The organism is Pseudomonas sp. NY15356 (assembly GCF_048068175.1).
In the GTDB taxonomy this organism is placed as follows: Bacteria; Pseudomonadota; Gammaproteobacteria; order Pseudomonadales; family Pseudomonadaceae; genus Aquipseudomonas; species Aquipseudomonas putida_K.
This window is the reverse complement of sequence record NZ_JBLUPW010000013.1, coordinates 57059-114729: the sequence shown is the minus strand read 5'-3', so window position 1 is coordinate 114729 and position 57671 is coordinate 57059. Positions and strand designations below refer to the sequence as shown.

Below are 57671 nucleotides of genomic sequence, written 5' to 3'. Positions count from 1 at the left end.
GGTGCGCACTTCGGAGCTGACCGTGATGATGATGCAACTGGTGGCCAGCGGCCGTGGCGTATGCGGCATTCCCCATTGGGCACTGCACGAGTACAGCTCGCGGGGCTACGTCAAGGGCAAGCGGCTGGGCGAAAAGGGCCTGTTCGCCACGCTCCACGCTGCGGTGCGCACCGACATGCTCGATGCGCCGTACATGCGCGACTTCCTGCTGACGGCCAAGGACACCTCGTTCTCGACCCTCGACGGCGTCAGCGCGGTGCGTTGAGCACCTGGCGATAGAGCGGCAGGATCAAGTCGCGGGTCAGGGGCGCCAGCTCAAGGTCCGGGGCCTGATCAGCGGCCAGCCAGACCACTTCTTCGATCTCTGCTGCCGGGGCGACGTCCTCGGCGCTGTCGACCCGGAACAGCTCGGCCTGGACTTCAAAGCCTGGCTCATTGGCGGCCGGTGCGCTGAACTGGCCAAGATAGACCGCTTGTGTGGGGTCCAACCGCAGCCCCAGCTCCTCATGCAGCTCACGCACCAACGCCGCTTGGGGCGACTCGCCAGCATCGATCTTGCCACCGGGCTGCATGAACGCCTGGGTGCCACGCTTGCGAACCAGCAGGGTACGGCCTTGCGGGTCGATCAGCAGGGCGGCGGCGATACGGATGGTCTTGGACATTGAGGGGCTCGCTGGACAACGGAAGACGGCGGGCAAGGATCCCATGCACGTCGGGGGCTGACAAGCTGCCCGCTCCTACAGAAGGGCCGCGGCAGACGGTCCAGGACGAACGGCCCCTTGCCAACCCGACCTTCACCCGCCATAAACAACACATGAACCTCCCAGCCCAGCAGCACCCCGTGCTCGACCTGTTCCACCCCGCCATCGGCGCCTGGTTCCGGCAGCACTTCGCCACGGTCACCGACGCCCAGGCCCGGGCCTGGCCGCTGATTCACGCCGGCCAGTCGATGCTGCTCGCTGCGCCGACGGGCTCAGGCAAAACCTTGAGTGCCTTCCTGGCCGTGCTCGACGAGCTGTTTCGCCAAGGCCTGAAGCATGGCGGCGAGCTGCCCCCGCACACCCAGGTGGTCTATGTATCGCCACTCAAGGCGCTGTCCAACGACATTCGCCTGAACCTCGACCTGCCGCTGGCCGGCATCGGCCAGGCGCTGCGAGATCAAGGGTTGAAGGCGCCGCGCATCACCACTGCCGTGCGCACCGGTGATACACCGCAAAAAGAACGCGCAGCCATGCGCAAGCTGGCACCGCATATCCTGGTGACCACGCCCGAATCGCTCTATGTGCTGCTCGGCTCGGCCTCCGGCCGCAAAGGCCTGGCAGCCGTGCACACGGTGATCGTCGATGAGATCCACGCCCTGGCCGGCAACAAGCGAGGCTGTCACCTGGCCCTGACCCTGGAGCGCCTGCAGGCGCTGTGCGGCCGGCCCCTGCGGCGCATCGGCCTGTCCGCTACGCAGCGCCCCGTGGAGCGGGTGGCGCAGTTTCTGGTCGGTCACCAGCGTCCGTGCGCCATCGTCGACGTCGGCCATGCGCGCCACCGCGACCTGGCCATCGAAGTCCCGCCGGTACCGCTGGGGGCGGTAATGGCCACCGATGTCTGGGGCCTGGTCTACGACCGTATCGCCGCGCTCGCCCGAGAGCATCGCACCACCCTGGTGTTCGTCAACACCCGGCGCCTGGCCGAACGCCTGACCCGGCACCTGAGCGAGCGCCTGGGCCAGGATGCCGTGGCGGCGCACCATGGCAGCCTGGCCAAGGAACACCGCCTGGCAGCCGAACAGCGTCTGAAGGCAGGCCAGCTGCAGGTGCTGGTGACCACCGCCTCGCTGGAGCTGGGCATCGACATCGGCGAAGTCGAGCTGGTCTGTCAGATCGCCTCGCCCGGCTCGATCTCGGCGTTTCTGCAACGTGTCGGACGCTCCGGGCACCAGGTCGAAGGCACTCCCAAAGGGCGACTGTTCCCGACCTCGCGGGACGACCTGATCGAATGCGTGGCCTTGCTCGAAGGTGTGCGCCAGGGCGAACTCGATCAACTGCAGATACCCCGCGCACCGCTGGACGTACTGGCTCAGCAGATCGTCGCCGAAGTGAGCAACCAGCCCTGGCCGGAGCAGGCCCTGTACGACTGCCTGCGCCAGGCCATGCCCTATGCCGGGCTGGACCCAGCGCACTACCAGGCGCTGCTGCGCATGCTCGCCGAGGGCTACAACGGCCGCCAGGGCGTGCGCAGCGCCTACCTGCACCGCGATGCCGTCAGCGCCACCCTGCGCGGGCGCCGCGGCAGCCAGCTGACGGCGTTGACCAGCGGCGGCACCATTCCCGAGACCGCCGACTATGCCGTGCTGCTCGAACCCCAGTCGCTGAACATCGGCAGCGTCAACGAAGACTTCGCCGTGGAAAGCATTGCCGGCGATATCTTCCAACTGGGCAACGCGTCCTATCGCATTCTGCGGGTCGAGCCTGGCCGGGTACGAGTCGAAGATGCCCATGGCCTACCGCCGACCATTCCATTCTGGCTCGGCGAGGCTCCGGGGCGCAGCGATGAGTTGTCCGCCGCCGTCGCCCGCCTGCAGGCGCAGGTCGACGAACGCTTGCAGGCCAGCGGCGGACAATTCGAACCGGTACTGGCGTGGTTGCAGCAGGCGTTCGGGCTGGAAGAAGGCAGCGCCAGCCAGTTGCTCGACTATCTCGGGCAGGCCTGGCGGGTGCTCGGCGCCCTGCCCTCGCAGGAAACGCTGGTGATGGAACGCTTCTTCGACGAAACCGGCGGCACCCAATTGATCATCCATTCGCCCTACGGCAGCCGGATCAACCGCGCCTGGGGGCTGGCGCTGCGCAAACGCTTCTGTCGTACCTTCAACTTCGAGCTGCAGGCCGCGGCCAGCGAAGACGCGATCGTGCTGTCGCTGTCCACCAGCCACAGCTTCGAGCTCGATGAAGTCTGGCGCTACCTGGCCAGCCGCAGCGCCGAGCCGATCCTGGTCCAGGCCCTGCTCGACGCCCCACTGTTCGGCGTGCGCTGGCGCTGGAACGCCGCCGTAGCCCTGGCCTTGCCGCGTTATGTCGGCGGGCGCAAGGTGGCGCCACAGATCCAGCGGATGAAGAGCGAAGACCTGATCGCGGCGGTGTTCCCCGACCAGATCGCCTGCCTGGAAAACATCGCCGGCGAACGGCAGATTCCGGACCATCCGCTGGTGGAACAGACCCTGGACGATTGCCTGCACGAGGCCATGGACAGCGAAGGCTGGCTGGCCCTGCTGCGACGCATGGAACAGGGCGAGATACGCTTGCTCGCCCGCGACCTGCCCGCACCCTCTCCCTTGGCTGCGGCCATTCTCAATGCCCGGCCCTATACCTTCCTGGACGATGCCCCGCTAGAGGAGCGCCGGACCCAGGCGGTACTCAACCGGCGCTGGAACGAAGTGCACAGTGGCGATGACCTGGGGGCATTGGATATCGAGGCCATCGCCGCCGTGCAGGCCGAGGCCTGGCCACAACCGGGCAATGCCGACGAGATGCACGAAGCCTTGATGAGCCTGGGCGCCATCAGTGCCGGGGAAACCCACCTGGGCAACGATTGGCCAGGCCTGCTTGCCCCGTTGGCCCAGGCAGGCCGTGCGTGCCTGCTGCGCAGCGGCGAAACGGCCCTGTGGCTGGCGCGCGAACGCCTGAGCCTGCTGCTGGCGTGCTACCCAGATGCCAGTCTGGAACCTTCGCTGGGCCTGCTGCCGGGGTTCGACCAGCCTTTGGAAAGAGATACCGCGCTGGTCGAGCTGTTGCGCGCGCGGCTCAGCGGTTTCGGCCCGCTGACGGTGGCCCAGATTGCTGCACCACTGGGCCTGGCCGGCAGTGATGTCGAACAGGCCCTGGTCCGCCTGGAAGTGGAAGGCTATGTCCTACGCGGTCACTTCAGCCCTGGCCAGCAGACCCTGCAGTGGTGCGAGCGGCATCTGTTGGCGCGCATCCATCGCTACACGGTCAAGCGCCTGCGCCGGGAAATCGAGCCGGTGACCCTGCAGGACTACATGCGCTTCCTGTTCGACTGGCAGCACCTGGCGGCCGACGAACGCTTGAGAGGGCCGCAGGCAGTGGCCGAAGTACTCGGCCAGTTGCAAGGCTTTCCCAGCGCGGCTGGGGCCTGGGAGGCCGAACTGCTGCCCGCCCGGATCAAGGACTACAGCCCGCACTGGCTCGACGATGCCTGCCGCAGTGGCCAATGGGCCTGGAGCCGCCTGGCGACGACGCTGTCCAGCAGCACCCTGTCCAGCACACCGCTGGTACTGTTGCCGCGCGAGTACCTGGGCCTCTGGCGCAGCCTGGCACCAATGCCCGCGCTCGATGACCTGGCGCCACGGGCGCAACGGGTGTACGAGACACTGCAGACCCAGGGCGCCCTGTTCTTCGACGAGCTCACCCAGGAAGCCCACCTGCTGCCCAGCGAACTGGAAACCGCATTGCAGCAATTGGTGGGCGCCGGGCTGGTCGGAGCCGACAGCTTCACGGGCCTGCGCAGCCTGATCACACCCGCCGCCAAGCGCACCTCACGCAACAGCCGTCGCGGGCGCCCGCCGATGGCCAGCGACATGGCTCAGGCTGGGCGCTGGGCGTTGCTGCGTCGTGGCAATACCATGCCGGACGCCGACCAACGCCTGGAACACGTTGCCCGGACCTTGCTACGCCGCTACGGCGTGATCTGCTGGCGCCTGTTGGAGCGCGAGAGCGACGTGCTGCCTCCCTGGCGCGACCTGTTGCGTTGCTACCACCGGTTGGAGGCCCGGGGCGAAATCCGCGGCGGGCGATTCATTGCCGGGCTGGCAGGGGAGCAGTTCGCCCTGCCGGAGGCGGTCGCGCTGCTGCGCCAGGTACGACGCCGGGCAGCGGAAGGCGGGCTGGTGATGATCAGCGCCTGTGATCCGTTGAATCTGCTGGGGACGCTGTTGCCAGGCAGCAAGGTGCCTGCGGTGGTCGGCAACCGGCTGCTGTACCGCGACGGCGTGCCGGTGGCCACACGGGTGGCGGGGCGCTACGAGTATCTGCTGGAGGCATCGTCCGCAGAGCAGGAGGCGTGGCGGCAGCGCCTGTTGCGCGATATCGCCTGAATCCATACGACCGCATCGCGGGACAAGTCCGCTCCCAAAGGCCAGCGCCGATGACTGATCTTTCATCTTCCCGGCCCGCTATCGGCTGGCAATGCGCTACCCAATGGAGCTATGGTCGGGGCCTGCCCAGGCCCTGAGCCTGACCGAGCCATCCGCAAGGACCCCGTATGAGCCTGTCACTTCTCAGTCGCTATGCCTTTTTCGCCGCCTGTGTCCTGTTCACCCTGGCGAGCCTGCCCTTCCTGCACCACGAATGGCTGTGGCCGTTCACCCTCGCCACCGCCGTGCTTAGCCTGATCGGCCTGTTCGACCTGCTGCAGCAACGCCACGCGGTGCGGCGCAACTACCCGATCCTCGGCAACATCCGCTACCTGGTCGAAGCGATTCGCCCGGAAATCCGCCAGTACCTGCTCGAAGCCGACAGCGATGCCCTGCCCTTCTCCCGCGCCCAGCGTTCGCTGGTGTATGCCCGGGCCAAGAACGAAGCGTCGGACAAGCCCTTCGGCACCTTGATCGACGTATACGAATCAGGCTTCGAGTTCATCGGCCACTCCATGCGCCCGGCGCCCCTGGCTGATCCAGCAAGCTTTCGCGTGACCGTCGGCGGCCCGCAGTGCAGCCAGCCGTACTCGGCCTCGATCTTCAACATTTCGGCCATGAGCTTCGGTTCGCTGAGCGCCAACGCCATCCGAGCGCTCAACCAGGGGGCCAAGCTCGGCAATTTCGCCCATGACACCGGCGAAGGCAGCATCAGCCCTTACCACCGCGAGAATGGCGGCGATCTGGTCTGGGAGCTGGGTTCAGGCTACTTCGGCTGCCGCACCCCGGACGGGCGCTTCGACCCCGAGCGTTTCGCCGAACAGGCGCGCGACCCGCAGGTGCGCATGATCGAGATCAAGATGAGCCAGGGCGCCAAGCCCGGCCACGGCGGCATCCTGCCCAAGCACAAGGTGACCGAGGAAATCGCCGCCACCCGCGGCGTGCTGATGGGCGAAGACTGCATCTCGCCATCGCGCCACAGTGCCTTCTCCACGCCCATCGAGATGATGCAGTTCATCGCCCGCCTGCGTGAGCTGTCCGGCGGCAAGCCGGTGGGCTTCAAGTTCTGCCTGGGCCACCCCTGGGAATTCATGGGCATCGCCAAGGCCATGCTGGAAACCGGCATCCTGCCGGACTTCATCGTGGTGGACGGCAAGGAGGGCGGCACAGGCGCCGCACCGGTGGAGTTCACCGACCATATCGGTGTGCCATTGCGCGAAGGTCTGTTGTTCGTGCACAACACCCTGGTGGGCCTGAACCTGCGCGACAAGATCAAGCTCGGCGCCAGCGGCAAGATCGTCAGCGCCTTCGACATCGCCAGCGTACTGGCCATCGGCGCCGACTGGGCCAACGCGGCTCGCGGCTTCATGTTCGCCATTGGTTGTATCCAGTCGCAGAGCTGCCACACCAATAAATGCCCCACCGGTGTAGCGACCCAGGATGCCCTACGCCAGCGCGCGCTGGTGGTACCAGACAAGGCCCAACGCGTGCTCAACTTCCACCACAACACCTTGCGCGCCCTGGCCGAGATGCTTGCCGCGGCAGGCCTGGAACACCCGGCACAGCTGGAGGCCAAGCACCTGGTGCGGCGTATCTCCGCCACCGAGATCAAGCTGTTTTCGCAGATGCACGTGTTCCTCAAGCCAGGCGAGTTGCTCACCGGTGAGGTCAACGGGCAATTCTATTCACGCATGTGGCAGATGGCCCGGGCCGACAGTTTCGAGCCGCATAGTGAAATAGCCGCCTGAGGCGACCATGCCCGGTGCGCCTGTTCCGGGAACAGGTGCATCGGGTAATTCAGAGAATATTCCTACAACAAGCAGGGCCAGATCCTACCCACCCGTTAAATGGTCGTTAATCCGCGAGCGACACGCTCGGTGCCTCTCATCCAGGAGTGCGCATCATGAGCCCAACCGACAATCCGACCTCTCCCGTTACCCGTACCGCATCGCTCCCGCAGCAACTGCTGCAAATAGGCAGGCACATCGCTGTGCTGGGCGTGGTCATGCCCATGTTGATGATCGGCCTGCTCAAGTTCACCTTCATCGAAGTCGAGGCGCTCAAGCCGCTCATCAGCCAGACGCCTTGGCTGGCCTGGTTGTACGCAGTATTTGGCGAGGCAGGGACATCCTACCTGCTGGGGGGGGTGGAGATACTGGCCGCCATGCTGCTAATAGCCAGCCGATGGTCGGTCAGGGCAGCCATTGCCGGTGGAGCGCTGTGCACGCTCACCTTCGTCACGACACTGTCGATCATGCTGGCCGTGCCGATCTGGGAGGCTGCTTCAGGCGGATTCCCCTGGCTCAATCGCGCGGGCAGTTTCCTGATCAAGGACCTGGCGCTGCTGGGTGTGAGCCTTGTGGTATTGGCTGAGGGGCTAGCTCGCCATCAAGCTCGGAAAATCACCCGCCCCTAGCCACTCCATTGATGGCACAAGGCTGCTCCTACAGGGCTACGCAATCGCCTGTGAGCAGCCTTGTGCCGCGAATGGGCCGCAAAGCGGCCCCGAGGGCATGGGATCAGGAAGCGGTGCTCGCCGCACCTTGCGCGTCTTTCGGCGCCAGGCGGAACGCGTAGTACAGCACCGTCAGCAGGACCAGGAACGCCGGGCCGATGTACAGGGCCACACGGGTGTCCTCGAAATAGGCCATCAGGCCCACCACCAACACCAGGAAGGCCAGGGCCAGGTAGGAGCTCAGCGGCCACAGCCACATGCGGTACTTCAGCGCCTGACGCTCGGCGGTGGACAAGCCGGCACGGAACTTGAGCTGGGCCAGCAGGATCATCACCCACGTCCAGATCGCACCGAAGGTGGCGATCGAGGTCACCCAGACGAACACTTTCTCCGGCACCAGGTAGTTCGCCAGCACGCCCAGCAGCAAGGCACCGATCGACAGCAGCAGCGCATTGCGCGGCACGCCGCTTTTCGAAGTGCGGGCGAAGGGCGCCGGGGCCTGGCCGTTCTGCGCCAGGCTGTAGAGCATGCGCCCGGTGCTGAAGATGCCGCCGTTGCACGAGGACAGTGCGGCGGTGATCACCACGAAGTTGATGATACCGGCGGCGGTCTTGATACCCAGGCGCTCGAAGGTCATCACGAACGGGCTGCCCTGACTGCCGATCTCGTTCCAGGGGTAGATCGACAGGATCACGAACAGCGCACCGACATAGAACAGCAGGATGCGCCAGAACACCGAGCCGATGGCCTGTGGAATGGTCTTCTGCGGGTTGCGCGCTTCGCCAGCGGTCAGGCCGATCATCTCGACGCCCAGGTAGGCGAACATGACCATCTGCAGCGACATCAGCACGCCGGTCACACCGTTGGGCATGAAGCCACCATTGCTCCACAGGTTGGAGATACCCACAGCCACGCCGTCGTTACCGAAGCCGAAGGCGATGATGCCGATACCGCCCAGGACCATGGCAATGATGGTGACGATCTTGATCAGGGCGAACCAGAACTCGAACTCGCCGAACGCCTTGACCGCGATCAGGTTGATCGCCCCCATGCTGCCCAAGGCGGCCAGGGCCCAGATCCAGCGCGGCACGTCGGGGAACCAGATACCCATGTAGATGGCCACCGCGGTGATTTCCGCGACACAGGTCACCAGCCACAGGAACCAGTAGTTCCAGCCAGTGAGGAAGCCCGCCAGCGGGCCGAGGTAGTCCTGGGCATAGCGGCTGAAGGAGCCGGCTACCGGGTTGTGCACGGCCATTTCGCCGAGCGCGCGCATGATCACCAGGATGGCCAGGCCACCGATGATGTAGGAAAGCATGATCGCAGGACCGGCCATTTCGATGGCCTTGGCTGAACCGAGGAACAGGCCTACACCGATACAGGCGCCCAGCGCCATCAGACGGATGTGCCGTTCGCCCAGCTCGCGCTTGAGTGGGCCGCCCTGGGCGGTCTCACCATGGGCAGGGTGGTTGCCGACTGGCATAGCAATACAACCTCATTTTGTTATTGGATTGACCTTCGCGCAGAACCGGCCAGGCCGATGGGCGTGGCGTCGTCTTGCCGGGCGGGCCTCGTGGGCCGGCCTGTCCGCCGGTGAACGGCAGGACGAAGGGGTCGAGCAGTATAGGAATCCGCCTGTAGGGCTTTTCACTATATAAACAGGGAAATTTGGAGAGAATTCTCGGCCCAAAACCCTTTCACCGAAGGCATAAATTCCTTCCGCCCCACCCTTGCGAAGAATGGGGGCGGCTACCATAGCAACATTGCCCAAGAATGGAAGCCGCACCAAAGCCGTATATTCCTACCTAGGATTTCACTGCTTCTTACAAATTTTTCACCAAACCCTGCCAACGTCTAAGCTTCAGACAAAGCAAGACGAAAAAACTGGCCGGATTTGAAGACTATGGGCGCACTGTGGCAATCGGAACCAACCAGAACGGAAGCACCCGAGACACATCTGGCTGAGGCTCCATTGCCCAAGACTCCACGCCAGCGTCGGCTGTGGTGGCGGCTGATCGTGCTCATCGTGCTGCTGGCGATCATCGCAATAGGCTTTGCCGCCTATGACGAAATGCGCACCTCGAAACTGCAGGCGCGCGAATTCAGCCGGCTGGCCAGCACCCTTACCTACTCGCTCGAACCCGGCCCGAGCGACGCCATCGTGTATCCAGGGGATGGGCCCTTCGACAAACGCCTGGGCTACAGCGCACTGGGCGAATTCCTGCCGCGCCTGCTCAAGCGTGACTATCTGATCAGCGAGCAGGTGCGCTTCTCGCCGGCCTTGATGAACTATGTCGAGCACGGCCTGTTCGTGCCCTACGTGGAAAAGATCCAGACCGGCCTGTCGATCACCGACTGCCGGGGCGAGGACCTGTACCACTACAACTACCCTCAGCACCTGTACCCGGACTTCGCCTCGATCCCTCCGGTGGTGGTCAACAGCCTGCTGTTCATCGAGAACCGCGACCTGCTCAAGCCCGACGACCCGCATAACAACCCGGCGGTGGACTGGCCGCGCTTCGCCAAGGCCGCCTACAGCCAGGTCGCCAAGTACCTGGCCCTGCCCGGTCAGTCGGCCGGTGGCAGTACCCTGGCGACCCAACTGGAGAAATACCGCCATTCGCCGGACGGCCTGACCGTCTCCGGCGCCGAGAAGATCCGCCAGATGATTTCCGCCAGCGTGCGCGCCTACCTGGGCGGGCCGGACACCACCGAGGCACGGGAGCGCATCGCCCGCGACTACCTCAACAGCGTGCCGCTCTCGGCGGTGCCGGGCCACGGCGAAGTACATGGTATGGCCGAAGGCCTGCGGGTCTGGTACGGCGCCGACTTCGACCAGGTCAACCAGGTGCTCTCCTCCACCGCCACCGACCCTGAGAGCATGGCTGCCCGGGGTTTGGCGCTGCGCCAGGTTCTGTCGCTGATGATCGCCCAGCGCAGGCCCTCCCATTACCTGTCCAAGGGCCGGGTTGAGCTGGCCGAGCTCACCAATGCGCATATCCGCGTGCTGGCCGCCAACGGCGTGATCGACCGGCCCCTGGCCGATGCCGCGCTGGCCAGCAAGGCGGTGTATCGCGACTGGGTGGCCCAACCGACCATCGTTCCGATCATCACCAACAAGGGCATCAGCCTGGCCCGCAACCGCCTGGCGGCCATGCTCAACCGCCCGCTGTACGACCTGGACCGGCTCGACGTGTCCGCCACCAGCACCCTGCAGGCCGACTTGCAGATGCAGGTCAGCCAATACCTGAAGAACCTCTCCGACCCCGAGTTCGCCGCGCAGATGGGGCTGATCGGCGAACGCTTGCTGACCACCAAGACCACCGACCAGGTGCGCTACAGCTTCACCCTGTTCGAGCGCACCGCCGACGGCTCGCGGGTACGGGTACAGACCGACAGCACCGACCAGCCCTTCGACATCAACGAAGGCAGCAAGCTGGAGCTGGGCTCCACCGCCAAGCTGCGGGTACTGACCACCTACCTGGAGATCATCGCCGAGTTGCACGACAAGTACGCCGGCAAGCCCGTGGCCGAGCTGAAGAAAGTGCCGGTGGCCGAACTCGACCGTATCACCCAATGGTCGCTGGAATGGCTGATGCAGAACAGCAAGGACCAGAACCTCGACGCGATGCTCGATGCGGCCCTCGAGCGCAAGTACTCGGCCAACACCGGCGAAGCCTTCTTCACCGGCGGTGGCATGCACGTGTTCAACAACTTTCGCAAGGAAGACAACAGCCGCAATCCGACCCTCAAGGATGCCCTGCGCGAATCGATCAACCTGCCGTTCATACGCCTGATGCGCGACCTGGTGCGCTACGTCACCTACCAGCAGCCCTACAACCGCGAGCCACTGCTCAAGGACGACTCCGACCCACGCCGTCAGGAATACCTGGCGCGCTTCGCCGACAAGGAAGGCACCAACTACCTGATGCGTTTCTGGCGCAAGTACCAGCGCAAGACCTCCCAGCAGCGCCTGGACACCTTCCTCGACAGCATGCGCGTGACGCCGCAGCGCCTGGCCGCCGTGCACCGCTACCTGTTCCCCGAAGCGGGCCAGGAGACCTTCAACGCCTTCGTCCGCGCCCACAGCGCCAATGACAAGAAGGCCCTGGCCAAGCTCACCGACGGGCGCCTGTCGGAAATGTACGACGCCTACGGCCCGGGCAAGTACGACCTGCCGGACCAAGGCTACATCGCCAAGGTACACCCGCTGGACCTGTGGCTGCTGGGCTACCTGTTGAAGAATCCTGGCGCCTCGCTCACCGAGATGGTCAACGCCAGCCGCTTCGAGCGCCAGGAGGTCTACAGCTGGTTGTTCAAGAGCCGCCACAAGGGCGCCCGCGACAGCCGCATCCGCACCATGGTCGAGATCGAAGCCTTCCTGGACATCCACCAGCGCTGGAAGCGTGTGGGCTACCCGTTCGACCATCTGGTGCCGTCGCTGGCCACCGCCATTGGCAGCTCCGGCGACCGTCCGGCGGCCCTGGCCGAACTGGTGGGCATCATCCAGAACGATGGCGTGCGCCTGCCCACCTTGCGCATCGATACCCTGCATTTCGCGGCCAACACGCCCTACGAGACCAAGCTGATCAGCGACCCGGACCGTGGCCAGCGGATCCTCCCGGTGGCGGTGGCCCGGGCCCTCAAGGGGGCGATGTCCCAAGTGGTGGACGCCGGTACCGCACGGCGCATTTCCGGCAGCTTCAAGCTGCAAGACGGTACGTCGCTGGTCATGGGCGGCAAGACCGGCACCGGTGACAACCGCATCGAAAGCTTCGGTGCAGGCGGCCGGCTGATCGGCTCACGCTCGCTTAACCGCACCGCCACCTTCGTGTTCTTCCTGGGCGAGAACCACTTCGGCACCCTTACCGCCTTCGTCCCGGGCCGCACGGCAGAAGCCTTCACCTTCACCTCGGCCCTGCCGGTGCAGGTCCTCAAAGGCATGGCACCGATTCTCATGCCTTACCTGGAACCAGGCAGCGCCACCGAGTGCAAGGCACCGCAGCTGGCAGCTCGTATGCAATAAACAGGGGCCGCTTCGCGCCCCATCGCCGGCAAGCCGGCTCCCACCAGTCCGGTGCTGCTGGTGTAGACACCCCTGAGCCGGCGATTGGGTCGGATCTATCAAAAATACTGATGAGAATTATCCGCATTTAGAGCCTTGTGCTGAGATATATCTTGAGTAATATCTTGCGATATATCTAAACCCGAAGGCACCCGCCAATGCGTGACCACGACCCCTTCGAGCGCCGCCCCAGCCGCGGCGAACGCGGCCCCCGGGTATTCGCCCCCGGCGATCTCAGGCTGCTCATGCTGTCGATGCTGGCCGAGCAACCAGGTCATGGCTATGACCTCATCCGCCAGATCGAAAGCCTCTTCGACGGCAGCTACACCCCCAGCCCTGGCGTCATCTACCCCACCCTGAACTACCTGGAAGAGGCCGAATTGATCACAGGCCACGTGCAGGGCAGCAAGCGCCTCTATGCCATCACCGAGGCTGGCCGCCGGGCCTTGGCCGACCAGGCCGTGGCGCTCGATGGCGTACGCATGCGCATCGAGGTGAGCAAACGCGCCCTGCGCGGCCACGACCGCCCGCCTGAAATCCACGAGGCGGTAGGCAATCTGCGCCATGCCCTGCACATGCACAGCGGGCACTGGAGCAACGAAGAAATCGAGCGCGTGCGCAAACTGCTCAACGATACGGCCAAGGCCATCGCCTCCGGCCCGGATGAACCTGTCATGGAGAACACCCCATGAGCGACACCATTGTTCGCGTCAACCACGAAATCCGCCAACGCCGCCTGCAGGTCCTGCGGGTCATCGACCTGACTCCGCGCATGCGCCGCATCACCCTCGCAGGCCCGGAACTGCAAGGTTTCACCAGCCTCGGCAGCGACGATCACATCAAGCTGCTGTTCGCCCGAAACCCGGACGAACAACGGGCCATCGACGCCCGGACCCTCGGCCGTGACGGCGGCGCCCGCCCGACCATGCGCGAATACACGCCACGGCGCATCGACCTGGCGGCCAACGAACTGGACATCGATTTCGTGCTGCACGGCGACGGCCCCGCCTCGACCTGGGCCGCCCAGGCCACCCCCGGCCAGACCCTGGATATAGCAGGCCCACGCGCCTCGATGGTGGTGTCGGACATCTTCGACAGCTACCTGCTGATCGGCGACGAAACCGCCCTGCCCGCTATCGGCCGGCGCCTGGAGGAATTACCTGCCGGCCGCCAGGCGCTGGTGCTGGTCCAGGTCGAGAACGAGCAGGAGCGCCAGTCGTTGCCGAGCAAGGCGCAGGTCGAGGTGATCTGGGTCCACCGGCATGAGCAAGACCTGCTGGCCCTGGTGAAAACCCTGGCACTACCGCAAGGTGCGCTGTACACCTGGGTCGCGCTGGAGAAGACCCTCACCCGCCAGGCCAAGGCGCTGTTGCTGGAGAAGGGCGTGCGTGAAGATGCGCTGAAAGCGGCAGCCTACTGGCGCCTGGACGGCAGTGCCGACGACGAATGAAGAATGCCGTCGGTGCGGTTCTGTAGAAATGGGCTCGCCCCACGATGGGACCAGCGCCGCCTCAACAGGCTCGCGCCAAACGTCGCCCCTGCCACCGATCCAGCCCGATCAACACCAACCCGATCCCCCAGAAGCCGACCAGCACCCCAAGGGCATTGAGCATCACCTGCCCATAGCCAAGGCTGGTCACGTCGATGAACGGGTAGGCGTACACGCCGATTTCACTTCCCCGCCACAAGGCATAGGCAAAATACAGCGCCGGGTACAGGCTCCACGCCGCCAGGTGCCACAACCGCAGGCTGCCCTTTGGCACCCTGCACCACCAGTACAGCACGCACAGCAGCGGCATCACATCGTGCAGCAGTTCATCGGCCAGCCATTGCCAGCCCTGGGGCTGCCACAGGTGGCGCAGCAACACGCTGTAGGCCAGCGCCACCAGCACGATGCTCGCAGTGATACCCGAGCCGACCATGGGCGACAGGAAGAACCGCCGCGCGCCTGATGCCCGGCCGAACGCCGCGTAGCTGAGCAGCGTGGCAACCAGAGTGTTGGTCAGGACGGTGAAATAACCAAAGACATTGATCAGCCCGCCGACCAGGCTGGCCTGCTCCTGCCAACGCGCCCAGAGCACCAGATAGACCTGTATGGCAAGGCCGCTCCAGCCCAGCAATGCGCTCAAGCTCAGCCAGGGATGTCGCCGCATTCAGCTCGCCCGTTGCAACTTCACGTAGAGCTGCTCGACCTTTTCCCGGGCCCATGGCGTCTTGCGCAGGAACGTCAGGCTCGACTTGATGCTCGGGTCGCTCTTGAAGCAACGGATATCGATGCGCGCGGCCAGGCCCTGCCATTGGTAGTGGGCAACCAGCTCGGTAAGGATCTGCTCCAGGGTCTTGCCATGCAGCGCGTTGTGTTGGGCCGTGCCCATGGTTGTGCTCCAGCGGGTAAAGATGCGCACCTTACACGAGTGTAGTGGGCCGGTGGGCTACCGAGCACTGCTGCGTTGCGTGGCGAGCCGAAAACCGCTGGCCAGAGGGAAACGGTTTGTGCTGGAATAGTGATGTTATATTGTAACAACAGTCATTTCTGCCAAGGAACGCCACAGTCCCATGCTGTACATCCCGCTGCGTCTTTCTCCCCTTGCCGTTGCCCTCTGGCTCGCCTCCACGCCCGGCCAGGCGGTGGAGCTCGAACCCCAGGTCATCACCGCGAACCCGCTGGGCAATCGTGAACTCGCCACGCCCACTACCGTCCTCGAAGGCGACGCCTTGCTTCAACAGCAACAAGGCAGCCTCGGCGAAACCCTCAACAAGCAGCCCGGCGTCGCCTCCACCTGGTTCGGCCCTGGCGCCAGCCGTCCGGTGATCCGCGGCCTGGATGGCGACCGCATCCGCATCCTGCGCAACGGCGTCGGCGCCCTGGATGCCTCGTCCCTCTCCTACGACCATGCCGTGCCGCTGGACCCTGTGAACGTGGAGCGCATCGAGATCATCCGTGGCCCGGCCGCCCTGCTGTACGGCGGCAATGCTATCGGTGGGGTGGTCAATACCTTCGACAACCGCATCCCCGACGCACCCATCGAGGGCCTGCACGGGGCCGGCGAGCTACGCTACGGCGGCGCCGACACCACCCGCAGCAGTGCCGGCAAGCTCGAGGCGGGCAATGGCGCCTTCGCCCTGCACCTGGACGCCAACAGCCGCCAGTTCAACGATCTGCGCATTCCCGGGTACGCTCGCAGTTCCAAGGTGCGCGATATCGACGAGCCCGGCAGCCGGCACCGCCTGGAAAACAGCGATGGGCGCCAGGATGGTGGCGCGATCGGCGGCGCCTACCACTGGGACCACGGCTATACCGGCCTGTCCTACAGCCGCTATGACAGCAATTACGGCTCGGTTGCCGAACCGGGCGTACGCCTGGACATGCAGCAGGACCACTACGGTTTCGCCTCCGAGCTACGCGACCTGGACGGCCCGTTCAGTTCGGTCAAGTTCGATGCCGGCTACACCGACTACCAGCACCGCGAGATCGAAAGCGGCGAAGTCCACACCACCTTCAAGAACAAAGGCTACGAAGCCCGCCTCGAAGCCCGTCACCAGCCGCTCGGGCCATTCGAGGGGGTGATTGGCGCCCAGGTCAGCCGCAACGAATTCTCCGCCTTGGGCGAGGAAGCGTTCGTTCCGCACACCGATACCGACAGCCTGGCGCTGTTCCTGCTGGAGCAGTGGCAAGCCAGCGAACGCCTGGCTCTGAGCCTCGGCGCACGCCTGGAACATACACGGGTCGACCCCGATGCCAAGGGCAACGAAACGTTCATCGGCACCGACAGCACTGCCAGCTTCAACGCCGCCAGCCTGTCCTCGGGCGCGGTGTACCAGCTCGACCCGGTCTGGTCGCTGGCCGCAAGCCTCGGCTATACCGAGCGTGCGCCGACCTTCTACGAGCTGTACGCCAATGGCGCCCATGTCGCCACGGGCGCCTATGAAGTGGGTGACCCGAACCTGGACAAGGAAAAGGCCCTCTCCACCGACCTGGCCCTGCGCTTCGACAATGGCACGCATAAGGGCAGTGTCGGCGTGTTCTATAGTCATTTCCGCAACTACATCGGCCTGATCGGCACGGGCAACCTGCGCGAAGGTCATGACCATGACCACGAGGGACACGACCATGAACATGACCATGGCGAGCTGCCCGAGTACCTGTACCAGGGCGTGCGGGCCCGCTTCTACGGCATCGAGGCCCAGGACCGCTGGCAACTGCTCGAGAACCGCTACGGCAGCTTCGCCCTGGAACTGTCCGGCGACTACACCCGCGCCAAGAACCTCGACAGCGGCGAAGCGCTGCCGCGCATCGCACCGCTACGCCTGAACACCGGGTTGGTCTGGGAACGGGACCGCTGGCAGGCACGGGTGGACGTGCAACATGCCGCTTCGCAGCATCGCAAGCCCGCCAACGAGACCAGCACCGATGGCTACACCACCCTGGGCGCCAGCTTGGGTTACCGCTTCGACATCGGCCAGAGCCAATGGCTGGCCTTCGTACGCGGCGAGAACCTGACCGACCAGACAGTACGCTATGCCAGTTCGATCCTGCGGGACGTGGCGCCGGCGGCCGGGCGCAGTGTGCAGGTGGGGTTGCGCACCTCGTTCTGACGTTGTGCTGCCCCTGTGGAGCGGCCTTGTGCCGCGATCGAGGGCGAAGCCCTTGCCAGGCGACGACGATATCAGGTCGGGCCTGATCGCGGGACAAGCCCGCTCCTACAGGGACTACCTGCACTCAGCTCGGTGCCGTACTGTTACTCCCCAAGCAACAATCCACTGCGACATTTTGTCTTTTTTTCTTACAAGTTCCCCTATATCCTCCACGCCGCACGCTGAAACGCTTCATCCCTGAACCTTGCAGCCGTTTCCATCGAAGGGCCCGTCCGTTCGATGCGATTGCCGTTGCCCAATAATCAAAAAGATAGCGCTATCTCATGTTCCAACTGCCCAATATCCGCTTTTCGAGCCTTGCCCTCGCCACCCTCCTCTGTGGCCTGCCCTCCACCAGCGGCGCCCATGAAATGTTCGCCAGCGACTCGCCCTGGATGCTCGGCGACTGGAACGGGACCCGCAGCGAACTGCTGGAAAAAGGCTACGACTTCACCTTCGGCTACACCGGCGAAATGGGCAGCAACCTGCATGGCGGCTACGACCATGACCGCACCGCGCGCTACAGCGACCAGTTCACCTTCGGTAGCCACCTGGACCTGGAGAAGATCCTCGGCTGGCACGACACCGAATTCCAGCTGACCATCACCGAACGCCACGGCCAGAACATCAGCAACGACCGCATCAACGACCCGCGTGTCGGCGGTTTCACCTCGGCCCAGGAAGTCTGGGGACGCGGCGAAACCTGGCGCCTGACCCAGCTGTGGATCAAGCAGAAGTACTTCGATGGCGCTCTGGATGTGAAATTCGGCCGCTTCGGCGAAGGCGAGGACTTCAACAGCTTCCCCTGCGACTTCCAGAACCTGGCGTTCTGCGGCTCCCAGGTGGGCAACTGGGTGGGCGGCATCTGGTACAACTGGCCGGTCAGCCAGTGGGCACTGCGGGTGCGCTACAACCTCAACGACGAGCTCTACGCCCAGGTCGGCGTGTTCGAGCAGAACCCCTCGAACCTGGAGTCGGGCAACGGCTTCAAGCTCAGCGGCAGCGGCACCCAAGGCGCCGTCATGCCGATCGAACTGGTATGGAGCCCACGGGTCAATGGACTTAAAGGGGAATATCGCGCCGGCTACTACTACAGTAATGCCAAGGCACAGGATGTTCTGAAGGACAGCGATGGCCAGCCAGCAGCCCTGAGCGGCCAGGCCTACCGCAGCAGCTCGAGCAAGCATGGCTTCTGGCTCGGCGCGCAGCAGCAGGTGACCTCGCTGGCTTCCGACCAGTCCCGCGGCCTGAACCTCTTTGCCAATGCCACGATGCACGACAAGAAGACCAATGCCATCGATAACTATGTTCAGGCAGGTGTGGTGTACAAAGGGCCTTTCGATGCCCGCGCCAAGGACGACATCGGCTTCGCCCTCGCCCGCGTGCACGTCAACCCCGGTTACCGCAAGAATGCCCGCCTCATCAACCAGGCCGCTGGCCTGGACGACTACGACAATCCCGGCTACCTGCCCGTGCAGGACACCGAATACAGCGCCGAACTCTACTACGGCATCCACCTTGCCGACTGGCTCACCGTACGCCCCAACCTGCAGTACATCCGTCATCCGGGCGGTGTGTCGCAGGTCGACGCCGCCCTGATCGGCGGCCTGAAGATCCAGAGCAGTTTCTAACCCCACCCTTCGACCTACGGAGAACATACGATGAGCACTGACGGTGCCAAGAATGGAACCCGCTGGCTACCGCGCCTTCTGGGCGTGCTGCTGTTGCTGATGGGCCTGGCCCTGCTGGCCGGTGGCATCAAGCTGAGCCAGCTGGGAGGTTCCCTGTACTACCTGATCGCCGGCATTGGCTTTGCCTTGTCCGGTATCCTCCTGCTGGCCATGCGCCGCATCGCCCTGGGCCTGTACGGCCTGGTGCTGCTGGGCAGCACCGCCTGGGCCCTGTGGGAAGTGGGCCTGGACTGGTGGCAACTGGTGCCGCGCCTGGCCATCTGGTTCGCCATCGGCGTGCTGCTGCTGCTGCCCTGGGCCCGTCGCCCGTTGGTCGGTCCTTCCTCCAAGGTCAACACAGCCCTGTTGAGCGTCGCGGTCGTCGCGTCCGGCGCCAGCGCCCTGGGCAGCCAGTTCACCCACCCGGGCGAAGTGTTCGGCGAACTGGGCCGCGAGAGCAGCGAGATGGCCAGCGCCGCACCGGCCATGCCGGACGGTGAGTGGCAGGCCTACGGCCGTACCGAACACGGCGACCGTTATTCGCCGCTGCGCCAGATCACCCCGCAGAACGCTTACCGCCTGGAAGAGGCCTGGCGTATCCGCACAGGCGACCTGCCGACGGAAAACGACCCGGTGGAGCTGACCAACCAGAACACACCGCTGAAGGTCAATGGCAAGCTCTACGCCTGCACCGCCCACAGCAAGCTGCTGGCCCTGGACCCGGACACCGGCGCTGAGATCTGGCGCTACGACCCGCAGGTCAAGAGCCCGGTCGGCACCTTCAAGGGCTTCGCCCACATGACCTGCCGCGGCGTCTCCTACTACGACGAGAACCGCTATGTCAGCCGTGACGGCAGCCCCGCGCCGAAGATCTCCGAGGCCGGCCAGGCCGTGGCCCAGGCCTGCCCGCGTCGCCTCTACCTGCCGACCGCCGATGCGCGCCTGATCGCCATCAACGCCGACACCGGCAAGGTCTGCGAAGGCTTCGCCAACCAGGGCGTGATCGACCTGACCCGCGGCATCGGCCCGTTCACCGCCGGTGGCTACTACTCCACCTCGCCCGCAGCGATCACCCGTGACCTGGTGATCATCGGCGGCCACGTGACCGACAACGAGTCGACCAACGAGCCGTCCGGCGTCATCCGCGCCTACGATGTGCACGACGGGCGCCTGGTGTGGAACTGGGACAGCAACAACCCGGACGACACCGCGCCCCTGGCCGACGGCAAGATGTACAGCCGCAACTCGGCCAACATGTGGTCGATCGCTAGCGTCGACGAAGAGCTGGGCATGATCTACCTGCCGCTGGGCAACCAGACCCCCGACCAGTGGGGTGCAGACCGCACCCCAGGCGCCGAGAAGTACAGCGCCGGCATCGTCGCCCTGGACCTGGCTACCGGCAAGGCGCGCTGGAACTACCAGTTCACTCACCACGACCTGTGGGACATGGACGTGGGCAGCCAACCGACCCTGGTGCACCTGAAGACCGACGACGGCGTCAAGCCGGCGGTCATCGTGCCTACCAAGCAAGGCAGCCTGTATGTGCTCGATCGCCGCGACGGCACCCCGATCGTGCCAATCCGCGAGATCCCGGTACCCCAGGGCGCAGTGAAAGGCGACCGCACCTCGCCGACCCAGGCCCGCTCGGACCTCAACCTGCTCGGCCCTGAGCTGACCGAACAGGCCATGTGGGGCGCCACGCCGTTCGACCAGATGCTGTGCCGCATCCAGTTCCGCGAACTGCGCTACGAAGGTCAGTACACCCCGCCGTCCGAGCAGGGCTCGCTGGTCTACCCAGGCAACGTCGGTGTGTTCAACTGGGGCAGCGTCTCGGTCGACCCGGTGCGCCAGCTGCTGTTCACCTCGCCGAACTACATGGCCTTCGTCTCGAAGATGGTGCCGCGTGAGAAAGTCGCCGCCGGCAGCAAGCGCGAGAGCGAGACCAGCGGCGTGCAGCCGAACACCGGTGCGCCGTACGCGGTGATCATGCACCCGTTCATGTCGCCGCTGGGCGTGCCTTGCCAGGCGCCGGCCTGGGGCTATGTGGCCGCCATCGACCTGTTCACCAACAAGGTCGTGTGGAAGCACAAGAACGGCACCACCCGCGACAGCACCCCAGTACCGATCGGCCTGCCCGTGGGCGTACCGAGCATGGGCGGCTCGATCGTCACCGCAGGTGGCGTGGCTTTCCTCAGCGGCACCCTGGACCAGTACCTGCGTGCCTATGACGTGAACAACGGCAAGGAGCTGTGGAAAGCTCGCCTGCCAGCCGGCGGCCAAGCCACACCGATGACCTACACCGGCAAGGATGGCAAGCAGTACGTGCTGGTCACCGCTGGCGGCCATGGTTCGCTGGGCACCAAGATGGGTGACTACATCATTGCCTACAAGTTGGCCGAGTAACGTTCCCGAGCCCCGCCTGCGGGGCTCATTGGCCTGAACCGCCTCATCGCCGGCAAGCCGGCTCCCACCTGTCCTGCGCTGTTTTCAGAAACACCGCCATACCTGTGGGAACCGGCTTGCCGACGATGAGGCTCGTGCAGGTCACGCACGGATGAAACCCTCCCCCTCGTCTACCATTGAAACCTGCCAACCACCGCCCCATCTAAGCACCATAGTCATTCACGCAGGTGCCCCATGAGCGACCAGCAGGATCTTCCGGACCACCCAGACGAACACGAAACAGTCGAACACCTCGAAGCCAAGGCCACACCTGGCCACCACCTCGCCCTGCCCGGCCAGCAACTGCCGGACAAGGTCTACGTGATCCCGATTCACAACCGCCCGTTCTTCCCGGCCCAGGTCCTGCCGGTGATCGTCAACGAAGAACCCTGGGCGGAAACCCTCGACCTGGTGGCCAAGACGCCACACCATGCCCTGGCGCTGTTCTTCATGGACGAGCCCGCCGAAGACCACCGCCATTTCGACACCTCGGCCCTGCCGCAGTACGGCACCCTGGTCAAGGTCTACCATGCCAGCCGCGAGAACGGCAAGTTGCAGTTCGTCGCCCAGGGCCTGACCCGGGTGCGCATCCGCACCTGGCTCAAGCACCATCGCCCGCCCTACCTGGTGGAGGTGGATTACCCGCGCCAACCGGCCGAGCCCACCGACGAAGTGAAGGCCTACGGCATGGCCCTGATCAACGCGATCAAGGAGCTGCTGCCGCTCAACCCGCTGTACAGCGAAGAGCTGAAGAACTACCTCAACCGCTTCAGCCCCAACGACCCGTCGCCCTTGACTGACTTCGCCGCGGCGCTGACCTCCGCCACCGGTTCGCAGTTGCAGGAAGTGCTCGACTGCGTGCCGATGCTCAAGCGCATGGAGAAAGTCCTGCCGATGCTGCGCAAGGAGGTCGAGGTCGCACGCCTGCAGAACGAGATCTCCGCCGAGGTCAACCGACAGATCGGCGAGCACCAGCGCGAGTTCTTCCTCAAGGAACAGCTCAAGGTCATCCAGCAGGAGCTGGGCCTGACCAAGGACGACCGCAGCGCCGACCTCGAGCAGTTCCAGCAACGCCTGGAAGGCAAGACCCTGCCGGAGCAGGCGAAAAAACGGATCGACGAAGAGATGGGCAAGCTGGCGATCCTCGAGACCGGCTCGCCCGAATACGCCGTCACCCGCAACTACCTGGACTGGGCCACCGCCCTGCCCTGGGGCGTGTACGGCCAGGACAAGCTCGACCTCAAGCACGCGCGCAAGGTCCTCGACCAGCATCATGCCGGCCTCGACGACATCAAGGAGCGTATCCTCGAATTCCTCGCCGTCGGAGCCTGGAAGGGTGAGATCAGCGGTTCCATCGTGCTACTGGTGGGCCCGCCCGGGGTGGGCAAGACCAGTATCGGCAAGTCCATCGCCGAGAGCCTCGGCCGGCCGTTCTACCGCTTCAGCGTCGGCGGCATGCGCGACGAGGCAGAGATCAAGGGACACCGGCGCACCTACATCGGTGCCCAGCCAGGCAAGCTGGTGCAAGCGCTGAAGGACGTCGAGGTGATGAACCCGGTGATCATGCTCGACGAGATCGACAAGATGGGCCAAAGCTACCAGGGCGACCCGGCCTCTGCCTTGCTCGAGACCCTCGACCCCGAGCAGAACGTCGACTTCCTCGACCACTACCTGGACCTGCGCCTGGATCTGTCCAAGGTCCTGTTCGTGTGCACCGCCAACACCCTGGATTCGATCCCCGGCCCCCTGCTCGACCGCATGGAAGTGATCCGCCTCTCCGGCTACATCACCGAGGAGAAACTGGCGATCGCCAAACGTCACCTGTGGCCCAAGCAACTGGACAAGGCCGGCGTGGCCAAGAGCAGCCTGAGCATCAGCGACAGCGCCCTGCGCACGGTCATCGAGGGCTACGCCCGCGAGGCCGGTGTCCGCCAGCTGGAAAAACAGCTGGGCAAGCTGGTGCGCAAAGCGGTGGTCAAGCTTCTGGAGAACCCCGACGCCAAGCTCAAGATCGGCACCAAGGACCTCGAGCCGGCCCTGGGCATACCGGTGTTCCGCAGCGAGCAGGTGCTGGCCGGCAAGGGCGTGATCACAGGCCTGGCCTGGACCAGCATGGGCGGGGCCACCTTGCCGATCGAGGCCACCCGTATCCATACCCTCAACCGTGGCTTCAAGCTCACCGGCAAGCTGGGCGATGTGATGAAGGAATCCGCCGAAATCGCCTACAGCTACGTCAGCTCCAACCTCAAGCAGTACGGGGGCGACCCGAGCTTCTTCAACGAAGCCTTCATCCACCTGCACGTACCCGAGGGCGCCACGCCCAAGGATGGCCCCAGCGCCGGCATCACCATGGCCAGCGCCCTGCTGTCCCTGGCCCGCGACCAGGCGCCGAAGAAAGGCGTGGCCATGACCGGCGAGCTGACGCTGACCGGGCAGGTACTGCCGATCGGTGGCGTGCGCGAGAAGGTGATCGCGGCACGCCGGCAGAAGATCTTCGAGCTGATCCTGCCGGAAGCCAACCGCGGTGACTTCGAAGAACTGCCCGACTACCTGCGCGAAGGGTTGACGGTGCATTTCGCCAAGCGCTTCGCCGACGTGGCGAAGGTATTGTTCTGATGCTGTAAAACGCCCATCGCCGGCAAGCCGGCTCCCACCTGTCCTGCGCTGCTTTCAGAGACACCGCTATACCTGTGGGAGCCGGCTTGCCGGCGATGGGGCCAGCCTCAGCGCTGGCCATATGTGTGGGGCTTGTCCCGCGAGCGGGCCGGCCAGGCAACACAAAACGCCACCCGGTTCGGTTATCCTCAGGCCATCGCCAGCCTACGGAGCCACCATGACCACCTTTCGTCTGCTCGCCCCCCTGGGCCTCGCCCTGCTCACCGCCTGCGCCCAGCACCCTACGCACACCGTCGAACTGGACGCCGAGAGCGAATGTCCCCAACACCTTCAGGTCGGCCAGAACCTGACCCTGACCCTACCCAGCAACCCCAGCACCGGGTACCGCTGGCTGGTGCAGAACCCTGCACCGGAGGTCCTGCAAGGCATGGGGCCGGAGGTCTACAACACCCCTGAGGAGGCCGGTATCGTCGGCAGTGCCGGGACATCCACCTGGCGCTTCCAGGCCAAGGCCAGCGGCGAGGGGCACCTGATCCTGGTCTACCAGCAGCCCTGGGCGCCGGAAGTACGGCCGGTGCAAACCTTCGACTGCGCGATCCAGGTGCAATAACGGCTGTTTCCGATCAGTCGGTCATGCATCCGCGTCACGGTTTGGCTAAAATGCCCGCCCTTCATATCGCCAGCCAGCCGGACCCACCGTGAGCAAAGAACCCGACCGCCTTTTCGCCCAGCCACTGGAGCAGGTGCCAGACTTCGTCTTCAACGAGGATGTGGTGCGCGTGTTCCCGGACATGATCAAGCGCTCGGTGCCCGGTTACCCGACCATCGTCGAAAACCTCGGCGTGCTTGCCGCCCGCTTCGCCCAGCCGAACACCGCTCTGTACGACCTGGGCGCTTCGCTGGGGGCAGTGACCCAATCGCTGCGCCGCCATGTGCGCAACGATGGCTGCCGGGTCATCGCGGTGGACAACTCCGCGGCCATGGTCGAACGCTGCCGCCAGTACCTGACTGCACAGGACTCGATGTTCCAGGAACTGCTGCCGGTGCAGGTGCTCGAGGCGGATATCCTCACCCTGCCCCTGGAACCGGCCTCGGTGGTGGCGATGAACTTCACCCTGCAATTCATCGCGCCCGAGCGACGCCTGCAACTGCTCGGCCGTATCCGCCAGGCCCTGCTGCCCGGCGGCGCGCTGATCCTTTCCGAGAAGCTGCGCTTCGAGGACGACCAGGAGCAGACGCTGCTCAACGAACTGCACCTGGACTTCAAGCGGGCCAATGGCTACAGCGAACTGGAAATCGCCCAGAAGCGCAGCGCCATCGAGAACGTGATGAAACCCGACACCCTGCAAACCCACACGCAGCGCCTGCGCGACGCGGGGTTCTCCAAGGTCGTCCCCTGGTTCCAATGCCTCAACTTCGCCTCACTGATTGCCCTGCCATGATCGATCTCTCTCCCCTCGTCCGCCGCCTGGCGGGAACCCCGCTTGCCGCTTGGTCCCAAGGCCTGCAGGCACAACTGCAGGCCAAGCTGGAAAAAGGCCACGGTGACCTCGACCGCTGGCGCGGCGCCCTGGAGGCCCTGCCGCAGTTGACGCCGAGCGAGATCGACCTGGCCAACGGCCTGCGCCTGGACTGCGCCTGCGACCAGGCCACCCGTACCCGCATGCATGACGCTCTGATGGGCCTGTCGCCGTGGCGCAAGGGGCCGTTCGACCTGTTCGGCGTGCACGTGGACACCGAATGGCGCTCGGACTGGAAGTGGTCGCGGGTCAGCCCGCACCTGGACCTCAAGGGCAAGCGCGTGCTCGATGTCGGCTGCGGCAACGGCTACTACCAGTGGCGCATGCTCGGTGCCGGTGCCGACATGGTGATCGGCGTCGACCCGAACTGGCTGTTCTTCTGCCAGTTCCAGGCGGTGCAGAAATACCTGCCCGACCTGCCCGCCTGGCACTTGCCGTTCGCCCTGGAAGAGCTGCCGGCGAACCTGGAAGGCTTCGACACCGTCTTTTCCATGGGGGTGTTCTATCACCGACGCTCGCCCATCGAGCACCTGCTGGCGCTCAAGGACTGCCTGGTCAAGGGCGGCGAGCTGGTACTGGAGACCTTGGTGATCGAGGGTGACGAACACCAGGTGCTGGTGCCCGAGGACCGTTACGCGCAGATGCGCAATGTCTGGTTCCTGCCGTCGGTGCCGGCGCTGGAGCGCTGGCTGCGCCGGGCCGGGTTCAGCGATGTGCGCTGCGTGGATGTCAGCGTCACCAGCGTGCAGGAGCAGCGCAGTACCGACTGGATGCGCTACCAGTCGCTGGAGCACTTCCTCGACCCGAACGACCATAGCCGCACGGTCGAAGGCCTACCGGCGCCGCGCCGCGCTACCTTGCTGGCACGCAAATAAAAAGGGCGTCCCGTCAGCCATTGCGCGTTCATAGCAGCGGCTCTCGGAACGCCAAACACACCTTCGACAGCGGAGCACCTGCGAAGGCGACGACACCGTCAATCCTTGGCCAGCTCGCGGGTCTTCTCCTGCGCCTTGCGCTCCCGCGCGACCACCGCTCGCTCCTTGTCGCCATGGACACGCTGCTGGTCTTGCCGGAACGCTTCCCAGAACTGGCGGGAACGCTCAGCACCGCCTTCGGCCAGCGCCACAGTGCTGCCCAGGGTGAGTACGGCGAGCAACAGATACTTGGTCAGGTTCATCGTGTTTGCCTCGTGTGATAGCCATTCATGGAGCCATCCTAGCGAGGCACAGCTAACGCCAAGGTGAGGCGGACATTACAGTGCTGCAAGGCTTGCCCCCTCGCACGGCCCTCGAAAGGCACCGGCCTATCGCCAGGATGACCGCTGCATTACAAATCCGTTATCCGCGGCCCCTCGCCATTCGCATGCCGTAACATCCCTGCCCTTGACCCTGATCCTGCTACAGGGTCGAGAATCGCCGCCTTTCACCACACGAGCCCTGCCCATGCGCCTACTGATCATCGAAGACGAGTTGCGTACCGCCGATTACCTGCAACAAGGCCTGCGCGAGAACGGCTACGTGGTCGACTGTGCCCACACCGGGATCGATGGCCTGCACCTGGCCCGGCAGCAGCCCTACGACCTGGTGATCCTCGACGTCAACCTGCCGGAACTCGACGGCTGGAGCGTGCTGCAACGCCTGCGGGCCGAGTCGTCCACGCGCATCATGATGCTCACGGCTCACGGTCGCCTGGCCGATCGGGTCCGGGGGCTGGACCTGGGCGCCGACGACTACTTGCTCAAGCCGTTCGAGTTTCCCGAACTGCTGGCACGTATCCGCACCCTGTTGCGGCGCAACGACCAACACCTGCAACCGAGCACACTGCGCGTTGCCGACCTGGAGCTGGACCCCGGCCGCCACCGCGCCTTCCGTGCCGGCCGGCGTATCGACCTCACCGCCAAGGAGTTCGCCCTGTTGCACCTGTTGATGCGCCAGAGCGGCGAAGTCCTGTCGCGCACACAGATCATCTCGCTGGTCTGGGACATGAACTTCGACTGCGACACCAATGTCGTGGAAGTGTCGATCCGGCGCCTGCGGGCGAAGATCGACGACCCGTTCGAAGACAAGCTGATCCACACCCTGCGCGGTGTCGGCTATGTGCTCGAGGCTCGTCCGTGAAGCAGGCAAGCCTGTCCCTGCGCCTGGGCCTGTCGGTGACCCTCATGGGCGCCGCGCTGGTGTTGCTACTGGCTTGCCTGGCCGTATTCGCCCTGGACCATGAACTGGACAGCCGAGCACGCAAGGACCTGACGCGCAAGATGCTGCAGGTCGAGCACAACCTGCGCGTGGACCTGCGCAACGAAGACCTGGGCCGGCGTGCCCATCCCTTGCTCGACCTGGTCATGGGCCATGACAACCTGAGCCTGAGCGTGCTGGCCCTGAACGGTCGCCACCCTTTGCTGTTGAGCCTGGGCCCAGCCTTGGCGGCCCAGGCGAGCCAGCTGCCAGTCGAATCACGACTGACCTTCCATGCCTGGGCCGACAGCGCCGGCAACCAGTTCCTCACGGCCACCCGACTGATGCGCCTGCGCGACGACACGCCCGTGCGGGTGATGATGTCGCTCAACCGCGCCGACGACAGCGCCCTGCTCCAGGCCTACCTGCACTCGACCCTGCTCGCATTGCCGCTGCTGCTGCTGCTGATCGGCTTCAGTGCCTGGAAGCTGGTTCAACGCGGCCTGCGCCCGTTGCGCCACTTCCGCCGCGTCGCCGGCCGGGTGTCGGCCCAGGAGCTGGAGCATCGTCTGCCCGACAGCGACTTGCCCCATGAACTGGCCGAGCTGGCCAGGGCCATCAATGTCATGCTCGACCGCCTGGACCAGGGCGTCAGCCAGCTGTCCCAGTTTTCCGATGACCTGGCCCACGAATTGCGCACACCTATCAGCAACCTGATGGGCAAGGCCCAGGTCACCCTGGCCCGCGAGCGCGACGCCCCTCGTTACCGGGAGGCCCTGGAGGAAAGCGTCGAAGAACTGACCCGGCTCAACCGCATCATCAACGACATGCTCTTCCTCGCCCAGGCCAGCCAGCCGCAGGCTCAGCTCTCCCAGGTGCCGCTGGCACTGGCCGAGGAAGCCGGGCGAGTCGTCGAACTGTTCGCCTACAGTGCCGAGCTCAAGGGGGTCGAACTCCGCTTGCGAGGCTGGGGCACGGCACTTGGGGACCGGCTGATGTTCCAGCGGGCACTGTCCAACCTGCTGAGCAATGCCATCCGACACAGCCCGGAGAACCAAGTGGTGGAGGTAGCGATCGAGCGTCGAGGCGACGAAATCAGGCTGGCGGTGGAAAACCAGGGGCCGGGCATTGCCCAGGCACACCTGCCGCACCTGTTCGAACGTTTCTATCGGGCAGGGAGTGGGCGCTCCCGGCAGGAGGGCGGAACAGGCCTGGGGCTGGCGATCGTGAAGTCGATCATGCAGTTGCATGGAGGGCGGGTCGAGGTCAGCAGCCAGAGCCAGGGGCCGACGCGGTTCGCCTTGGTGTTTCGGGCAGAATGATGTTTGCCGTCTGGCCTGATCGCTGGGCAAGCCCGCGATCAGGCCGTGCGAAAAATCAGCGGGAAGCCGCTACGATCAACGCCTTCATCTCCGCCACCGCCGCCTTGAAGCCGACGAACAGGGCATGGGCCACCAGCGCATGGCCGATGTTCAGTTCGTTGATGCCCTTGATCGCCGCCACCGCCTCGACGTTGTGGTAGTGAAGGCCGTGGCCGGCATTGACGATCAGCCCCTGTCCCACGCCAAAGGCCACGCCATCGACGATACGCTGCAGCTCGTCGGCCACTTCGGTCGGCGTCTGGGCATCAGCGTAACGGCCGGTGTGCAGTTCGACCGCAGGTGCGCCGACGCGACGCGAGGCCTCGATCTGGCGCTCGTCCGGGTCGATGAACAGGGAAACCTCGGCCCCCGTACGTGCCAGACGCTCTACGGCAGCCTTGATCCGCGCCTCCTGGCCGGCGACATCCAGGCCGCCTTCGGTGGTGAGCTCCTGGCGGGTTTCCGGCACCAGGCAAATGTGCGCCGGGCGGATTTTCTCGGCGAAGGCCATCATCTCTTCGGTGACGCCCATTTCGAAGTTCATGCGCGTCTGCAGCACGTCCTTGAGCAACAGCACATCGCGCTCCTGGATGTGCCGGCGGTCTTCACGCAGATGCACGGTGATGCCATCGGCCCCCGCCTCCTCGGCATCCAGCGCGGCCTTGACCGGGTCCGGGTAACGGGTGCCCCGGGCTTGGCGCAGGGTCGCCACGTGGTCGATGTTGACGCCGAGAAGCATGCGGTTGCTGTGAGTCACGAAAGGGCTCTCCTGAAGTGTGAGCCCCACAGCATACGATGTGCTCAGCGCTTGCGAAACAGTTCCCGACTCACCAGGGGCTTGGGGCCCAGGTGCACCGCCAGGGCCTGGCGCATGAGGCGCTTGGCCGCCAGCAAGGCGCCAGGCGCCGCCCAGTCGGCCTGGCCCAGTGCCAGCAGCTCGGCTCCGGTGAACAACCCAGGCTGCGCCAGGTACACCCGCTCCAGGCCCGCATCCACCTGCAAGCGGTACAGCCCGGTGCTTTCGATCGGGTCGTCGTTGATGTCGTGGTCCAGGGCGAAGGCATACCCCAGCTCGTCCAGCAGGCGCCACTCGAAGGCACGCAGCAGTGGTTCCAGCGCGCGGCCGGCGGCCAGGGCCTGGAGCGTCAGGGTGTAGTGTTCGAACAAGCCAGGGTGCGGGGCCTCGGCCGGCAGCAGGCGCATCAGCAACTCATTGAGATAGAGCCCGCTGAACAGGGCATCGCCATGCAACCAGCCGGCAATGCCGATACTGTCGAGGCGGCCGACGTTCTTCAGCTCGCCGCGTCCGCGCAGCTCCACCTCCAGCTCCACGAACGGGCGTACCAGGCTGCCACCCTTGCCCCGGGCACGGCGCAGCACCGCCCGCACGCGCCCCTGCGGCGTGAAGAAGTCCACCAGCGCACTGGTTTCCTTGTAGGCACGGCTATGCAGCACGTAGGCCGGCTGGCCGACTGGTTGTTCCATGGAAATCACTCGCCCCGGTTCGGCACATGCCCCTGTAGGAGCGGCCTTGTGCCGCGAAAGGGCTGCGAAGCGGCCCCATGTTCAAGGGCCGTTCTGCGGCCCTTTCGCGGCACAAGGCCGCTCCTACAAGGGGCGTGGCCGGCCTGTGGCGTTACAGGTCGCCGTAGCCCAGCGAGCGCAAGGCGCGCTCGTCGTCGGACCAGCCGCCCTTGACCTTGACCCAGAGGTTGAGCATGACCTTGGCGTCGAACAGCAGCTCCATGTCCTTGCGCGCCTCGGAACCGATGCGCTTGATGCGCTCGCCCTTGTCGCCAATGATGATTTTCTTCTGCCCGTCACGCTCGACCAGAATCAGCGCGTGGATGTGCAGCACATGGCCCTGCTGCTTGAACTCTTCGATTTCCACGGTGATCTGGTACGGCAGCTCCGCCCCGAGTTGGCGCATGATCTTCTCGCGGACCAACTCAGCGGCGAGGAAGCGGCTGCTGCGGTCGGTGATCTGGTCTTCCGGGAAGAAGTGCTCGTTCTCCGGCAGGTGCTTGGCGATCAGCGCCTCGAGGGCCTCGAGGTTGTGCCCCTGTTGGGCGGAGATCGGCACGATCTCGGCATTCGGCAGTTGCTGCTGCAGCCATTGCAGGTGGGGGATCAGCTCAGCCTTTTCTTCCATGCGATCGGTCTTGTTGACGGCCAGGATCACCGGACCGGTGACGTACTGGACCCGCTCGAGCACCAGCTGGTCCTCATCGGTCCAGCGGGTACGGTCGACCACGAAGATGACCACGTCGACGTCCTTCAGGGCCGCCGAGGCGTTGCGGTTCATGTAGCGGTTCAGGGCCTTGTCGTTGGCTTTGTGCATGCCGGGGGTGTCGACGTAGATCGCCTGCACGTCACCCTCGGTCTTGATGCCGAGCATGTTGTGGCGGGTGGTCTGCGGCTTGCGCGAGGTGATTGCCAGCTTCTGGCCGAGGATATGGTTGAGCAGGGTCGATTTGCCCACGTTGGGGCGGCCGACGATGGCCACGTAGCCGCAGCGGGTCGGGTTGCTATCAGTCATTGCCATTCTCCACGCCCAGGGCGATCAATGCGGCGGCGGCGGCGACCTGCTCGGCGATACGCCGGCTCACGCCCTGGCCACGGCTCTTGTTGTTCAGCAGCACCACCTCGCATTCGACGAAGAAGGTGCGGCAGTGCGGTTCGCCCTGGATGTCCACCACTTCGTAGCGTGGCAGTTCGCAGGCACGCGACTGCAGGAACTCCTGCAGGCGGGTCTTGGGGTCCTTGTTGGTGTCGACCAGGGTCAGGCCGTCGAACTCACCGGCCAGCCAGGCCAGGATGCGCTCACGCGCTGCCGCCATATCGGCGTCCAGGTAGATCGCACCGATCAATGCCTCCAGGGCATCGGCCAGGATCGACTCACGGCGAAAGCCGCCGCTCTTGAGCTCACCCGAGCCCAGGCGCAGGTACTCGCCCAGGTCGAAGCCACGGGCCAGGCGGGCCAGGGTCTCGCCCTTGACCAGGCGTGCGCGCAATCGCGACAGCTGGCCTTCCCGGGCCTGGGGGAAACGCTCGAACAGCGCTTCGCCGACCACGAAGTTGAGGATTGCATCGCCCAGAAACTCCAGGCGTTCGTTATTGCGCCCGGCATAGCTGCGATGGGTCAGGGCCAGCAGCATCTGGTCCTGATTCTTGAAGGTATAGCCGAGCTTGCGCTCCAGGCGAGCAAGGGAAGCACTCATGGGGCCACCCGTGGGTTGTTCAACGCGTTGTTCAAATCAACATCCTGAAAGACTGTTTGGCTGTGGTCCGCCACCTTGTGGGCGGCAGAATCTCTCGATCCCTGAGAACACAGCCTATGTCAGAAATGCATTCGGCGCTGTCTGCCAGACAGCGCCGTTGGGTATCAATGGATCAGGCCGACCCGCGACAGGTTGGGGAAGTGGCTGAGCTTAGGCTCCGGCCAGCTCATCCAGACCGCGAAGGCCTTGCCGACGATGTTCCGATCCGGAACCATGCCGTGCAGTTCCTTCGGAATGTTCGGATCGTCCCAGTAACGGCTGTCGTTGGAGTTGTCGCGGTTGTCGCCCATCATGAAGTAATGGCCGGCGGGCACGGTCCATTGCTGGTCCGGCGGCATGCGGTAGCGGCTCATCTCCTTGCGGATCAGGTGCTCGGCCTCGCCCAGCTTCTCCTTGTACAGCTGGGCGCTGCCCAGGGTACCCGGCTCGGCGCCGACCAGTTGCTCGGCTACCGGCTGGCCATTGACATACAGGCGCTTGTCGCTGGTGTAGCGAACCTGGTCGCCCGGCAGGCCGACCACGCGCTTGATGTAGTTGACGTTCGGGTCGCTGGGGTAGCGGAACACCATCACGTCGCCCCGCTGCGGGTCACCGATCTCGATGACCTTCTTGTCGATCACCGGCAGGCGAATGCCATAGGAGAACTTGTTCACCAGGATGAAATCGCCCACTTCCAGGGTGGGTTTCATCGACCCCGAAGGGATCTGGAACGGCTCGACCAGGAACGAGCGCAGCACCAGCACGATGAACAGCACCGGGAAGAACGACTTGCCGTACTCGACCAGCAACGGCTCCTTGTTCAGGCGCTCGAGCACGGCCATCTCGGGCTGGCTGACGCTGCCCTGGTAGTTGGCGACCGCCGCTCGCCGGCGCGGGGCCAGGAACAGCAGGTCGATCAGACCCAACAGGCCGCAGACGGCAACGGCGATGACGAGCAACAGCGGGAAATTTAGCGACATAGGACCTAGCTATCCAACCTGAGCACGGCGAGGAAGGCTTCCTGTGGGATTTCCACGTTGCCGACCTGTTTCATGCGTTTCTTACCGGCCTTCTGCTTCTCCAGCAGCTTCTTCTTACGGCTGACGTCACCGCCATAGCATTTAGCCAGTACGTTCTTTCTGAGTGCCTTGACGGTGGTACGCGCCACGATCTGGCCGCCGATGGCTGCCTGGATCGCCACGTCGAACATCTGCCGAGGGATCAGTTCCTTCATCTTTTCAGTCAGCGCACGGCCCTTGTAGTGGGCGTTGTCGCGGTGAACGATCAGCGCCAGGGCATCGACCTTGTCGCCGTTGATCAACACGTCCAGCTTGACCAGGTTGGCCGACTGGTAGCGATCGAAATGATAGTCCAGCGACGCGTAGCCACGGCTGGTCGACTTCAGCTTGTCGAAGAAGTCCAGCACCACTTCGTTCATTGGCAGGTCGTAGCGCACCTGCACCTGGCTGCCGAGGAACTGCATGTCGCGCTGCACGCCACGCTTCTCGATGCACAGGGTGATGACGTTGCCCAGGTGCTCCTGGGGCACGAGGATGGTGGCGGTGACGATCGGCTCGCGGAACTCCTGCACGGCAGAGACGTCCGGCAGCTTGGACGGGTTGTCGACGTAGATGGTCTCGCCGGTCTTGAGCACCAGCTCGTAGATCACGCTCGGCGCGGTGGTGATCAGATCCAGGTCGTATTCGCGCTCCAGGCGCTCCTGGATGATCTCCATGTGCAGCATGCCGAGGAAGCCGCAACGGAAGCCGAAGCCCAGGGCGTCGGAGCTTTCCGGCAGGTATTGCAGCGAGGAGTCGTTCAGGGTGAGCTTCGACAATGCGTCGCGGAAGTCCTCGAAATCGTCGGAGCTGACCGGGAACAGGCCGGCGTATACCTGCGGCTGGATCTTCTTGAAGCCGGGCAGCACTTCGACCTCGGGGGTCGAGGACAGGGTCAGGGTGTCACCGACCGGGGCACCATGGATGTCCTTGATGCTGGCGATGATGAAGCCCACTTCACCGGCCTTGAGGTCGGCGGTCTGGGTGTGCTTGGGGGTGAAGACACCGACGCTGTCGACCAGGTGCACCTTGCCGGTGGACTTGACCAGGATCTTGTCGCCTTTCTTGACCCGGCCGTGGCGTACACGCACCAGGGAGACGACACCCAGGTAGTTGTCGAACCAGGAATCGATGATCAGCGCCTGCAGGGGGGCATCGATCTCGCCCTCGGGGGCAGGGATGGTCTGCACCAGGCGCTCGAGCACCTCGTCCACGCCCATGCCGCTCTTGGCACTGCAGGCCACGGCGTCGGTGGCGTCGATGCCGATGATCTTCTCGATCTCGTCCTTGACGCGGTCCGGGTCGGCCTGGGGCAGGTCCATCTTGTTCAGCACCGGCATGACCTCCAGGCCCTGCTCGATGGCGGTGTAGCAGTTGGCCACGGACTGGGCCTCGACACCCTGGCCGGCGTCCACCACCAGCAGTGCGCCCTCGCAGGCCGCCAGGGAACGGCTGACCTCATAGGTGAAGTCGACATGGCCGGGGGTATCGATGAAGTTCAGCTGGTAGATCTTGCCGTCCTGGGCCTTGTAGTGCAGCGTGACGCTGTGGGCCTTGATGGTGATACCGCGCTCGCGCTCGAGGTCCATGGAATCGAGGACCTGGGCTTCCATTTCGCGCGCAGTCAGGCCACCGCACATCTGGATGAAACGGTCGGCCAGCGTCGACTTGCCATGGTCGATGTGGGCGATGATGGAGAAATTGCGGATATGACTCAAATCACTCACGGGTCAACACTCGAAAAGGCTGCGAGCCGGACGCCCGCCGAAAAATAGCCGGGAATTGTACCTCAAGCCGCGGGGATATGGGAGATTCCTGATCAAGCGCCATGGCAGTGGGCGCTTACCCTACGGGAGCAGGCGCAGCGTCGACCTACCCTGCCCTGTGGAAGCGGGCTTGCTCCGCGATCAGGGGCGCAGCCCTTGCCATACGGGCGCGATAACAGGGTCGACCAATCGCGGGATGTGCTGTGACCGGCGGCATATTTCATGAAATTCTTCATGAAAAAGGGCAGCCGAAGCTGCCCTTTCCTACGCCACCTTCAGCTCTATTCCGCCAGCTTGAAGGTGATGAAGCTGGCGCGGCCTTGGCGCAGCACGCGCATGGATACCGAGCGGTTCTTCGGCAGGTCCTTGGCGATTTCGGTGAACTGCTTGGCCGAGGTGATCGCCTGGTTGTTCAGGTGGCTGATGACGTCACCTGGGCGCAGGCCGATCAGCGCTGCCGGACCATCCTGGATCTCCTTGATCACCACGCCGCCCTTGAGCTCAAGCGATTTCTTCTGCTCAGCGGTCAGGTCGGTCACGGAGACACCCAGGCGGTTGCTGCTGCGCTCGGCGCCGCTCTGGCCACCGGTACCGATGTCGGCGTCATCCTCCGGCAGTGCGCCGATGGTGATGTCCAGGTTCTGGCGCTTGCCGTTGCGGATGATCTCCAGGCGCGCCTTGTCGCCATCCTTGAGGCTGCCTACCAGGTGCGGCAGGTCGGCCGACATGATGATCGGTTGGCCATTCATGCTCAGGATCACGTCACCCACCTGCAGGCCGCCCTTGGCCGCCGGGCCGTCTTCGAGCACCTGGGCCACCAGGGCGCCGGCAGGTTTGTCCAGGCCGAAGGATTCGGCCAGGTCCTTGTTGACCTCCTGGATCACCACACCCAGCCAGCCACGGCTGACCTTGCCGTCTTTCTTCAATTGGTTGGAGACGTCCAGCGCCACGTCGATCGGGATGGCGAACGACAGGCCCATGAAGCCGCCGGAGCGGGTGAAGATCTGCGAGTTGATCCCCACCACTTCGCCCTTCATGTTGAACAGCGGGCCACCGGAGTTGCCCGGGTTGATCGCCACGTCGGTCTGGATGAACGGCACGTAGGTGTCGTTGGGCAGGGTCCGGCCCTTGGCGCTGACGATACCCTTGGTCACCGAGTGGTCGAAGCCGAACGGCGAGCCGATGGCCAGCACCCACTCACCGACCTTGAGCTTCTCGGAGTCACCCAGCTTGACGGTCGGCAGATTCTTGCCCTCGACCTTGAGCAGGGCCACGTCGGTGCGCGGGTCGGTGCCGACCAGCTTGGCCTGCAGTTCGCTGCGGTCCGACAGGCGAACGATGATTTCGTCGGCGTCGGCCACCACATGGTTGTTGGTCAGCACATAGCCGTCGCTGGAGATGATGAAGCCCGAGCCGAGCGACTGCGCTTCACGCTGGCGATCGCCGCGAGGCGAACGCGGCATCTGCGGCATGTTGCGCTCGAAGAATTCGCGGAACATCGGCGGCAGGCCTTCGAGGTCCGGCATCTGCCCGGCAGCGACACGGCGGTCCGGCAGCTTCTGCTTGGTACTGATGTTCACCACCGCCGGCGAAGCTTGTTCGACCAGGGTGGTGAAGTCCGGCAAGGCCTCCTCGGCCTGGGCGGTGAGCACCTGGCCGAGCATCAGCACGGCGGCGAACATCGAGAGATAGGATTTCAAGCGTGGTATCGACATACGGCTCCCGTCACAACGAGCGTAGTTAACAAAGTGAGGCCCTTGCACAAGCAAGAAAGGCCAGACCCCGAGAAGCCTGACCTATAAAAAATTTACGGAAGGATTGCAAATGACAATGCTTTAATTTCATGTCAGCCGCATGACCTACGTGTTGTAGGAAAGCGCGCCATCATTGGCGCGCCTGGGCATCCTGGGGGCGCATGGACAAGGCGACACGCTCGGCGGTCCCCAGGGGAATCTCCCCGACCACCGTAACCATGACCTTGCCCTTGGGCGTATTGAGATGGCGCGAAACCGCCACCGTTGGCCCCAGCTGCGCGCGCGTGTCAGGGCCGACATCATCGCTGACAGGCTCCAGGAACACCGAGAAGCGTGCCAGGCCATCATCGTACATCAGGCTGCTGACCAGGCTGTCTCGCTTGGGATCGCGGCGCACCGAACTGTTGATCAGCTCGAAGCCCGGCGGCAGCCAGTCCGAACGCCAGCCGGCGACGGTTTCAGTGCTGGCCGAGGCGACACGCTCGACCGGCTTGCACGCGGCGCTGGCCTTGAGGTCATCGTCGGTGGGCAGGTCATCGGTGTCCAGACGGGTCATCTGGAAACGTTCGAGCAACTGGCTCTTGTCGTTGAGCATCAACGAGCGCAGCGGCAGGCCGGTACGGCGGTCCAGGTGCAATTCGAAGGCGTAGCGGTGCTGGTCCCGTGGGCTGAGCGTGACGATCACGGCGTCGCGACCGGCGACCCGCGACTTGCCTGCCACGCTCAAGTCGTACCAGCTCATCAATTTCAGGGGATCGAGTACACGCGGTGCGGAGTCCGGCGGCGTGCCGACACCGCTGGCCAGGGCCCCACTGACGCATTGCACCTTGCCGTCGATGCGCACGATTTCCTGGGCCGCGCCATCGAGCTGCAACAGACGCTCGCTGACCTTGCCGTCCTGGACGCGGTGCCAGATATCGTGGGAGGAGAAGCTGCCATTACGCTCGTAGACGAAGGAACCCTGGTAACTCTGCTCTTGCTCGGCCCGTGCCAGCTTGTTCAACCATTCGCTCGCCTCGGGCGAGGAGTTGGCCGCCAATGCCGGCACCGTCATGCAGCTGCCGAGCAGCAGCGACAGGAGAGGTAGCGCGCGCATGATCCTCCTTACTTAACGGTTTTCCAGGCTGGCGGCGCGTGCGTAGGGCAGAGCGGTTTCGGTGCCCTTGAGCGCGGATTCCTGGGCATGCTGGCGCAGGTAGCCTGGCAGACGCTGATCCCAGCCGGCCTGGTTCTGCAGCACGCCGTTGGCCATCGGCCCGGTCGGTTGCTCACTGCTTTCACTATAGCCTGCCAAAACAGCTGGGCCTTTGCTTTGTGGCACGCTCAGGCCTTGTTGGGCTGGCTGCTGGGAAGCGAGCTCGGCACCGGTGATCTCGTCCTGGTTGTACAGGCGCACGCCAGCCAGCACGGCAACGGTCACCGAGGCTGCGACAGCCAGGCGGCCGATGCTGCGCCATGGGCCTTGCTTGACCTTGGCAGGCACGGCTTCGTCGGCCAGCGCGGCGGACACCGCCGAGGCGATATCGAGCTTCGGCAGCACCAGCTCGTTGTGCATGGCTGCACGGGCAACCTGGTAGCGCGACCAGGTGGCACGGGTTTCAGGATCGTCGACGGCGTTCAACACCCGACGCAGTTCCAGTTCGTCCGCTTCGTTATCCATCACCGCGGACAGCGATTCCTGCAAAGCTTCACGACTCATGGCGGTTCCTCTCTTGGCTGTCGCCGCTGTCTCAGGTTTCCTGCAACAACGGTTGCAGGGCTTTGTCTATGGCCTCCCGAGCGCGGAAGATTCGAGAGCGCACGGTACCCACCGGACATTGCATGACACTGGCAATGTCTTCGTAACTCAGTCCGTCGAACTCACGTAGGGTCAATGCCGTGCGCAGGTCCTCGGGCAGCTGCTGGATGGTGCGATGGACAGTGCCTTCGATTTCATCCCGCAACAACGCGCGCTCTGGGGACTCGAGATCCTTGAGACCATGATCGCCGTCGTAAAACTCCGCATCCTCGGAGCTCACATCGCTGTCTGGCGGCCGTCTTCCACGGGATACCAGATAGTTCTTCGCCGTATTGATGGCGATGCGGTACAGCCAGGTATAGAACGCACTGTCACCGCGAAAATTTCCCAGCGCCCGGTAGGCCTTGATAAAAGCCTCCTGCGCGACATCCTGGGCCTCGTGGGTGTCGTGTACGAACCGCACGATCAACCCGAGAATCTTGTGCTGATACTTCAGCACCAACAGATCGAACGCTCGCCTGTCGCCGCGCTGCACGCGCTCGACCAGCTGCTGATCCTCTTCCTGGGTTAGCATGAACACTCCTCAGTGGTCTCGAAGGAGCGTTGCAACAGCCATCGTTCAGGCTTGCAACCATAGACTCGGCGTTTGCGCAAAAGTTCTCCCCTCCAAGCAAGTTTCCTGCGGCCCTTGGTCGGCTCGCACGAAAGACACAGCGCGGACATGGCCGGCTGCGTCGATAATCAGGTCTCGAATACGCACGTGTCAGCCCGGATAGAGCTGCCGCCATGCGTCGCCGCGGCATTCAGTGGCGTACGGGCAGCCTTCTTAGGATTTCCACCGGTATCGGAAAGTTCCCACAAAGATCGCCTCGACGGCGCAGATGCCATTGGAAATCAGGCACCTGTGGCTGCTATAAAGGCAGCCGGACAGGATCAACGATAGTTTCACAATGCCATCTGTGCCTGACTATTGTGCCGCTCCCCCTCTCAAGATTACTAGTGTCAAGACATGAGCCAACAATTCCAACATGATGTCCTGGTGATCGGCAGCGGTGCCGCTGGCCTGAGCCTGGCACTGAACCTCCCCAGCCACCTGCGCATCGCCGTGCTGAGCAAGGGCGACCTGGCCAACGGTTCGACTTTTTGGGCCCAGGGCGGCGTCGCCGCCGTGCTGGATGACACCGATACCGTACAGTCCCATGTCGAGGACACGCTCAATGCTGGCGGCGGCCTGTGTCATGAGGATGCCGTGCGTTTCACCGTCGAGCATAGCCGCGAAGCCATCGAATGGCTGATCGAGCAAGGCGTGCCGTTTACCCGTGACGAGCACTACAGCGTCGATGACGGCGGCTTCGAATTCCACCTCACCCGCGAGGGCGGGCACAGCCACCGGCGCATCATCCATGCTGCCGATGCCACCGGCGCGGCCATCTTCACCGCGTTGCTGGCCCAGGCCCGGCAACGGCCGAACATCGAGCTGCTGGAGCAGCGGGTGGCGGTCGACCTGATCACCGAGCGTCGCCTGGGCCTGCCGGGCGACCGCTGCCTGGGCGCCTACGTGCTGGACCGCAACACCGGCGAAGTCGATACCTTCGGTGCACGTTTCACCGTGCTGGCCACCGGCGGCGCGGCCAAGGTCTATCTCTATACCAGCAACCCCGACGGTGCCTGCGGCGATGGCATCGCCATGGCCTGGCGCGCCGGGTGCCGGGTGGCCAACCTGGAGTTCAACCAGTTCCACCCCACCTGCCTGTATCACCCCCAGGCCAAGAGCTTCCTGATCACCGAGGCCTTGCGCGGCGAAGGCGCCTTGCTGCGCCTGCCCAACGGCGAGCGCTTCATGCCACGCTTCGACCCGCGCGAAGAGCTGGCACCGCGCGATATCGTGGCCCGGGCCATCGACCATGAGATGAAGCGCCTGGGCGTGGACTGCGTATACCTGGACATCAGCCACAAGCCGGCTGACTTCATCAAGAGCCATTTCCCCACCGTCTACGAGCGCTGCCTGGCGTTCGGCATCGACATCACCCGCCAGCCGATCCCGGTGGTGCCGGCGGCTCACTACACCTGTGGCGGGGTCATGGTCGACGACCGCGGGCACACCGACGTGCCAGGCCTGTATGCCATCGGCGAAACCAGCTTCACCGGCCTGCACGGTGCCAACCGCATGGCCAGCAATTCGCTGCTGGAGTGCTTCGTCTACGGCCGTGCAGCCGCTGCCGACATCGAGGCGCACCTTGCCCAAGTGGGCATGCCCACCGCCCTGCCCTGCTGGGATGCCAGCCAGGTCACCGACTCGGACGAGGACGTGATCATCGCGCACAACTGGGACGAACTGCGGCGCTTCATGTGGGACTACGTAGGTATCGTGCGTACCAGCAAACGCCTGCAACGCGCCGAACACCGCGTACGTCTGCTGCTGGACGAGATCGACGAGTTCTACAGCAACTACAAGGTCAGCCGCGACCTGATCGAGCTGCGTAACCTGGCCCAGGTGGCGGAGCTGATGATCCGCTCGGCGATGCAGCGCAAGGAAAGCCGAGGGCTGCATTACACCTTGGATTACCCGGGGATGCTGCCCGAGGCCAGAGACACTATCCTCAGCCCGGCCTGATATCGAAGTCGCCTTTTTCGCGGGTAAACCTGCGAAACGGGCGACACGCTCTTGGACTATTGGTTCGAGACCGCATCCCACCGCCTGCGACTGAACTTCAGCCGCACCCGCAAGCGCCGATGCTGGTCGGCATCCAGGGCATCGCGGGGCACGCACTGACTCTGGCCAAGCCAGCGCCCCGGCCTTGCGAAACGCAACACCACCAAACCGGGCAACGCCACGCTATCACGATTCAGCCGCACCGGCTGCCACCCATGGGCACGGCTGAACAAGCGCCAGCCCGCCAGGTCACGGCGCAAACCGGTAATGGCCTCGGGGTGGGTCAACAGGATATGGCGGGGAATCACCCAACAGGCATGGGCAAGGCAGGCAACGGCGACGGAAAGGCCGAGCCACCAGGGCAGCGCGCTCGAGGTCAGGGCCGAGCACGCCAGCACCTGGCAGGCCAGGTAGGCCGTCAGCAGCAGGCGTGAGCCTCGCCAACGGCATTCGAAATGCTCACTTGGGCTGGACACGGTCCAGAATGATGCGAACCATGCGTTGCAGCTCGGGGTCGTCGGACTCGGTGCGCTCCATGAACCAGCCGAACATGTCCTGGTCTTCGCAGGTCAGCAGGCGACGGTACAGCTCGCGGTCCGCTTCGCTCAGGGTGGGGTAGACCTCCTGGGTGAATGGCACCAGCAGCACGTCCAGTTCCAGCATGCCGCGACGGCTGTGCCAGAAAAGCCGGTTGAGTTCAGTTTGTTCGACCATGGGGGCCCTCCTCGAATGGGCGGCCAGTATACAGCGGGGCGCTCGCGGCGGCACAAGGCGTTGGTCTAGTCACCTACCTATTTTGTTACCAGCGTTCTATGATGGCCGCCAGTCTCAAGCAACCGCGATGACCCATGGCCGATTCCGCTTTCTTCTGTCCCCTGTCCCACGAGGGCATCCTCGCCGTCCGCGGCTCCGACGCCGGCAAGTTCCTGCAAGGCCAGCTGACCTGCAACATCAACTACCTAAGCCAGGAATATGCCAGCCTCGGTGCACGCTGCATGGTCAAGGGCCGCATGCAGTCGAGCTTCCGCATCCTTCCGGAAGGAAACGGCTATCTGCTGGCCATGGCCAGCGAACTGCTCGACACGCAGTTGGCCGACCTCAAGAAGTATGCCGTGTTCTCCAAGGCCACCCTGGCCGACGAAAGCGCTGCCTGGGCGCGTTTCGGCCTGGAACGGGGCGATGCCGCGCTCCAGGCATTGGGCCTGGCCATACCTGCCGAGGCCGGGGCCACGGTACGCCATGACGGCCTGATCGCGATCGCCGTCAGCAGCGGCCGCGTGGAACTCTGGGCCCCCGCCGCGCAAGCCTCCACCGTGCGCCAGGTGCTCGCCACGCACCTGGCCGAAGCGCCCCTCAACGACTGGCTGCTCGGCCAGGTCCGCGCAGGCATCGGCCAGGTCATGGGCCCGACCCGCGAGCTGTTCATCCCGCAGATGATCAACCTGCAGGCCGTCGACGGCGTGAGCTTCAAGAAAGGTTGCTACACCGGCCAGGAAATCGTCGCGCGCATGCAGTACCTGGGCAAGCTCAAGCGTCGTCAGTACCGCCTGGCGCTGGCCCAGGACAGCGTGCCCGCACCGGGTGCCGAGATCTTCTCGCCCACCCATGGCTCTTCGGTGGGGGAAGTGGTGATCGCTGCCAGCACTGGCCAGGGCTGCGAGCTGCTGGCGGTGCTCAGCGCCGAGGCGGTGGAAGACGACAACCTGCACCTGGGCAGCCTCGAAGGCCCCCGGCTGGAACTGCTCAGCCTGCCCTACGAACTGGACCGCGACCGGGAAATCCTGCGCTGACCAGCCTGCCCCGTCACTTGGGCGGGGCTGCACCACTGCGTTAGAGAAGCTACATGAACAAGCTGGCCGAGATGGTTCAAGCACAATTGCTCGCAGCCATCGAAAAGGACGACCTGGTCCTGCCGACCCTTCCGGAAGTTGCCTTGAGCATCCGCGAGGCCGCCGAGGACAGCGAGATCAGCGTCGCCGCCCTGAGCCGGGTGATCGGCCGCGATGCCGCCCTTTCGGCGCGCCTGATCAAAGTGGTCAACAGCCCGTTGCTGCGAGCCTCGGTGGAAGTCACCGACTTGCACACCGCCATCACCCGCCTGGGCATCAACTACAGCTGCAACCTGGCGATCGGCCTGGTGATCGAGCAGATCTTCCACGCCCGCTCACCGTCGGTAGAGCATAAATTGCGCGATATATGGGCCAACAGCCTGGATGTTGCCGGCATCAGCTATGAGCTGTGCCGTCGCTACACCCAGCTCAAGCCGGACCAGGCGACCTTGGGCGGGTTGGTCCACCAGATCGGTGCGCTGCCGGTGTTGATCTACGCCGAGGAACATAACGAGCTGCTTTCGGACCCGGTGTGCCTGCACTATGTGATCGAGCAGATTCACCCGGTGCTGGGCGACAAGATCCTCGGCGCCTGGGAATTCCCCGAGCAACTGGTCAAGCTGCCCAGCCAGGTGCAGGATCTGGACCGGCGCACCGACAAGATCGACTACATCGATATCGTGCAGATCGCGCGCCTGCTCAGCCATCGTAATCGCAGCCGGCCATTGGCTGCCCTGCCTGCCTACCAACACCTGGGCCTGCCCCACGGCATGGAACTGGATGTCGCCGACCTGCTCGATGCGCGGAACATGTTGCGCTAGCAGGCTCTGGCACTCTCCTCTGTAGGAGCGGGCTTGCCCCGCGATTAGGCCGGACCTGCCAACGCTGCCGCCTGGCAAGGGCTTCGCCCTTGATCGCGGGACAAGCCCGCTCCTACAAAAAAAACCAGCGCAGGACAGGTTGAGGTGGAAGCACCGGCACAGGCCGCGTCAATCGGCGATAAAACTCACCCGCACCCGCAGCCCACCGTTCTCGCCGTCATGCAGGCTGATCTGTGCCAGGTGCGCACGGCAGATCTCGCCGACGATCGCCAGCCCCAGACCGGTGCCCTGGGCACTGCGTCGGTAGAAGCGCTCGAATACCCGTTCACGCTCCTCCAGGGGAATGCCCGGCCCGTCGTCCTCCACTTCGAGTACGGCCGGCGCCAACACCCGCAAGATCACGTTGCCGCCCTTCGGCGTATGGGCCAGGGCGTTGTCCACGAGGTTACTGAGCAACTCGTTGAGCAAGGTCGGTTCGCCCTTGAGCCACACCGGCGCTTCGGCCTCCAGGGCCAGGGCAACACCCCGAGCATGGGCCAGCGGTGCCATGGCCATGCCCAGCTCACGAGCCAGCTGACTCAGGTCCAGGCGCTGGGCGCCGCCTTCGGCAATGGCCCGAGCGCCGTTTTCCACCCGTGCCAGGGAGAGCAACTGGTTAGCCAGGTGGGTCAGGCGGTCGGTCCCCTGGGCTGCAGTCTCCAGGGTCTGACGCCACTGCTCCGGCTCCTGGGAGCGCATCCCCAGCTCGACCCGTGCCTTGAGCGCCGCCAATGGCGTGCGCAGCTCATGGGCCGCCTCGGCGATGAACTGCGCCTGGCGTTCGAACTGGCCCCTGAGGCGTTCGGTGAAATGGTTCAGGGCGCGCACCAACGGGCCCAGTTCCCGCTGCACCTGCACCACCGGCAGAGCCCGCAGGTCGTCGGGTTGACGCTCCTCCACCGCTGTGCGCAGGCGTTCCAGCGGGCGCAACGCGGCGCTGACCGCGAACCACACCATCACCAACGCGCCGAGGGCCAGCATGCCCAGGCGCAGCAGGGTATCGGCCATCAACCCCCGGGCCATGCGCACCCGCGCCTCTTCGGTCTCGGCCACACGGATCTCGGCCATGCCGTTCATGTTCGGCTCGCTGACCGCCTTGAGCAGGCTGACCACCCGCACATCCTGGCCCAGGTAGGTGGCGTTGTAGAACCGCGCCAGGGCCGGGTAGTCGTCGGTGCGCGGGGTACCGGGCGGTGGCGGCGGCAGATTTTCATATCCGGAGATGAGCTCGCCGTGGATATCCAGTACCTGGTAGTAGATGCGCCCGGCACTGTCGTAGGCGAAGGTATCCAGGGCCACGTAAGGCACATCGGCGCTGAGCGTGCCATCGCGCTGGGACAGGCCGGCGGCGATGGTCCGCGCCGAGGCCAGCAAGGTACGGTCGTAGGCGGTATCGGCGGCTTCGCGGCCATTCCAGTAGGCGCTCAGGCCACTGGCCAGCATCAACACCACCAGCAGCAGCGCCAGGTTGCCGAGCAGGCGCCCGCGCAGGCTGCCGTTGTCACGCATCGCGGTGCTCGAGCAGGTAGCCAAGCCCGCGGAAGGTGACGATGGCGACCGGGTGACCATCGAGCTTCTTGCGCAGGCGATGGATGTAGATCTCGATGGCATCCGGGCTGGCCTCCTCGTCCAGGCCGAACACTTGGGCGGCCAGTTGTTCCTTGCTCATCACCCGGCCCGGGCGGGCGATCAGCGCCTCGAGCACGCTCTGCTCGCGCTGGGTCAGGGTCAAGGCATCATTCCCCAGGCTGAAACGGCGGGTGTCCAGGTCGTAGACCAGCGGGCCGCAGCGCTGCTGGCGTTCGCCGCCCAGCACGCTGCGGCGCAACAGGGCTTTTACCCGTGCCTCGAGCTCGGTCAGTTCGAAGGGCTTGGCCAGGTAGTCGTCGGCCCCCAGGTTCAGGCCGTGCACCCGGTCCTTGACGTCGCTGCGCGCGGTGAGCATCAGCACCGGCAGGGTCTTGCCGCGGCCGCGCAGGCGTGCCAGCACCTCGAAGCCGTCCATGCGCGGCAGGCCGACATCGAGCACGGCCACGGCATAGTCCTCGCTGGCCAGGGCCAGGTCGGCGGCCACGCCATCGTGCAGCACGTCCACGGTCAGGCCATGGCTCTTGAGGGCCTGGGCCACGCTTTCGGCCAGTTGCAGGTGGTCTTCGACCAGCAACACACGCATCGGATTCTCCCTGCTCGGGTGGGGCTTTGCCGCGGAGTGTACCGCCGTCGAGGGGCCTGTGAAGCCCTCGCGGCAAACCTTTCACACTGAAAGGTTAGCGAAAGGTTCATTACCTAGCATCGCACCACGGTCGCCCCGCGCGCCGAACAAAGCACCAGCAAGGTGCAACCGATAAGAACAATAAACGGAGTCATCGACGATGCTGTCCACGCAGCCTCAGGCCCTCGCGCCTACCCGTTCCCCGTACGTACGCCCTTCCGTCATCGCCAGCGCCGTCGCCCTCGCCGGTGTCGCCCCGATGAGCCAGGCCGCCTTCTTCGAAGACAGCACGGCCACCTTCGAAACCCGCAACATGTACTTCAATCGCGACTTCCGCGACGGCACCAGCAGCCAGCAGTCCAAGCGCGACGAATGGGCCCAGGGGTTCATGCTCAACTTCGAGTCCGGCTACACCGAAGGGACCGTCGGGTTCGGCCTGGATGCCCTGGGGATGCTGGGCATCAAGCTCGACTCCAGCCCCGACCGCACCGGCAGCGGTCTGCTGCCCACCCATGACGACGGCAAGGCCGCCGACGAATACGCCAAGCTCGGCCTGACCGGCAAGGTCAAGGTCTCGAAGACCGAACTGAAGATCGGCACCCTGATCCCCGAACTGCCGACCCTGCAGCCCAACGATGGGCGCATCCTGCCGCAGACCTTCGAAGGCGGCCTGGTCACGTCCAAGGAGATCAAAGGCCTGACCTTCACCGGCGCGCGCCTGGAAAAGGCCAAGGACCGTAACGACACCAACTGGGAAGACCTGGCCCTCAACAATAAGAACGGCCGCTTCGGCGGTACCTTCAGCGCCGACCATTTCGACACCGGCGGCCTGGACTACCAGTTCACCGACCGCATCACCGGCAGCTACCACTTCGCCCAGCTCGACGACATCTATCGCCAGCACTTCCTCGGTATGGTCGCCACCCAGCCGTGGGGCCCGGGCACCTTCGGTGCCGACCTGCGCCTGGCGGTCAGCGACGATGCAGGCCAGGCCAAGGCCGGCGACATCGACAACACCACGGTCAACGGCATGCTCAGCTATGCCCTGGGCGGGCACAAGTTCAGCGCTGCCTACCAACACCTGTCCGGCGACAGCGCCTTCCCCTATGTCGACGGCGCCGACCCGTACCTGGTCAACTTCGTCCAGATCAACGACTTCGCCGGTACCGACGAGCGCTCCTGGCAGGCCCGCTACGACTACAACTTCGCCGCCCTGGGCATCCCCGGCCTGACCTTCATGACCCGCTACATCAGCGGCGACAATGTCAGCCGCGCCGACGGCAGCGAAGGCAAGGAGTGGGAACGCAACACCGAGTTCAAGTACGTGGTACAAAGCGGCCCGTTGAAGGACGTCGCCGTACGCCTGCGCAATGCCACCTTCCGCTCCAACTTCGCCCGCGATGCCGACGAAGTGCGACTGCTGGTGAGCTACAGCGTGGCTCTGTGGTAACCCAATAACAACAATGCTCACGGAGAAAGACGATGACCTTTTCACTGCGCCGCCTCGTCCTCGCAACCGGCTGCCTGCTGCTGGCCGGCAACGCTTTGGCCGCCGAACCGAAACGCCCTGAATGCATCGCCCCGGCCTCGCCCGGCGGCGGTTTCGACCTGACCTGCAAGCTGGTGCAAAGCGCCCTGGTCAACGAGAAGATCCTGTCCAAGCCCATGCGCGTGACCTACATGCCCGGCGGTGTCGGCGCGGTGGCCTACAACGCCGTGGTCGCCCAGCGCCCGGCCGACGCCGGCACGCTGGTGGCCTGGTCCAGCGGTTCGCTGCTGAACCTGGCCCAGGGCAAGTTCGGCCGCTTCGACGAGAACGCCGTCAAGTGGCTCGCCGCCGTCGGCACCAGCTACGGCGCCATCGCGGTCAAGAGCGATTCCCCCTTCAAGACCCTCGACGACCTGGTCGCCGCCCTGAAGAAAGACCCGGGCAAGGTGGTGATCGGTTCCGGCGGCACCGTCGGTAGCCAGGACTGGATGCAGACCGCACTGATCGCCAAGGCCGCCGGCATCAACCCACGTGACCTGCGCTACGTGGCCCTGGAAGGCGGCGGCGAAATCGCCACCGCGCTGCTGGGCGGGCATATCCAGGTCGGCTCCACCGATATCTCCGACTCCATGCCCCATATCCAGAGCGGTGACATGCGTATCCTCGCGGTGTTCGCCGAAAACCGCCTGGACGAGCCGGAAATGAAGGACATCCCCACCGCCAAGGAGCAGGGGTATGACATCGTCTGGCCGGTGGTACGCGGCTTCTACCTGGGGCCGAAGGTCAGCGACGAGGACTACGCCTGGTGGAAGGCCTCGTTCGACAAGCTGCTGGCCTCCGAGGACTTCGCCAAGTTGCGCGACCAGCGCGAGCTGTTCCCGTTCGCCATGACTGGCCAGGAGCTGGACACCTACGTGAAGAAACAGGTCGCCGACTACAAGGCGCTGGCCCGGGAATTCGGCCTGATCCAATGACCTGCCTTGCGCCGCTCCCCCTGTAGGAGCGGCCTTGTGCCGCGAAAGGGCTGCGTGGCAGCCCCGGCGATTGACACGGCATCGCTCGGGACCTGGGGCCGCTGTGCGGCCCTTTCGCGGCACAAGGCCGCTCCTACACAAGGGGCCGCGTCTTGCCGACAGACAACGAGGATTCCTTCATGATCCTGCAACGCGTTTTCGCCCTGGCCCTGCTGGCGGTGTGCGCCGCCCTGGCCGTAATGGCCTGGCCCTACCAGGCCGCGTTTTCCTATGAGCCGGTAGGCCCCCGTGCCTACCCCCTGCTGATGCTCGGGCTGATGGGCCTGGCCTTGCTCTACCTGGCCATTCGCCCTACGCCGATCGTGCGCAAGGATGACGAGCCGGAGCTCGACCGCGAGAGCCTGGTCAAGATCGTCGCCTGCATCGGCCTGCTACTTGTCTTCGCCAGCACCTTCGAGCCCCTGGGCTTCATCCTCAGCGCCATCCTGGTCGGCGTGCCCATGGCCCGGCTGTACGGCGGCCGCTGGCTGCACAGCGCAATCGTGGTCGCTGCCATGAGCCTGCTGCTGTACTGGCTGTTCGACCGCGTGATGGATGTGCCCCTGCCCCTCGGCCTGCTGGACGTACTGGAGAACTGACACATGGATACCTTGAGCTACCTGGGCCAGGGCTTCGGCGTCGCCCTGAGCCCGTACAACCTGGTCACGGCCCTGACCGGCACCCTGATCGGCACCGTGGTCGGCCTGCTGCCGGGCTTGGGCCCGATCAATGGCGTGGCCCTGCTGATCCCCATCGCCTTCGCCCTGGGCCTGCCCCCGGAATCGGCGCTGATCCTGCTGGCCGCGGTCTACCTGGGCTGCGAGTACGGCGGGCGCATCAGCTCGATCCTGCTCAACATCCCTGGCGAAGCATCCACCGTGATGACCACCCTCGACGGCTACCCCATGGCCCGCCAGGGCCTGGCCGGTGTTGCCCTGTCGCTGTCGGCGTGGAGTTCGTTCATCGGCGCCTTGATCGCCACCTGCGGCATGGTGCTGTTCGCGCCGCTGCTGGCGAAATGGGCAATCGCCTTCGGCCCCGCGGAATACTTCGTGTTAATGGTGTTCGCCATCGTCGCCCTGGGCGGCATGGCTGGCGACAAACCGCTGAAGACATTCATCGCCGCATTGATCGGCTTGTTCCTCTCCAGCGTCGGCATCGACGCCAACAGCGGCGTGTACCGCTTCACCGGCGACAGCGTGCACCTGGCCGACGGCATCCAGTTCGTGGTGCTGGTGCTGGGCCTGTTCTCCATCAGCGAAATCCTCCTGCTGCTGGAAAAGACCCACCACGGTCACCAGGCGGTCAAGGCCACCGGGCGTATGCTGTTCAACATCAAGGAAGCGGCCTCGGTGTTCCTTGTGAACCTGCGCTGCGGCCTGCTCGGTTTCGTCATGGGCGTGCTGCCCGGTGCCGGTGCCACCCTGGCCAGTGCCGTGGCGTACATGACCGAGAAGCGCATCGCCGGTGACAAGGGCAAATTCGGCAAAGGCGATGCCCGCGGCCTGGCGGCTCCGGAAACGGCCATCGGCGCTTCCTGCTGCGGCGCCCTGGTGCCGATGCTGACCCTGGGCGTTCCGGGTTCGGGCACCACCGCCGTGATGATCGGCGCGCTGACCCTGTACAACATCACCCCCGGCCCACTGCTGTTCCAACAGCAACCGGATATCGTCTGGGGCCTGATCGCCTCGCTGTTCGTCGCCAACATCATGCTGGTGATCCTGAACATCCCGATGATCCGCATCTTCACCCGTATCCTCGCGGTGCCGAACTGGGCCCTGGTGCCGGTAATCGCCATCATCACCGGGATCGGCGTGTATGCCGTGCATGCCACCACCTTCGACCTGTTCCTGATGGTCGGCATCGGCATCATGGGCTACATCCTGCGCAAGCTGGACTTCCCACTGTCGCCGATCCTGCTGGGCTTCATCCTCGGAGGGCTGATGGAGCAGAACCTGCGCCGGGCCCTGTCGATCTCCAATGGTGAACTGGGCATCCTCTGGTCGAGCCCGATCAGTATGGGCGTCTGGGTGTTGACCCTGTGCATGCTGACCCTGCCGCTGCTGCGCATCTGGCGCAAACGCAGCCTGCAACGCCGGGCGATGGCCGATGCCTGACCGGTCGTTGCCGCTGTTCTGGGCGACCGGGCTGGTCGGCCTTGCGGGCGGGTTTCTCGCAAGCTTGGTCGGCTGGCCCCTGCCATGGATGGTCGGTTCCCTGTTGGCGATCATCCTGGTGCGCTGCCTGACGCCCTGGCAGCTCACGGAAATCCCCAACGGCCGCAAATGCGGCCAATGGATCATCGGTATCGGCATCGGCCTGCATTTCACCCCGGCGGTGATCGAGCAGGTCGCCGGCCATTTCGCCCTGATCCTGTTCGGCGCCTTGTTCACCACCTGCTCCAGCGTGATCAGCGTGTGGCTGCTACGGCGCACCGGGGAAGACCGCGCCACGGCGTTCTTCGCCAGCATGCCGGGTGGTGCGGGGGAGATGGTCAACCTCGGTGCGCGCAATGGCGCAGTGATCAGCCAGGTAGCTGCCGCCCAGAGCCTGCGGGTACTGGCGGTGGTGCTGTGCATACCGGCGCTGTTCAAGTTCCTGCTCGGCGATGGCGTACCGCTGAGCCATTCGGGCAGTGTCAGCTGGGGCTGGCTGGCGTTGATCGCACCGCTTGGCGTACTGGTCGCCCTGGCCTGGCAGCGCCTGCGCCAGCCCAACCCCTGGCTGTTCGGGCCATTGCTGGTCGCGGCCAGTGTGAGCCTGGCCGGCAACCTGCAGATCGGCCTGCCCAATGGTGCCAGCCAGGTCGGCCAATGGCTGATAGGCAGCGGCCTGGCCTGCCATTTCAACCGGGCATTCTTCCGCCGGGCGCCGTCGTTTCTTGGGCGCACCTTGCTGGCGACCTTCCTGTGCATGCTGGTTGCCGCCAGTGCGGCCTGGGCCTTGAGCGTGATGACGCAACTGGACCTGCGTTCGCTGACATTGGGGATGATGCCCGGAGGCATCGCCGAGATGAGCCTGACGGCGGAGACTCTGCAACTGTCGGTACCATTGGTGACGGCGTTACAGATGATGCGGCTGTTGTTCGTGCTGTTTCTTGCCGAGCCCCTGTTCCAGCGGTGGAACTCTGGCCAACCATGATTTGGTGCAAACAGCTTCGCGGGTAAACCCGCTCCCACCTAGGCCAATGTGGGAGCGGGTTTACCCGCGAAAAGGCCAACGCAGTGTTTAAAGCGGCGGCAACGTCCAGTCGATCGGTGCCAGCCCACGCTGCTCGAGGAAGCTGTTGGTCCGGCTGAAATGCCCGCAACCGAAGAACCCGCGATACGCCGACAACGGCGAAGGGTGCACTGACTTGAGCACCAGGTGTTTGGTGCCATCGATCAGCTTCTGCTTGCTCTGGGCATGAGACCCCCACAACAGGAACACCACGTTCTCGCACTGCTCGCTGACCACCTGGATGATCCTGTCGGTGAACGGCTGCCAACCCGCATTGGCATGGGAGGCAGCGTTGCCACGCTGCACGGTCATGGTGGTGTTGAGCAGCAACACTCCCTGCTCGGCCCAGCTTTGCAGGTAGCCATGACTGGGGATCGGCAGGTTGAGGTCGCGGTGCAGTTCCTTGTAGATATTGACCAGCGATGGCGGCGTGGGCACGCCCGGCTGCACCGAGAAGCACAGGCCATGGGCCTGGCCTGGGCCGTGATACGGGTCCTGGCCGAGGATGACCACCTTCACCTTGTCCAGCGGCGTGGAATTCAGGGCATTGAAGATCATCGGCCCGGGCGGGTAGATCTCCTTGCCGGCCGCGTATTCCTGGCGCAGGAATTCGCGCAGCTGCTGCATGTAGGGTTGGTCGAACTCGGCGCGCAACGCGGCTTTCCAACCGGGCTCGAGCTTGATGCGATCGTCGTCAGTCATGAGGCCATCCGTAAACAATGGCGCGACACTAGGTAAGCTGCCCGGCCTTGTCAATCGATCCGACCGACGACCGGCATGATCACCCGTGGGGTCCATACTTGTGCGATGACGTACGCGAGGTTGCCCATGTCCATTCAATGCGAGGTACTCACCGGAGTCGATGGCGCGCGCATCGGCATCGCCACCCTGGATGTGCCCAAGGCGCTCAATGCCTTGAGCCTGCCGATGATCGAAGTGCTCGACCAACACCTGCACGCCTGGGCCGAAGACCCAGGCATCGTCTGCGTATTGCTGCGCGGCAACGGGCCCAAGGCTTTTTGCGCCGGCGGCGACGTACGCGCCCTGGTGCATGCTTGTCGCGAGCACCCCGGCAGCGTGCCCCCCCTGGCCGCCACCTTCTTCGCTGCCGAGTACCGGCTCGACCACCGCCTCCACACCTACCCCAAGCCCTTGCTGTGCTGGGGGCACGGCCATGTGCTGGGCGGAGGCATGGGCCTGCTGCAAGGCGCCGGGATACGCATCGTCACGCCCAGCAGCCGGCTGGCCATGCCGGAAATCAGCATTGGCCTGTATCCCGATGTCGGCGCCAGTTGGTTCCTCGCCCGCCTGCCGGGCAAGCTCGGCCTGTTCCTGGGTTTGACCGGCGCGCCGATCAACGCCCGCGACGCTCTGGACCTGGGCCTGGCCGATCGTCTGCTCGGCGAGCACCAGCAGGAGGCATTGATCGAGGAATTGCTGCAGCTGAACTGGCAGGAGCAGACCGCGCTGCAACTGAACAGCCTGCTCAAGGCCGAACAACACCGGGCATGCGCCGAACTGCCCGCAGCCCAGTGGCTGCCACGCCGGGAAGTGATCGACGGGTTGCTCGACGTGGCCGACCCGGTGGCAGCCTGGCGAGCCCTGTCAGGGTTGAGCAGGCATGCCGACCCGCTACTGGCCGAAGCTGGGCAACGTTTGCACGAAGGCTGCCCGCTGACGGCACACCTGGTCTGGGAACAGATCCGCCGCGCTCGCCACCTGTCGCTGGCCCAGGTATTCCAGATGGAATACACCATGAGCCTGAACTGCTGTCGGCACCCGGAATTCAGCGAAGGCGTGCGCGCCCGCCTGTTGGATAAAGACAACCAGCCGCGCTGGCACTGGCCGGATATCGATCAGGTACCTGCAGCGGTGGTGGAGGCGCATTTCGCCAAGGTATGGGAAGGGCGGCACCCGTTGGCGGACCTTGGCTGAAATCGCGCCGGGAGGCCGCTTTGCGGCCTGATCGCGGGACAAGCCCGCTCCTACAGGCGATCAACGCCGCCAGTGACGGTTACCCCCACGATCCCCATCGGACCGGCGATTTTCGCCCCTGCCATTGGAATGCCAACGCTCGTTCTGGTGGCGGCGGTTGTCGTTGCGATAGTCGTGCCGGTCCCTGTCACGCCCATAGTCGTAGCGCTGGCGGTTGCCGTAGTCGTTCCGCGGGTTGCCATGCCACTGGTTCACACGGTGGGCGGGGTATGGCTTGTAGTACGGCGAAGGTGCCGAGCGATGGTAGCGAGGGGCAGATTGGTAGTACCGGGGCTGGTAATAGCGCGGCTGCGGCGCGACATAGTAACGGTCGTGACGGTAGTAGCTGGGGTAGTAGTAGCGATCGCTCGTGTAGTAGTTCGAGCGGTAGTACCTGCCATCCTCGTAATAGGGAACGCAGGCGGAGGTAAGCAGGCCCAACAAGGCGATCAGCAGAATTCGACGGTACATGGCGGCCTCCTGGACCGCAGGCTGCCCGACACAGCGGCGCTGGCGAGCGTCGATGCAAATGCGTTCATCGACACCCGATCAGACCATCAAGCGAAGGTGCAGTGCCCTTTTCGCAATGAATTGAAACAGGTTGTCGACGACCGGAAGCCGCCGAGGTTTTTCCCCGGTAGAATCGGCTTCATTCCTGTACATCGCGGCTCGAACCATGAACGATCCCCAGCGCTGCCCCGCGTGCGGCGCCCTCAACCAGTGCTCCCTGGCAGACCCTCGCAGCGCCACGCAGCCGTGCTGGTGCTTCGGCGTGACCATCGACCCGGCGGTGCTCCAGGCCCTGCCCGAGGCACTGCGCGACAAGGCCTGCCTGTGCCCCCGCTGCGCGGCGGTGGATGACCGGCTCAAGGCAGCGCAGCCGACGGCAGCCCGCTAGAATCCATCACTTTTCTCAAGGCCCACCCCATGCGCCTCGACCGCTTCCTCGCCAACCTGCCCTGCTATAACCGCCAGCAGGTGCGCCTGCTGCTGGCCCAGCGGCGCGTGTGCGTCGACGGCGTGGTGGCCACCGACTCCGACCATGAGGTTCGCGAATTCAGCCGCGTCGAGGTGGACGGCCAGGTGCTTCAGGCTGGGCGCCCGGCGCGCTACCTGATGCTGCACAAGCCCACCGGCTGTGTCAGCGCCACCCAGGACCCGCAACACCCTACCGTGCTCGACCTGCTGCCGGCCGAGCTGCGCGACGACCTGCACATCGCCGGCCGCCTGGACTACAACACCACCGGCCTGATGATCCTGACCAACGATGGCCAATGGTCCAGGCGCCTGACCCAGCCGAAGACGAAACTGCCGAAGGTCTACCAGGTTCACACCGAGGACGAGATCGGCGAACACTATGCGGCCACGTTCCGCGAAGGGTTGTACTTCGCGTACGAAGACCTCACCACCCAGCCCGCGCATCTGGAAATCCTGGGGCCACGCCACGCCCGGCTGGCGATCGTCGAAGGGCGTTATCATCAGGTCAAGCGCATGTTCGGGCATTTCGACAACAAGGTGGTGGGGTTGCACCGTGAGCGGATGGGCGGCATCGACCTGGATCCGGCCCTGGCGCCGGGGGAGTACCGCGACCTTACGGCCGAAGAGATCGCGACGGTGTGATCGCGCGATTGGGCCTGCCCTGCTGCCCCTGACCACCCAGCGGTTTTCCCTCGCGCATCGTCCAAACGGCACTTGCACGATCCCTACCCTGCTGCTTGAATCAAACTGGTCGGTCTGCATGTGACCAAACAGTCACGAACGCAGTCCAAGACGCCTTTTTGCCGGCCACCCAGGGCCTCGATGCCTTGGGGCACGGCAGATTGCCCACCTAGAACAAATACCGTCGACACGCGTGCCAAGGATCGACACAAGGGCTTGCGGTTTCTCTTCCAGGCGAATGCCTACCTGTCATAAACAACGTGCACCCTAGGTCACGCGAATACCCTTTTGGCGCCAGGAGTCGATGACATGAGGCCAGAAATCGCTGTGCTTGATATTCAAGGTCAGTACCGGGTTTACACGGAGTTCTATCGCGCGGAAGCAGCCGAGAAGACGATCATCCTGATCAACGGCTCCCTGGCCACCACGGCCTCTTTCGCCCAGACGGTGCGCAACCTGCACCCACAGTTCAACGTCGTGCTGTACGACCAGCCCTATGCGGGCAAATCCAAGCCTTACAACCACCAGGAACGCCTGATCAGCAAGGAGACCGAGGCGCACATCCTCCTCGAACTGATCGAGCACTTCGAGGCCGACCACGTGATGTCGTTCTCCTGGGGCGGGGCCTGCACCCTGCTGGCGCTGGCGCACCAGCCGCGGCGGGTGGAGAAGGCCGTGGTGAGCTCGTTCTCGCCGATCATCAACGCGCCGATGCGCGACTACCTGGAGCGCGGTTGCCAGTACCTGGCCGCCTGCGACCGCTACCAGGTCGGCAACCTGATCAACGACACCATCGGCAAGCACCTGCCGTCGCTGTTCAAACGCTTCAACTACCGGCACGTGAGCAGTCTGGACAGCCACGAGTACGCGCAGATGCATTTCCACATCAACCAGGTGCTGGAACACGACCTGGAGCGGGCACTGAAGGCCGCGCGCAACATCGACATCCCGGTGCTGTTCATCAACGGCGACCGTGACGAGTACACCACCGTCGAAGATGCCCGGCACTTCAGCCGGCACGTCGGCCAAAGCCACTTCAGCGTGATCCGCGACGCCGGCCACTTCCTCGACATGGAGCACAAGGCCGCCTGCGAGGACACCCGCGCCGCAATGCTCGGTTTCCTCAAGCCGACCGTGCGCCAGCCCCGTCAACGCAGTCATTACGTACAGGGGCAGCATGCCTGTAGCCCTGTAGAACCTTGGGCTACAAGTCGCCGACAGGTCTTTTTACACACTCGGGCTTTCCAGGCCTTGGGGGATCTGGTAAAAATGTCGGCCTCTAAAGCGGGTATAGTTTATTGGTAAAACTATAGCTTCCCAAGCTATTGAGGAGGGTTCGATTCCCTCTACCCGCTCCACTCCTCCTTTCTTTTTCAGGGGAGGGCCTTTGCCCTTTACCCCGTTCCCTTGTCGTTTCCCTTCGCTTTGTGTCCTGTCGAGTGCATTTTGTAAGCCCGCTCCCCGGACTCTGTGTCAGCGTCTATGCGACAGCCGCGCAAGCCAACTTAGAGAGGGCGCGAACATGTCACCCAGCAAGTCGGAAAGCGTCTGCCATTCGGTCCTGCTCCCGTGCGGAGAGGCCTAGGCCCTGAGCCAGGATTCGCCATTGACCCACGATGTCTCGGAAGTCCTCGATGATGTCGTCTGCCTGTTGGCGGTCCAGGCGGAAGTAAGCGGCCACCTCCCGAGCCAACTCAAGGTCGAGCGCGTTGTCCGCATCAGTAATGTTGAGTTTGAGGCCGTCGGCATAGGGGACAGGGTTCATGTCATAGGCCTGGGAGAGCTTCCAGCCACGGCCTGGCACAAGAATGAAGCCGTGGTTGCGAAGGTGGTCGTCAGTATTGGAGACCAGGATGTTGAAGACAATTCGCGACCACAGTTCTCGCAGATCCAGATTGGGTTGCGCGCCTTGACTCATGAGCACTTCTGCGAGCTCCAGATAGCTCACCCCTGTCGAAGCATCGTCGCCATCGCTATGTCCTGTCATGGTCATCGCTGAAGCAAAATGCAACCGGCGACCTGCATCGGTCCGATCGAAGCGGCGCACCATGAAGCAATGATAGTCACTAGCGAACTTGCGAGCCTGCGCCGGTGCGACCTCAAGGCCAC

At 64.5% G+C, this 57671-nt stretch carries 50 protein-coding genes and 1 tRNA gene (2 of these 51 running past the window's edge); 29 read left to right on the top strand and 22 right to left on the bottom strand.

Annotated features, from left to right (window positions below):
• On the top strand, positions 1-265 hold the 3' portion of the coding sequence (gene metR, locus ACNFCI_RS13000) for a transcriptional regulator MetR (RefSeq protein WP_084855990.1). 653 nt of this gene lie to the left of the window's left edge; the window shows 265 of its 918 coding nt (coding positions 654-918); its start codon lies off the left edge, out of view; it ends in the stop codon at positions 263-265.
• Here the strand turns inward: metR and ACNFCI_RS12995 are convergent.
• On the bottom strand, positions 249-662 hold the full coding sequence (locus ACNFCI_RS12995; protein ID WP_084855988.1) for an NUDIX hydrolase: 414 nt from the start codon (positions 660-662) through the stop codon (positions 249-251). The two genes, metR and ACNFCI_RS12995, sit on opposite strands and share 17 nt — an antisense overlap.
• Before the next feature lie 152 nt (positions 663-814).
• Here ACNFCI_RS12995 and ACNFCI_RS12990 point away from each other — a divergent pair, with 152 nt between their 5' ends.
• The 3 genes from ACNFCI_RS12990 to ACNFCI_RS12980 all read left to right on the top strand — a co-directional run bounded on the left by ACNFCI_RS12990 (position 815) and on the right by ACNFCI_RS12980 (position 7556).
• Entirely contained in the window at positions 815-5101 is a 4287-nt protein-coding gene (locus tag ACNFCI_RS12990) for a DEAD/DEAH box helicase (RefSeq protein ID WP_368829668.1), read from the top strand.
• A 167-nt stretch (positions 5102-5268) separates the two neighbouring features.
• The gene (locus ACNFCI_RS12985) at positions 5269-6888 is read left to right on the top strand and encodes an FMN-binding glutamate synthase family protein (RefSeq protein WP_084855985.1); all 1620 of its coding nucleotides are present in this window, start codon (positions 5269-5271) and stop codon (positions 6886-6888) included.
• A 155-nt stretch (positions 6889-7043) separates the two neighbouring features.
• Positions 7044-7556, top strand: a complete 513-nt coding sequence (locus ACNFCI_RS12980) for a YkgB family protein (RefSeq protein ID WP_416768009.1) — start codon at positions 7044-7046, stop codon at positions 7554-7556.
• 103 nt (positions 7557-7659) lie between these two features.
• On the opposite strand, the gene ACNFCI_RS12975 is transcribed toward ACNFCI_RS12980, so the two are convergent.
• Entirely contained in the window at positions 7660-9078 is a 1419-nt protein-coding gene (locus ACNFCI_RS12975) for an amino acid permease (RefSeq protein ID WP_084855981.1), read from the bottom strand.
• 420 nt (positions 9079-9498) lie between these two features.
• Between ACNFCI_RS12975 and ACNFCI_RS12970 the strand changes: the two genes are divergently transcribed.
• The 3 genes from ACNFCI_RS12970 to ACNFCI_RS12960 all read left to right on the top strand — a co-directional run bounded on the left by ACNFCI_RS12970 (position 9499) and on the right by ACNFCI_RS12960 (position 14110).
• On the top strand, positions 9499-12621 hold the full coding sequence (locus tag ACNFCI_RS12970) for a transglycosylase domain-containing protein (RefSeq protein ID WP_368829667.1): 3123 nt from the start codon (positions 9499-9501) through the stop codon (positions 12619-12621).
• 197 nt (positions 12622-12818) lie between these two features.
• On the top strand, positions 12819-13352 hold the full coding sequence (locus ACNFCI_RS12965) for a PadR family transcriptional regulator (RefSeq protein WP_084855977.1): 534 nt from the start codon (positions 12819-12821) through the stop codon (positions 13350-13352).
• Positions 13349-14110 carry a siderophore-interacting protein gene (locus ACNFCI_RS12960; RefSeq protein ID WP_368829666.1) on the top strand — a complete coding sequence of 254 codons (762 nt, stop codon included), beginning with the start codon at positions 13349-13351 and terminating at the stop codon, positions 14108-14110. The genes ACNFCI_RS12965 and ACNFCI_RS12960 overlap by 4 nt, the downstream gene beginning before the upstream one ends.
• A gap of 61 nt (positions 14111-14171) precedes the next feature.
• Here ACNFCI_RS12960 and ACNFCI_RS12955 read toward each other — a convergent pair whose 3' ends face one another.
• A complete protein-coding gene (locus ACNFCI_RS12955; RefSeq protein ID WP_084855973.1) occupies positions 14172-14813 on the bottom strand; it encodes a Pr6Pr family membrane protein in 642 nt (213 codons plus the stop codon).
• Positions 14814-15035 carry a VF530 family DNA-binding protein gene (locus ACNFCI_RS12950; RefSeq protein ID WP_084855971.1) on the bottom strand — a complete coding sequence of 74 codons (222 nt, stop codon included), beginning with the start codon at positions 15033-15035 and terminating at the stop codon, positions 14814-14816.
• Positions 15036-15216: 181 nt separating this feature from the next.
• Here ACNFCI_RS12950 and ACNFCI_RS12945 point away from each other — a divergent pair, with 181 nt between their 5' ends.
• The 7 genes from ACNFCI_RS12945 to cmoB all read left to right on the top strand — a co-directional run bounded on the left by ACNFCI_RS12945 (position 15217) and on the right by cmoB (position 26418).
• Complete coding sequence (locus tag ACNFCI_RS12945; protein WP_368829665.1) at positions 15217-17256, top strand: TonB-dependent receptor; 2040 nt, start codon at positions 15217-15219, stop codon at positions 17254-17256.
• Between the two features lie 323 nt (positions 17257-17579).
• The gene (locus tag ACNFCI_RS12940) at positions 17580-18926 is read left to right on the top strand and encodes a carbohydrate porin (RefSeq protein ID WP_084855967.1); all 1347 of its coding nucleotides are present in this window, start codon (positions 17580-17582) and stop codon (positions 18924-18926) included.
• Between the two features lie 30 nt (positions 18927-18956).
• Positions 18957-21368, top strand: a complete 2412-nt coding sequence (locus ACNFCI_RS12935) for a glucose/quinate/shikimate family membrane-bound PQQ-dependent dehydrogenase (RefSeq protein ID WP_368829664.1) — start codon at positions 18957-18959, stop codon at positions 21366-21368.
• Between the two features lie 234 nt (positions 21369-21602).
• Positions 21603-24023: an endopeptidase La gene (gene lon / locus ACNFCI_RS12930; RefSeq protein ID WP_416768008.1), complete on the top strand. Its 2421-nt coding sequence runs from the start codon at positions 21603-21605 to the stop codon at positions 24021-24023.
• Between the two features lie 217 nt (positions 24024-24240).
• Positions 24241-24633: a protease inhibitor I42 family protein gene (locus ACNFCI_RS12925; protein ID WP_084855962.1), complete on the top strand. Its 393-nt coding sequence runs from the start codon at positions 24241-24243 to the stop codon at positions 24631-24633.
• Between the two features lie 88 nt (positions 24634-24721).
• Positions 24722-25465, top strand: coding sequence for a carboxy-S-adenosyl-L-methionine synthase CmoA (gene cmoA / locus ACNFCI_RS12920; RefSeq protein ID WP_084855960.1), 744 nt, complete (start codon positions 24722-24724; stop codon positions 25463-25465).
• A complete protein-coding gene (gene cmoB, locus ACNFCI_RS12915; protein ID WP_368829663.1) occupies positions 25462-26418 on the top strand; it encodes a tRNA 5-methoxyuridine(34)/uridine 5-oxyacetic acid(34) synthase CmoB in 957 nt (318 codons plus the stop codon). The genes cmoA and cmoB overlap by 4 nt, the downstream gene beginning before the upstream one ends.
• A 98-nt stretch (positions 26419-26516) precedes the next feature.
• Here the strand turns inward: cmoB and ACNFCI_RS12910 are convergent, their stop codons facing one another.
• The gene (locus ACNFCI_RS12910; protein ID WP_084855957.1) at positions 26517-26720 is read right to left on the bottom strand and encodes a hypothetical protein; all 204 of its coding nucleotides are present in this window, start codon (positions 26718-26720) and stop codon (positions 26517-26519) included.
• A 265-nt stretch (positions 26721-26985) separates the two neighbouring features.
• On the opposite strand from ACNFCI_RS12910, the gene ACNFCI_RS12905 reads away from it, so the two are divergent.
• Positions 26986-27660, top strand: coding sequence for a heavy metal response regulator transcription factor (locus ACNFCI_RS12905; protein WP_084855955.1), 675 nt, complete (start codon positions 26986-26988; stop codon positions 27658-27660).
• Complete coding sequence (locus tag ACNFCI_RS12900; RefSeq protein ID WP_368829662.1) at positions 27657-29039, top strand: heavy metal sensor histidine kinase; 1383 nt, start codon at positions 27657-27659, stop codon at positions 29037-29039. Before ACNFCI_RS12905 ends, ACNFCI_RS12900 begins: the two co-directional genes overlap by 4 nt.
• 55 nt (positions 29040-29094) lie before the next feature.
• Here the strand turns inward: ACNFCI_RS12900 and pdxJ are convergent, their stop codons facing one another.
• The 10 genes from pdxJ to rpoE form a co-directional block, all read right to left on the bottom strand.
• Entirely contained in the window at positions 29095-29817 is a 723-nt protein-coding gene (pdxJ, locus tag ACNFCI_RS12895) for a pyridoxine 5'-phosphate synthase (RefSeq protein WP_411969630.1), read from the bottom strand.
• A 62-nt stretch (positions 29818-29879) separates the two neighbouring features.
• Positions 29880-30563, bottom strand: coding sequence for a DNA repair protein RecO (recO, locus tag ACNFCI_RS12890; protein WP_084855949.1), 684 nt, complete (start codon positions 30561-30563; stop codon positions 29880-29882).
• A 151-nt stretch (positions 30564-30714) separates the two neighbouring features.
• Complete coding sequence (gene era, locus ACNFCI_RS12885; RefSeq protein ID WP_084855948.1) at positions 30715-31617, bottom strand: GTPase Era; 903 nt, start codon at positions 31615-31617, stop codon at positions 30715-30717.
• The gene (gene rnc / locus ACNFCI_RS12880) at positions 31610-32299 is read right to left on the bottom strand and encodes a ribonuclease III (protein ID WP_084855946.1); all 690 of its coding nucleotides are present in this window, start codon (positions 32297-32299) and stop codon (positions 31610-31612) included. Before rnc ends, era begins: the two co-directional genes overlap by 8 nt.
• A 164-nt stretch (positions 32300-32463) precedes the next feature.
• Positions 32464-33318 carry a signal peptidase I gene (lepB, locus tag ACNFCI_RS12875; protein WP_084855944.1) on the bottom strand — a complete coding sequence of 285 codons (855 nt, stop codon included), beginning with the start codon at positions 33316-33318 and terminating at the stop codon, positions 32464-32466.
• Between the two features lie 5 nt (positions 33319-33323).
• Complete coding sequence (gene lepA / locus ACNFCI_RS12870; protein WP_084855941.1) at positions 33324-35123, bottom strand: translation elongation factor 4; 1800 nt, start codon at positions 35121-35123, stop codon at positions 33324-33326.
• A 320-nt stretch (positions 35124-35443) separates the two neighbouring features.
• Positions 35444-36844 (bottom strand): DegQ family serine endoprotease, encoded by a 1401-nt coding sequence (locus ACNFCI_RS12865; protein WP_411969629.1) that lies wholly within the window; start codon positions 36842-36844, stop codon positions 35444-35446.
• A 202-nt stretch (positions 36845-37046) separates the two neighbouring features.
• Positions 37047-38012, bottom strand: a complete 966-nt coding sequence (locus ACNFCI_RS12860) for a MucB/RseB C-terminal domain-containing protein (RefSeq protein ID WP_368829523.1) — start codon at positions 38010-38012, stop codon at positions 37047-37049.
• A 12-nt stretch (positions 38013-38024) separates the two neighbouring features.
• Positions 38025-38615 carry a sigma-E factor negative regulatory protein gene (locus ACNFCI_RS12855; protein WP_084855936.1) on the bottom strand — a complete coding sequence of 197 codons (591 nt, stop codon included), beginning with the start codon at positions 38613-38615 and terminating at the stop codon, positions 38025-38027.
• 31 nt (positions 38616-38646) lie between these two features.
• The gene (rpoE, locus tag ACNFCI_RS12850; RefSeq protein WP_010220971.1) at positions 38647-39228 is read right to left on the bottom strand and encodes an RNA polymerase sigma factor RpoE; all 582 of its coding nucleotides are present in this window, start codon (positions 39226-39228) and stop codon (positions 38647-38649) included.
• Between the two features lie 435 nt (positions 39229-39663).
• Between rpoE and nadB the strand changes: the two genes are divergently transcribed.
• Positions 39664-41268, top strand: a complete 1605-nt coding sequence (nadB, locus tag ACNFCI_RS12845; RefSeq protein WP_084855934.1) for an L-aspartate oxidase — start codon at positions 39664-39666, stop codon at positions 41266-41268.
• Between the two features lie 56 nt (positions 41269-41324).
• Here the strand turns inward: nadB and ACNFCI_RS12840 are convergent, their stop codons facing one another.
• Positions 41325-41783: a protein YgfX gene (locus ACNFCI_RS12840; RefSeq protein WP_084855932.1), complete on the bottom strand. Its 459-nt coding sequence runs from the start codon at positions 41781-41783 to the stop codon at positions 41325-41327.
• Positions 41767-42021 (bottom strand): succinate dehydrogenase assembly factor 2, encoded by a 255-nt coding sequence (locus ACNFCI_RS12835; protein ID WP_043206462.1) that lies wholly within the window; start codon positions 42019-42021, stop codon positions 41767-41769. The genes ACNFCI_RS12840 and ACNFCI_RS12835 overlap by 17 nt, the downstream gene beginning before the upstream one ends.
• Positions 42022-42155: 134 nt before the next feature.
• Between ACNFCI_RS12835 and ACNFCI_RS12830 the strand changes: the two genes are divergently transcribed.
• Positions 42156-43097, top strand: a complete 942-nt coding sequence (locus tag ACNFCI_RS12830; protein ID WP_368829524.1) for a folate-binding protein YgfZ — start codon at positions 42156-42158, stop codon at positions 43095-43097.
• A gap of 53 nt (positions 43098-43150) precedes the next feature.
• A complete protein-coding gene (locus ACNFCI_RS12825; RefSeq protein WP_084855928.1) occupies positions 43151-43957 on the top strand; it encodes an HDOD domain-containing protein in 807 nt (268 codons plus the stop codon).
• A gap of 168 nt (positions 43958-44125) precedes the next feature.
• Here ACNFCI_RS12825 and ACNFCI_RS12820 read toward each other — a convergent pair whose 3' ends face one another.
• On the bottom strand, positions 44126-45505 hold the full coding sequence (locus ACNFCI_RS12820) for a sensor histidine kinase (protein WP_368829525.1): 1380 nt from the start codon (positions 45503-45505) through the stop codon (positions 44126-44128).
• Positions 45498-46169: a response regulator gene (locus ACNFCI_RS12815; RefSeq protein WP_368829526.1), complete on the bottom strand. Its 672-nt coding sequence runs from the start codon at positions 46167-46169 to the stop codon at positions 45498-45500. The genes ACNFCI_RS12820 and ACNFCI_RS12815 overlap by 8 nt, the downstream gene beginning before the upstream one ends.
• Positions 46170-46368: 199 nt before the next feature.
• Here ACNFCI_RS12815 and ACNFCI_RS12810 point away from each other — a divergent pair, with 199 nt between their 5' ends.
• From ACNFCI_RS12810 to ACNFCI_RS12790, 5 genes are all read left to right on the top strand, one after another.
• Positions 46369-47658, top strand: a complete 1290-nt coding sequence (locus ACNFCI_RS12810; protein WP_368829527.1) for an OprD family porin — start codon at positions 46369-46371, stop codon at positions 47656-47658.
• A 32-nt stretch (positions 47659-47690) separates the two neighbouring features.
• The gene (locus ACNFCI_RS12805; protein WP_368829528.1) at positions 47691-48671 is read left to right on the top strand and encodes a Bug family tripartite tricarboxylate transporter substrate binding protein; all 981 of its coding nucleotides are present in this window, start codon (positions 47691-47693) and stop codon (positions 48669-48671) included.
• A 179-nt stretch (positions 48672-48850) separates the two neighbouring features.
• A complete protein-coding gene (locus ACNFCI_RS12800; RefSeq protein ID WP_084855918.1) occupies positions 48851-49309 on the top strand; it encodes a tripartite tricarboxylate transporter TctB family protein in 459 nt (152 codons plus the stop codon).
• Positions 49310-49312: 3 nt separating this feature from the next.
• Positions 49313-50827, top strand: a complete 1515-nt coding sequence (locus tag ACNFCI_RS12795) for a tripartite tricarboxylate transporter permease (protein WP_368829529.1) — start codon at positions 49313-49315, stop codon at positions 50825-50827.
• A complete protein-coding gene (locus ACNFCI_RS12790; protein WP_368829530.1) occupies positions 50820-51851 on the top strand; it encodes an AbrB family transcriptional regulator in 1032 nt (343 codons plus the stop codon). The genes ACNFCI_RS12795 and ACNFCI_RS12790 overlap by 8 nt, the downstream gene beginning before the upstream one ends.
• A gap of 87 nt (positions 51852-51938) precedes the next feature.
• On the opposite strand, the gene ung is transcribed toward ACNFCI_RS12790, so the two are convergent.
• On the bottom strand, positions 51939-52631 hold the full coding sequence (gene ung / locus ACNFCI_RS12785; protein WP_368829531.1) for a uracil-DNA glycosylase: 693 nt from the start codon (positions 52629-52631) through the stop codon (positions 51939-51941).
• A gap of 126 nt (positions 52632-52757) precedes the next feature.
• On the opposite strand from ung, the gene ACNFCI_RS12780 reads away from it, so the two are divergent.
• Complete coding sequence (locus ACNFCI_RS12780; protein ID WP_368829532.1) at positions 52758-53864, top strand: enoyl-CoA hydratase/isomerase family protein; 1107 nt, start codon at positions 52758-52760, stop codon at positions 53862-53864.
• 60 nt (positions 53865-53924) lie between these two features.
• Here the strand turns inward: ACNFCI_RS12780 and ACNFCI_RS12775 are convergent, their stop codons facing one another.
• Complete coding sequence (locus ACNFCI_RS12775) at positions 53925-54374, bottom strand: hypothetical protein (RefSeq protein WP_368829533.1); 450 nt, start codon at positions 54372-54374, stop codon at positions 53925-53927.
• A 205-nt stretch (positions 54375-54579) separates the two neighbouring features.
• On the opposite strand from ACNFCI_RS12775, the gene ACNFCI_RS12770 reads away from it, so the two are divergent.
• The 4 genes from ACNFCI_RS12770 to ACNFCI_RS12755 all read left to right on the top strand — a co-directional run bounded on the left by ACNFCI_RS12770 (position 54580) and on the right by ACNFCI_RS12755 (position 56920).
• A complete protein-coding gene (locus ACNFCI_RS12770; RefSeq protein WP_084855907.1) occupies positions 54580-54801 on the top strand; it encodes a cysteine-rich CWC family protein in 222 nt (73 codons plus the stop codon).
• 29 nt (positions 54802-54830) lie between these two features.
• The gene (locus ACNFCI_RS12765) at positions 54831-55523 is read left to right on the top strand and encodes a pseudouridine synthase (RefSeq protein ID WP_084855905.1); all 693 of its coding nucleotides are present in this window, start codon (positions 54831-54833) and stop codon (positions 55521-55523) included.
• Between the two features lie 348 nt (positions 55524-55871).
• Positions 55872-56867, top strand: coding sequence for an alpha/beta fold hydrolase (locus ACNFCI_RS12760; protein WP_416768007.1), 996 nt, complete (start codon positions 55872-55874; stop codon positions 56865-56867).
• A tRNA-Gly gene (locus tag ACNFCI_RS12755) sits at positions 56847-56920 on the top strand. The genes ACNFCI_RS12760 and ACNFCI_RS12755 overlap by 21 nt, the downstream gene beginning before the upstream one ends.
• A 167-nt stretch (positions 56921-57087) precedes the next feature.
• Here ACNFCI_RS12755 and ACNFCI_RS12750 read toward each other — a convergent pair.
• Positions 57088-57671: the final stretch of a type II toxin-antitoxin system HipA family toxin gene (locus tag ACNFCI_RS12750; protein WP_368829535.1), read on the bottom strand. It continues 685 nt past the right edge of the window; the window shows 584 of its 1269 coding nt (coding positions 686-1269); its start codon lies beyond the right edge, outside the window; it ends in the stop codon at positions 57088-57090.

Bases quoted from the DNA above. Each gene is read 5' to 3' on its own strand.
- ACNFCI_RS12970 (WP_368829667.1), top strand. From the start codon at position 9,499: ATGGGCGCACTGTGGCAATCGGAACCAACCAGAACGGAAGCACCCGAG.
- ACNFCI_RS12815 (WP_368829526.1), bottom strand. From the start codon at position 46,169: ATGCGTGTGTTGCTGGTCGAAGACCACCTGCAACTGGCCGAAAGCGTG.
- ACNFCI_RS12940 (WP_084855967.1), top strand. From the start codon at position 17,580: ATGTTCCAACTGCCCAATATCCGCTTTTCGAGCCTTGCCCTCGCCACC.
- nadB (WP_084855934.1), top strand. From the start codon at position 39,664: ATGAGCCAACAATTCCAACATGATGTCCTGGTGATCGGCAGCGGTGCC.
- ACNFCI_RS12905 (WP_084855955.1), top strand. From the start codon at position 26,986: ATGCGCCTACTGATCATCGAAGACGAGTTGCGTACCGCCGATTACCTG.
- ACNFCI_RS12960 (WP_368829666.1), top strand. From the start codon at position 13,349: ATGAGCGACACCATTGTTCGCGTCAACCACGAAATCCGCCAACGCCGC.
- ACNFCI_RS12790 (WP_368829530.1), top strand. From the start codon at position 50,820: ATGCCTGACCGGTCGTTGCCGCTGTTCTGGGCGACCGGGCTGGTCGGC.
- recO (WP_084855949.1), bottom strand. From the start codon at position 30,563: ATGGAACAACCAGTCGGCCAGCCGGCCTACGTGCTGCATAGCCGTGCC.
- ACNFCI_RS12780 (WP_368829532.1), top strand. From the start codon at position 52,758: ATGTCCATTCAATGCGAGGTACTCACCGGAGTCGATGGCGCGCGCATC.
- ACNFCI_RS12825 (WP_084855928.1), top strand. From the start codon at position 43,151: ATGAACAAGCTGGCCGAGATGGTTCAAGCACAATTGCTCGCAGCCATC.
- ACNFCI_RS12820 (WP_368829525.1), bottom strand. From the start codon at position 45,505: ATGCGTGACAACGGCAGCCTGCGCGGGCGCCTGCTCGGCAACCTGGCG.
- ACNFCI_RS12955 (WP_084855973.1), bottom strand. From the start codon at position 14,813: ATGCGGCGACATCCCTGGCTGAGCTTGAGCGCATTGCTGGGCTGGAGC.
- ACNFCI_RS12835 (WP_043206462.1), bottom strand. From the start codon at position 42,021: ATGGTCGAACAAACTGAACTCAACCGGCTTTTCTGGCACAGCCGTCGC.
- ACNFCI_RS12975 (WP_084855981.1), bottom strand. From the start codon at position 9,078: ATGCCAGTCGGCAACCACCCTGCCCATGGTGAGACCGCCCAGGGCGGC.
- ACNFCI_RS12965 (WP_084855977.1), top strand. From the start codon at position 12,819: ATGCGTGACCACGACCCCTTCGAGCGCCGCCCCAGCCGCGGCGAACGC.
- pdxJ (WP_411969630.1), bottom strand. From the start codon at position 29,817: ATGCTTCTCGGCGTCAACATCGACCACGTGGCGACCCTGCGCCAAGCC.
- ACNFCI_RS12925 (WP_084855962.1), top strand. From the start codon at position 24,241: ATGACCACCTTTCGTCTGCTCGCCCCCCTGGGCCTCGCCCTGCTCACC.
- lon (WP_416768008.1), top strand. From the start codon at position 21,603: ATGAGCGACCAGCAGGATCTTCCGGACCACCCAGACGAACACGAAACA.
- cmoB (WP_368829663.1), top strand. From the start codon at position 25,462: ATGATCGATCTCTCTCCCCTCGTCCGCCGCCTGGCGGGAACCCCGCTT.
- lepB (WP_084855944.1), bottom strand. From the start codon at position 33,318: ATGTCGCTAAATTTCCCGCTGTTGCTCGTCATCGCCGTTGCCGTCTGC.
- era (WP_084855948.1), bottom strand. From the start codon at position 31,617: ATGACTGATAGCAACCCGACCCGCTGCGGCTACGTGGCCATCGTCGGC.
- ACNFCI_RS12980 (WP_416768009.1), top strand. From the start codon at position 7,044: ATGAGCCCAACCGACAATCCGACCTCTCCCGTTACCCGTACCGCATCG.
- ACNFCI_RS12860 (WP_368829523.1), bottom strand. From the start codon at position 38,012: ATGCGCGCGCTACCTCTCCTGTCGCTGCTGCTCGGCAGCTGCATGACG.
- ACNFCI_RS12795 (WP_368829529.1), top strand. From the start codon at position 49,313: ATGGATACCTTGAGCTACCTGGGCCAGGGCTTCGGCGTCGCCCTGAGC.
- ACNFCI_RS12765 (WP_084855905.1), top strand. From the start codon at position 54,831: ATGCGCCTCGACCGCTTCCTCGCCAACCTGCCCTGCTATAACCGCCAG.
- ACNFCI_RS12945 (WP_368829665.1), top strand. From the start codon at position 15,217: ATGCTGTACATCCCGCTGCGTCTTTCTCCCCTTGCCGTTGCCCTCTGG.
- ACNFCI_RS12985 (WP_084855985.1), top strand. From the start codon at position 5,269: ATGAGCCTGTCACTTCTCAGTCGCTATGCCTTTTTCGCCGCCTGTGTC.
- ACNFCI_RS12935 (WP_368829664.1), top strand. From the start codon at position 18,957: ATGAGCACTGACGGTGCCAAGAATGGAACCCGCTGGCTACCGCGCCTT.
- ACNFCI_RS12775 (WP_368829533.1), bottom strand. From the start codon at position 54,374: ATGTACCGTCGAATTCTGCTGATCGCCTTGTTGGGCCTGCTTACCTCC.
- ACNFCI_RS12995 (WP_084855988.1), bottom strand. From the start codon at position 662: ATGTCCAAGACCATCCGTATCGCCGCCGCCCTGCTGATCGACCCGCAA.
- ACNFCI_RS12950 (WP_084855971.1), bottom strand. From the start codon at position 15,035: ATGGGCACGGCCCAACACAACGCGCTGCATGGCAAGACCCTGGAGCAG.
- ACNFCI_RS12810 (WP_368829527.1), top strand. From the start codon at position 46,369: ATGCTGTCCACGCAGCCTCAGGCCCTCGCGCCTACCCGTTCCCCGTAC.
- rpoE (WP_010220971.1), bottom strand. From the start codon at position 39,228: ATGCTAACCCAGGAAGAGGATCAGCAGCTGGTCGAGCGCGTGCAGCGC.
- ACNFCI_RS12830 (WP_368829524.1), top strand. From the start codon at position 42,156: ATGGCCGATTCCGCTTTCTTCTGTCCCCTGTCCCACGAGGGCATCCTC.
- ung (WP_368829531.1), bottom strand. From the start codon at position 52,631: ATGACTGACGACGATCGCATCAAGCTCGAGCCCGGTTGGAAAGCCGCG.
- ACNFCI_RS12865 (WP_411969629.1), bottom strand. From the start codon at position 36,844: ATGTTCGCCGCCGTGCTGATGCTCGGCCAGGTGCTCACCGCCCAGGCC.
- ACNFCI_RS12910 (WP_084855957.1), bottom strand. From the start codon at position 26,720: ATGAACCTGACCAAGTATCTGTTGCTCGCCGTACTCACCCTGGGCAGC.
- ACNFCI_RS12800 (WP_084855918.1), top strand. From the start codon at position 48,851: ATGATCCTGCAACGCGTTTTCGCCCTGGCCCTGCTGGCGGTGTGCGCC.
- ACNFCI_RS12805 (WP_368829528.1), top strand. From the start codon at position 47,691: ATGACCTTTTCACTGCGCCGCCTCGTCCTCGCAACCGGCTGCCTGCTG.
- ACNFCI_RS12855 (WP_084855936.1), bottom strand. From the start codon at position 38,615: ATGAGTCGTGAAGCTTTGCAGGAATCGCTGTCCGCGGTGATGGATAAC.
- ACNFCI_RS12990 (WP_368829668.1), top strand. From the start codon at position 815: ATGAACCTCCCAGCCCAGCAGCACCCCGTGCTCGACCTGTTCCACCCC.
- rnc (WP_084855946.1), bottom strand. From the start codon at position 32,299: ATGAGTGCTTCCCTTGCTCGCCTGGAGCGCAAGCTCGGCTATACCTTC.
- ACNFCI_RS12770 (WP_084855907.1), top strand. From the start codon at position 54,580: ATGAACGATCCCCAGCGCTGCCCCGCGTGCGGCGCCCTCAACCAGTGC.
- ACNFCI_RS12760 (WP_416768007.1), top strand. From the start codon at position 55,872: ATGAGGCCAGAAATCGCTGTGCTTGATATTCAAGGTCAGTACCGGGTT.